The following is a 57,671-nucleotide window of genomic DNA, read 5'->3' on the forward strand; positions in this document are numbered from 1 at the left end:
TTCCCGGTCCCGCGGCCGTAAAAACACGGCCTGACACGTTTTCCAGCGGGTCCGGCTTGGTCTGTCAGGAGTACTTCGGGAACACCCCCCGCCCCGGATGGGTCACTCCCCAACCGACACCAACCCGTTACACAACCCACCCAGGGGAACATCCGACGCCCGGGTTCTCCGGCGAGGGCAACGAGCGCGAATCTGGCCACTCAGGAGACAACGCTGCTGACCTGCGCAAACGTTGAAAGGTATGTGGCCAGAGGCCTGCGTCTGAGTGGCCCCTCCGGTGCCGCGGCAGCCCCGCAGAATGCGACCCGATGGTTCGCCTCCGTTGAGGCGGACCATCGGCATGTCTGGGGATGGTGGCGGTGGTGAACAGAGGGTGACCTCGGTGGCAAAGATGGCGCACGGAGATCTTGGCGGCCTGCATGTAGGCAGCCGGTACGGGCCGAAGGCAAGTTCGTCCTGGGAGGCTCCGTTGCTTTTGACGACGGAGGCATTTTCGTCTCCTTGGAACCGCCAGATATCCCCCTTGTGATGGGCCCCTGCACAGCGTGCCGGTCTCGCCGGCTACATCCCTGGGCCGCTCATGGCGGCGGGCGACACGGCTACACCGAGCGCGATGGCAGCCAGCGCGACGGCAACTGAGCGGTTGGCGAGTCGTTGCCACGGGAGCATCTTCTCACCGGCGATGAACGCCCCGACCAGGGCCATCCAGCCGATGCTCATCACACCGATCGCAAACAGCGCCACCATCAGCGCCCGGCTGCACGTGACTTCATCAGGCTGACGTTCTTGGCGGGAGTCAGCTGATAGGCCGCCGCCACCATGATCACCCCGAAGGCCGTCCAGGTGATCAGGTACCCGGCCACGAACACGGCAGTGGACCCCACCGCGGCGAGTACGAGCAGGACCGTGATCAGGCCGGCCTCCCGCGGATCAACCCGGGAGGCAGCTGCAGGTGCAACGGAAGCGGCGGGCGAGTATCCCGGCGCCGCGGCAGCCGAAAACGCGGCGCGCGCAACTGACCGCGAGCCTCCTCTGCTGGTTAACAACTTCCTGTGGAGCATCAGCGGACCGCGGTCAAGCCCGGCCCTTGGGGGCGTTCCCGGCCATCTCGCTTGCGAAGGAGAAATCCGCGCTCTCACCGTAGACGCCGTCGAAATCAAGGCCAAAGAGGTCCGAGTGTCCCGGACCAAGGTATTGCGGTGACGCACGCAACACTGAGGTGCTCATCCAACGCTCCCAGTTGCCGGGGCCCTGGGGCGGCCGCGGAGTCGGAATCCGTTGGCCGATCCGGGCCGGCCCCGCAGCGAAACTGGACGCAGCGACGGCGTCCAAACGACCATGGCCCTGGGCTTTGACAACGCGGGCACTTTACGACGGCGCTGCAGGTGGGTACCTTGAGAATGTTCCTTGCGAAAGGTGTAAAAGTGTCCTCGATCCCCGGCTACACCTTTGGTAGTGAGGCTGTTGCCACGTCTCCGGTGTCCCTCGAAGACCTCGTCCGGCTCGAGGCGACGGTGCTATGGACTGACGAGGACGTAGCCGCATTACGCCGTGCAGGGGAGATTCTTGGCCCTCAAGCCGATCGTATTCTCGAGATCTGGTACGGATTCGTTGGCAGCCACGACTTCCTGATCGCCAGTTTCGCCGGAGCGGATGGAACCGCGAATCCGGATTACTTGGGAGCGGTCCGGGCCAGATTCGCCCAGTGGATCGTGGATGTTTGTTCACGCGACCGCGACCAGCAGTGGCTGGACTACCAACACGAGATCGCGCTCCGCCACACAGCAGCGAAGAAGAATCTCACCGATGGCGTGAGCTCACCTGCCTCCGTGATCAACCTGCGGTACATTATCGCCTTCATCGTTCCCTTGACAGCAACGATTCGGCCGTTCCTCGCGGAACAGGCCTCGGACGCGGATGAGGTGGAGGCAATGTATCAGGCATGGTTTAAGTCGGTCACGATTACGGCCGCTCTTTGGGCTGAGCCGTACTCACAGTCCTGGTGAACCTCCGGTGACAGCTGGTCCAGGACGGTGAACGGGCACGAGGACTGCAGGGGATGAACTGGGGCGTGAGGACCTCGACCTCGAGTGATGCCATTGGGGTACTTCCTCGGGAGGTTCCAGGAGGCTAAGACAAAAGCACCGACATTCCCGGGCCGCTGTGCCTAGCGGACAGTGGCTGGCTGTCGCAATGTCATTTGTGAATAGCAAGTTGATTTGTCCCCAGGTTCGCCGTTTGTTTTGGCCCCGCCCTGCTGGTGTTTCGGTCAGTTTGGCCGGGACGTGATCGAGATCACCGCGCCGACAAACATCGGCAACACAGCCAGCAACGCCAGAAGGAGCATGCCGCGCCCCACCCACAGGGCGGCCCGTGGATGCCGCGACCAGGTCGCAGGGACGATCTTGGCCCACGCCATCACGAGCAGCCCGCCGAGTCCGAGCACGATCCCTGCCGGCGGGAAAAGCACCGCCGCCAGTAGCGGCAAATAGGACTTCCAGGTCGTTTTGCTCAGTGGGAGGAGACGGTCGCTGACCGCCCCGGCAACTGCCGCGACGAGCGCACCGTGGAACACGGCGAGGGCAGCGAAGAGGGCAACCGTCAGCCACCCGGGTTCGATAATATCGAAGTCAATGTTCTCTGGCCGCAGCGGCTCCACGGAAGCTCCGAAGACCAGCAGAAGCACGACGCCCAGCGCCGGACCCGCCCACCTGCCTTCGGGCAGCCACCGGCGGATCAGCATGTAGATGAAAGCTGCTGCGAAGCCCGCCGGAAGTCCTGCGAAGATCAACAAAGCAAGAGTGCCCTCGACCGTGGGGATACCAACGATTGCCTGAGCCTCGGTAAGCCTTCCTTGCGCCGACGCCGGTGATGTGAGGGCCAGGATGCGCATGACAAGCCGTCCGCCGGGCCACGCAACCAGGAAGGCGGACGCGACGGCGGCTACAGTCGCCACGTTCGCTCCCCAAAGGTAGCTGCGGAGCGCCGAAGCCGGAGTATCCGATCCGGGCGCAGACCGGGCAAGGGCTGCCGGCGGTCGCACTGGTCGGTCTCCGAAGGCAATGACCAGACCCGCGCCGCTGACCAGCAGCAGCGAGCAGGTAGCCACAATCATCAGCGTCACGCCACCATCACCACCCACGAACCGGTGCACTCATTGTGGCCTGAAGGCCAGACGTTTGCCAGTGCGCAGGAGGGTATTCCGCCTGCCGCTACAGCCTCGACAAGCGATGTATATACGTGCTGGGCCGACGGCAGCCGGGTGTATGACGAACAGGCGCCTGCGCGTCGAACGCCTCCTGACGAACCTGTAAGCCGGGGCGCCCTGGCGTGAGCTTGCCCGGCAAGCGGAGGCCGGGGGACTCAGACGCCTGCGCCCGGGGGTGCATGTCCGGGCCGGAATCTACACGGCCGCCGCAGCCCGCAGGATCCTCACCGCCCTCGAGTTCGGCGATCCGGCGTCGGGTTCTCCAGGGGAATCGGTGAGCCGGGCGATGATGCCCCGGCTGGGGGTCAAGGCGCCCGTGCTCCAGCACGAGATTCGGGATGCCCGGGGACTCGTCGGCTTCGCGGACTTTGAATGGCCGGAGGATGGCCTGTCCGGCGAATTCGATGGTCTGGCGAAGTACCGGGAAGCGGCCTACCTGAAGGGGCAGACGCCCTCCGACGTCGTGATCGAAGAGAAGAATCGTGAGGACCGGATCCGGTCCACCGGGAGACGGGTCATCCGGTGGACCTGGTCGGAGCTCGCCAGCCCGGAGAGATTCGCGGCCTTCCTCGATGCGAAGGGCGTGCCGCGAATCCTCTACGGAAACGGACAGCCGCCACGTGGATCCACGTAGCGGCTGTCTGAAATTGGTGCGGATTACCGGAACTACAGCACCCGGCTGAGGAACTCCTGGGTGCGGGGATGCTTCGGGTTGGCCAGGATCTCGCGGGGATCACCGGATTCCACCACCACACCGCCGTCCATGAAGGTCAGGCGGTCGCCCACTTCGCGGGCAAAGCCGATCTCGTGGGTCACCACGATCATGGTCATGCCTGACTTGGCGAGGTCCTTCATGACGTTCAGGACATCGCCCACCAGTTCGGGGTCCAGCGCGGACGTGGGTTCGTCGAAGAGCATCAGCTCCGGATCCATGGCGAGGGCGCGGGCGATTGCCACCCGCTGCTGCTGCCCACCGGAAAGCTGCGACGGGTAATGGCCGGCGTGGTCCGACAGCCCCACCCGGTCCAGCAGCTCCATGGCCCTCCTGCGTGCAGCATCCCGGGACTGGCCCTTGACGTGGACCGGTGCCTCCATGATGTTGTAGAGGGCTGTCTTGTGCGGGAACAGGTTGAAGCGCTGGAACACCATGCCGATCTCGCGGCGCTGGGCGGCGATCTCCTTGGTTTTCAGGTCATGAAGCCGGCCCTTGACGTCGCGGTAGCCGATCAGCTTGCCGCCCACGGAGATGCGGCCCGCGCTGATGGTCTCCAGCAGGTTTACGCACCGCAGCATGGTGGACTTGCCGGAACCGGACGGGCCGATGACCACGGACACCTCACCCCGGTTGACGTCCAGGTCGATGCCGCGCAGCACATGGTGCTGGCCGTAGAACTTGTGGAGGCCCTCGATCCGCACCAGCGGATTCTCAGCGGTGATCGTCATTTTGCCTCCTCCTCGGGAAGATCCATCTTCAGCGCCGGCTCCGCGGCAGCGCTCGGCGCCACGGCGGCGGCGGCTTTTGCTGCCGCCGGGTTGATCGTGGCCGGGGCAAGGTTGTCCACGCCCTTGCCGTAGTAGGCCTCGATGAAGTGCTGGCCCACCATCAGCAGGCTGGTGATCACGAGGTACCAGATAGCCGCCACGATCAGCAGGGGTACCGGCAGATAGGTCCGGTTGGCCAGGGTGTTCGTGGCAAACGTCAGGTCCAAGGTGAACGGCACGGCTAACACCAGAGAGGTGGTTTTCAGCATGCCGATGGTTTCGTTGCCGGTCGGCGGCACGATCACCCGCATGGCCTGCGGCAGGACGATCCGCCACATGATCTTGGTCTTGCCCATGCCCAGGGCCTCGGCGGCTTCCGCCTGGCCGCGGTCCACTGACTTGAGGCCGGCCCGGAAGATTTCCGCCAGATACGCGGACTCGTTCAGGCCCAGGCCCAGGATGGCCGCGGCCGTGGCCGTGATGACGGTGTTTGTGTCCACGCTGAACCACTCGGGACCGAACGGGATGCCGCCAGTGATCTTGGGATACAGGACCGAGATGAGGCCCCAGAAGATCAGCTGGGTGTAGATGGGAGTGCCGCGGAAGAACCAAACCCAGGCCCAGCTGGACCAGCGGAATACCGGGTTCTCCGACTGGCGCATGAACGCCAGAAGGATCGCCAGGATAATGGCCAGGACCATGGCGGACACGGTCAGCACCAGCGTCCAGGCGACGCCCTGCACCACCTTGGTGTCAAGGATATAGGTCCCGACGATGTCCCAGCGGAAGTTGGGGTTGGTGAACAGGCTCTGCAAGAACAGGGCGAGCGCGCCGAGGATAATGATGGCGCTGATCCAGCGGCCCGGGTGCCGGACGGGCACCGGATTGTTCAGTACTACCGGTGCCTCGTGCTTTTCCTGATGACTGTCCATCTGCGCACCTGGTGTGTGGCCGGTTGCGGGAAGACTCAAGATCCGACCGCCGGGTTGACCTCGGACTTGGTGATGGCGCCATCGGCGTTACCCCAGCCTTCCAGGATCTTCTTGTACGCGCCGTTCTCGATGAGCTTGCTGACGGTCTTCTGGATGACCTCGGCCAGGGCCGTGTCCGACTTGGCCACGGCGATCCCCTGCGGTGCGGAATCGTAGACGTCGCCGATTTTTTCGATCTGGCCGTTGGTCTGCGTGATGGCGTAGCCAATGATCGGTGAATCGGCTGCCATCGCGTCGACGCTGCCGTTGACCAGGCGTGTGGTGATGTCCGTCTGGGTCTTGAGCGTCACGATGTTGATGGGCTGCTTTCCCTCCGCTACGCACTTCTTGCTCCGGCCGGACAGGTCCGGATCCTCCTGGACGGTACCGGTCTGCACGCCCACGGATTTGCCGCAGAGGTCATCGAGGGAGATTTTCTTCGGGTTGCCCTTCTGCACGGCCCAGGCGGTGCCGGCGTTGAAGTAGCTGACCATGTTGACCGCGCCGAGTCGCTCCGGGTTGATCGTGAAGGAGGAGATGCCGAGATCGTACTTCGGGCCCAGAGCCGGAAGGATGCCGGTGAATTCGGATGTCTGGACCTGGACCTTCAGGCCCAGGGCGGCGCCGATCGCCTTGGCGATGTCGACGTCGTAGCCCACGGGCGTCTGGCCGTCGTTGCCGAGGAATTCCGCGGGGGCGTAGGAGGTATCCGAGCCCACGGTCAGAGTGCCCTTGGACTTGATTGCCTCGGGGACCATAGCCGCCAGGGCGTCGTCCTTCTGGACGGTGCTGGGGTCGAAGCTGGCCGCAGCGCTGCCGGACGGCGTCGCAGCGCCGGGGGTTCCGGATTCGGAGGCGTTTGTGCACGCGGAGAGCGACAGGGCGCCAATGGCAAGCACAGCGGCTGCCTTGAGCGTGGAGGTGCTCAGGAGCGAACGGGAGATCTGCATTTTCTTACCTTTTTGTCGCAGGAGGGATGCGTAACTGAGTCGGTTTAAAGTGTATCGCCGAACAAGAGATGTGCGTCACAGAAAACTAAGTTTCACTATTGGATAACTATTTCGGGGTGAAACGCAAGACTTCCACACGTTGGAGTGTCTGAAATCCCGGATTCGAGGCCCGCGCGTCCGGTCTCGACAACCTGCCGGCCCGGCGGCTCTAGCTGTTGATGCCCAGCGACTCCAGCATCGGCCGGAACTTCGCCCAGGTTTCAGCGAGCTCGGCCTCGGGCACGGAGCCCTCGACGACCCCGCAGCCCGCGTACAGCCGCACGGTCTCCGGGGACTCGATGACGGCGCCCCGCAGCGCGATGCCCCATTCGCCGTTGCCGGCCGCGTCAAGCCAGCCGACCGGTCCGGCGTACGGCCCGCGGTCCAGGTGCTCCAACTTGCGGATCAGCGCGCCCGCCACTGTGGTCGGGGTGCCGCAGACCGCCGCCGTGGGATGCAGCGCGTTGATCAGCGCGAGGCAGGTGGGGACGTGCCCTTCGACCTCGGCGAGCTCCGCCTTCACATCCGAGGCGAGGTGCCACACGTTGGGCAGCTCCAGGATGAAGGGTTCGCTGTGGGCGTTCATCGCCTCCGAGAACGGTGCCAGCTGCGTGGTCAGGGACTGGATGGCGATGTCGTGCTCGTGCCGCTGCTTCTCGGATCCGGCCAGCACCCGCTCGGCGAACTCCAGCGGCGAACCCGCCATGCCGTCGGCGTCGCGGCGGTCCAGTGTGCCGGCCAGGACGCGGGCCTGCGCGGTGCGGCCCTCAACCTGGATCAGCATCTCCGGCGTCGCGCCCACAAGCCCGTCAACGCCGTAGGTCCAGCATTCGCGGTAGCGGACGGCGAGCTGGCGGAGGATCTCGGCGGCATTCACCCCGGCAGGGACGGTGGCCACGATGTCGCGGGCCAGCACCAGTTTCTCCAGCGCGCCGGTCCGGATCTCCGCCACGCCCGCAGCCACGGCGGCCATCCAGTCCTTTTCGCTGAGCGACCCGGTGTGCAGGGTGGCCCCGGCAGCGAGCGGCACAGGACGCACGACGGCGGCACCGGCCCGGGCGGTGGAAGTCCCGGGGGTGCCGTCCCCGGCTGTGCTGATTGCGGCGGTGCCGGCGGCAGCGGAGCCGGCTCCCGGCGTCGGGCTCGCCACCAGGATGGCGTCAACGAGCGTGCCGTCCGCCAGCGTTGAGCCATCAAGCGTGCCGTCCGCAGGGCTGCCATCAACGAGCGCGCCGTCCGCAAGACTGCCTCCGGCGCCGGCGCCGGCGCTCCCGGCGCTCCCGGTGCTCCCGCCGCTGAGCCAGCGGTCCAGGGTGGCGCGGGCGCCCGCTTCGGTGAGGTCGCCGTCGTCGAACGTCAGCTGGGTGAGCCAGGCCTTGCCGTCACGGAGCCCGACGACGATTTCGGGCACGATCAGCCGCGACTCGTGTGCGGAGGCTTTGGAGAAGGCGAAGGAGCCGAACGCGACGGGGCCGGTGCCGGGCCGGCCGACCGGGTCGTTGATGTCGGCCTCCAGGACCAGGTGACGCCACCAGATGTCCGCCTCGAGGAAACGCTCGGGCCCCGTGGCGGTGAACCGGGCCACCTCGCCGAAGCCGACCAGGCCGGCTTCGCGGCGGGTCCAGCAGAGGAGGTCGTCCCGGACCAGAAACGACGGCAGCCCCCCGGGGCATGAATCTGCATCGAGGGGCAGTGTCAGTGTTCTGATAATTCTGGTTCGGAACGCACTCGTCATAGTGAGACAACACTACTCCCGCGGCGCCGGAGGGCCTGCCGCAGGCCCGGCTGCAGGTACAACACAGCCGCCACGGACGCCCGGTTCAGCCCCAGTTCAGGCGTGGTTAGGGTGTGTGCTGATCATTTGAGACAATGTCAGGGTGAACCGAGCATCCTTGGATAAGCGTCCGGACGAAGTAGCCACGATGTTTGACGACGTCGCCCCCAAATACGATGTCGTCAACGACGTCCTGTCAATGGGGCAGACGCGCCGTTGGCGCAAGGTTGTGGTCGAAGCCATGGACGTGAAGCCCGGCCAGCGGGTGCTCGATCTCGCCGCCGGCACGGGCACCTCCAGCGAACCGTATGCCGACGCCGGCATAGATGTGATCGCCTGCGACTTCTCCCTCGGCATGCTCAAGGTCGGCAAGCGCCGCCGCCCCGACATCGACTTCATCGCCGGGGACGCCACGCGCCTGCCCTTCGCGGACAACACCTTTGATGCCAGCACCATCTCCTTCGGGCTGCGCAACGTCAACGAGCCGAAGAAGGCCCTGGCGGAGATGCTCCGGGTCACTAAGCCCGGCGGCAAGCTGGTCATCGCCGAATTCTCCCAGCCCGTGGTGCCGCTGTGGCGGACCATGTACACCGAGTACCTGATGCGCGCTCTGCCCGCGATCGCCGTCAAGGTCTCCTCCAACCCGGATGCCTACGTGTACCTCGCCGAGTCCATCCGCGCCTGGCCGGACCAGGACCACCTCGCGGTCTGGCTGAAGGAAGCCGGCTGGGACAACGTTTCCTACCGCAACCTCAGCGGCGGCATCGTCGCCGTGCACCGCGCCGCCAAGGCCGGCGCCGAAGCCGGCCCCTCCGCGGCCGCCGCGGCGCTGGCCGCCCACACCGGACCGGTGGCGAAGCTGCGCCGCAACATCGCCCGGCCCGCGCGTTAGTCCACCGACGCCGTGAGAGTACTGATCGTCGGAGCAGGTCCGGCCGGATCCACTGCCGCTTACTACCTGGCGCAGGCGGGCATCGATGTCACGGTGCTGGAGAAAACCAGCTTCCCCCGGGAGAAGGTCTGCGGCGACGGGCTCACCCCCCGCGCCGTCCGCGAGATCCAGAAGCTCGGCCTGCCGCACCCCGAAGCCGACGGGTGGCGCCGCAACAAGGGCCTGCGCCTGCTCGCCGGCGGCCGCAGCATCGAACTGCCCTGGCCCGAGGTCTCCGACTTCCCGCAGTACGGCCTGATCCGCACCCGCCTGGGCTTCGATGAGGAACTGGCCCGGCACGCCCAGTCCGCGGGTGCCGTCGTGCTGGAACGGCACAGCGTCACCGAGGCACTGCACGACGACGACGGCCGGGTCACCGGGGTCCGCGCCGCCCTGCTGGATGAGTCCGGCCGCAAGACGGGGGAGACCCGCGACTTTGCCGCCGACGTCGTCCTCGCCGCGGACGGGAACTCCAGCCGCACCGCGGTGTCGCTGGGCATCCGGAAGCGCGACGACCGCCCGCTCGGCGTCGCCGTCCGCACCTACTTCACCTCGCCGCGGCACGACGACGACTGGATGGAAGGCTGGCTGGAGCTCCCCGGCCGCGACGGCAAGCTGCTCCCCGGCTACGGCTGGGTGTTCGGCGTCGGCGACGGCACCTCCAACGTGGGCCTGGGCATCCTGAACTCCTCCAAGGAATTCGGCAAGCTGGACTACAAGCAGGTCCTGCGCGAATGGACCGCCGGCATGCCCGCCGAGTGGGGCTTCACCCCGAAGAATCAGGTCGGCGAGATCCGCGGCGCCGCGCTGCCGATGGGCTTCAACCGCACCCCGCACTACTCGCCGGGGCTGCTGCTGCTCGGCGACGCCGGCGGCATGGTCTCCCCGTTCAACGGCGAGGGCATCTCCTATGCAATGGAGTCCGCCCGGTTCGCGGCCGAGTTCATCATCGACGGCGCCGCCCGCTCGGCCTCCGCCGGCTGGAGCGAGGCCGACGGCGACGCGCACCTTTCGCGGTACGCGGACTACGTGCGGGACCAGTGGGGTTCGCACTTCACTCTGGGCCGGGCCTTCGCGGCCCTGATCGGCAAGCCGGCCGTGATGAAACTGGCCCTCCGGACGGGCATGCCCATCCCTGTGCTGATGCGGTTCGTGGTGCGGCTGCTGGCCAACCTGACCGATCCCGCGGCCAAGGGCTTCGAGGACCGCGTCATCCGGGTGCTGGAATCGCTGGTCCCGGCGACGTCCAACCAGGGCCAGTCCCGGGCGGACGCAGTCACCGCGGGCCCGGCGCAGACCGGCCCTGCCAACACCGACTCGGCCCGCGCCGGCGCCCCCAACACCAACACCCCTGCGCACACCGACGCCAACTCCGCGGTTTCCGCAACAAAAGTTAGGGTTAACCCGTGACCAACTCTGCTGACCAAAGCTGGACGCACGCCGGACACGGCCTGCCGAGCTCCGAGCCCGACCTCAACACCACCGCGATCGCCACCGGATTGCAGCTGCCGGCCGGCTTTGCCGCGATCGCCGAGGACCCCGAACTCGGACCCGCGATCACCACCAACCTGGCCCGGGTGGAGAAGAAGCTGCGCGAAGCCATCGCCAACTCCGATCCGCTGGCTGACGCGACGTCGCGGCACCTCGTGGAAGCCGGCGGCAAGCGCATCCGTCCCCTCTTGACGCTGCTCTGCGCCCACCTGGGTGACGCCTCCCGGCCCGCCGTGGTGCAGGCCGCCGTCGTCGTCGAACTGACCCACCTGGCGACGCTCTATCACGACGACGTGATGGACTCCGCGCCGTTCCGCCGCGGCGCCCCCACGGCGCACGAGGTCTGGGGCAACTCCGTCGCGGTCCTGACCGGCGACCTGATCTTTGCCCGCGCCTCCATTCTGGTCTCCGAACTCGGTTCGCGCGCGCTCGGCATCCAGGCCCGCACCTTTGAGCGGCTCTGCCTGGGCCAGCTGCACGAGACCGTGGGCCCGCGCCCGGACGAGGACCCGGTGGAGCACTACCTCTCGGTCATCGCGGACAAGACCGGCTCGCTCGTGGCGGCCTCCGGGCAGCTCGGCGCGATCTTCTCCGGCGCCGACGAATCCTACGAACCCATGCTGGTCGAGTACGGCGAGAAGGTGGGCGTGGCCTTCCAGCTCGCCGACGACGTCATCGACGTCACCGGGGTCAAGGTCAAGTCCGGCAAGTCCCCGGGCACCGACCTGCGCGAAGGCGTGCCGACGCTGCCCGTGCTGCTGCTGCGCAAGAAGGCCGACGACGGCGACCAGTCCGCCGTCGAACTGCTGAAGCTCATCGACGGCGACCTCAGCTCCGACGAGGCCCTCACCGCCGCCGTCGCCGGCCTGCGGGAGCACCCCGTGACGGCGGAATCCTGGGTGGTGGCCCGGGCCTGGGCCAACGAGGCGATTGCCGCCCTCGCACCGCTGCCCGAGGGTGTCGTGAAAGACTCGCTGACCAACTTCGCGCTGGCCGTGGTGGACCGCGCCAGCTGAGTTTTTTGGTTTCGACTCCAGGGGTTGCCTGTCGGGCGCTGCGCCGGCCGTGGTGGACCGCGCCAGCTGAGTTTTTGGTTTCGGCTGCAGGGGTTGCCTGTCGGGCGCTGCGCCGGCCGGTTTCGCCTTCGGCTGGGCTGCCCGACGACCGGTTCGCCTTGGGAGGCTTCGCCTTCGGAGGGGCTGCCTGTCGGGCGCCGCGCCGGCCGTGGTGGACCGCGCCAGCTGAGTTTTTGGTTTCGGCTCCAGGGATTGCCTGTCGGGCGCTGCGCCGGCAGGTTTCGCCTTCGGCTGGGCTGCCCGACGACCGGTTCGCCTTGGGAGGCTTCGCCTTCGGAGGGGCTGCCTGAAGACTGGTTCGCCGGATGGTTTCGCCATGGTTTCCCCTGTTGGGTGCTCCAGCTTAAACGGAATGGCCCCGGTTCCTGCAACGTTTCGAGTCATCCGTTGCGTCGAACCGGGGCCATTTCTCCGTTCGCATCAGATCCACCGGAGGCATTTGGTGAACCCATGAACGAGCATATGACAGAATTGTCACACTGTCTATGGTGCTTGTAAATTAATTGTCACAAGATTCTCGGCAGGCTCCTGGGCCTCCCCTTGCGGGCCTCCATTGGTCTGCGAGGGACTCCGCAGATGCGGCCAAGCATTGCAGGGGCACTTTCAGCCGCCGCAAGCCCTTCCTCGGCATATTCCTCAGCATCGCGTGTGAAAATGCCCCTCGACCGCGCCTGGTTGTTGCCCGCACGAAGGCCAATCCCCGGCCCATTCGCTCGCCGTCTGCCGGCTCATCCTGCCGGCTCATCCTGCGGCTTCCGGTGTTGAAAGCCTCGTGGCCGTGGGTTCTCTGACCTGGCCCGGGGGTTGTTTAGCCGCAAGGTTATCGAGGTTGCCTCGCAGGGGTCGGGCGTGGAAGCAGCGGCGCGGGGGCACTGTGCGGCGGTTTGGGTAGTTCGCAAGCTGAATTCCCGGCGTATCCGTGTGAAAGTGCCCCACGGCCGCCCGGGGTTGTCTGTCCGGGGTTATCCACATAGCGCTGCCGGGGCGGCTCGAAGTGCCGAATGCAGGGCACATTGGCGGAATGAACCTAACGACGTATCTTGCTTCACGAAGCGGAACGGCCACCGCCGCTGACATTGCCCGGGCCGGATTCAGCCGACACCGGATATCCGCAGCCGTGGCGGACGGCACCATAGTGCGGATCCACCGCGGTCAATACGGACTGCCGCAGGATTCCAGCGCATACCGGGCCGCGCGCGAATTGAAGGGGCGGCTGACGTGCCTGTCGGCCGCTCCGGCTTACGGGTTGTGGACGTTGGTGCCGGCCGGGTCCATGCACTTGATTCTTGGGCATCGGGCAGCGCTGCCCGGGTCCGTGGCGCATGGCCGCTGCCGGCATCCCAAGCATCCGTGGCTACCCGTGGCCGGACTCGCTGATGTCCTGATTCACGCGCTTCACTGTCTGCCGGAATTGGAAGCCCTTGTGATGGTTCAGTGTGCGGTGGGCCGTGGGGACATCAGCCTGGCCTTCCTCCGCGGCAAGTTGAGGGGCAACCGCAACGGCCGCGCCAGATCGGTACTTGACATGGTTATTCCCCGGGCCGATTCGCTGCTGGAAGTTCTGGCCAACACCGCCTTCCATCGGGCCGGTCTGCGTGTTCGACGGCATGTGGAGATCCCCGGGGTGGGCGAGGTGGACTTCCTCCTTGAAGGCATTCTCGTGGTGGAAACGGACGGCGAATCGCATTTGCAGCCACGGCAGGTGAAGAAGGACCGTGTACGGAACAACGCGACCATGGTCGCAGGTTTCCTGTTCCTCAGGTTCGGCTACGACTTCGTGGTGCATCACCCCGAGCGGATGATGGCGCAGGTTCTCGCGGTGCTGGAGCAGTGGCGTCGGGGCGCATTTCGGCCTTGAAGGTGGGTTTCTGGGAGCCGTCCAAGTGCGCGGGGTCTATTTTGGCAGTGAAGCCCCTGATGCGGCCGCCGTCGGGGGCTACTTTGAGGCAGTAAATCGGGATTTCCGGGCCCGCGGCGGCGTATCCGCTGCAAAGTGCCCCCGGACCGCCGATGCCAACAAGAAAGCGGAGCGCGGGGCCAGGAACAGCGCCCCCGGACCGCCGATGCCAACAAGGAAGCGGAGCGCGGGGCCGGGAACAGCGCCCCCGAACCGCCGATGCCAACAAGAAAGCGGAGCGCGGGGCCAGGAACAGCGCCCCCGGACCGCCGATGCCAACAAGGAAGCGGAGCGCGGGGCCGGGAACAGCGCCCCCGAACCGCCGATGCCAACAAGGAAGCGGAGCGCGGGGCCAGGAACAGCGCCCCCGGGCGCGTTTCAGCCCTGAAGGTGGGTTTCTGGGAGCCGTCCAAGTGCTCGGAGTCTATTTTGGCAGTGACGCCCCCGACGCGGCCGCCGTCGGGGGCTACTTTGAGGCAGTAAATGGGGATTTCCGGGCCCGCGGCGGGTGTATCGGTTGCAAAGTGCCCCCGGAGCGCAGATGCCCGAATGTGCCGATGCCTTGGGGTGAAAGCAGGTGGCCAGGGGGCCGCGGCCGGGGGAGGCCGCTGGCCAGGGGTGGGTGACGGTGGCCGGCCCGGAAGCTGGAGGGGTTTAGTCCTCGTCCTCGTCGTTGAAAGCCCACTCGAACATGTCGAAGACGAACTCGGAGAACGTGCCCTCTTCGCTCTTCCACTGGCCGCGGGCGTTGTTGCGGCGGTACACGATCGGGTCCGGGACGCTGAGGTCGCCGACCCGGAAGCCCCAGGTGAACTGTTCTTCCTCGTCCTCGAGGAACATGAGGAAGCCTTCGTCATCCACTTCGAGCTCTTCGGGGTCCCAGAAGTAGTGGTAAGCCTCCATCATGTCCTCGCAGCCGCCGACCGCGAGGTAGAACTCGCGCAACACCAGCGGCACCTGGAACTGATGTTCGTCGAGGGCCGCATCCAGCTCGTCGGCCGGGAGGCCATCCTCTTCCTGCCATTCGTCCTCGAGATACTTCGGAACAAGCGCGCGGAACTTCTCGAGGAACATGTCAGTCATGGTTCTTATCCTAGCTAATCCTTGGGCCCGCCATCCGCCGCATTCAGGCCAAGCCGGTGCCAGCCACGGACCGCCAGCGGAACGTACCACTTCCGCCGCCAGGCCGTGACGCGGAAGGCGAAAACGACGGCGGCCACGGCACCTGCGGTGAACGCGTTGAAGGTGCCGGTGACGGACAGGGCCATGGTCAGGAATGCCCCCGCAAACGCCGGGAGCGCGTAGATATCCTTGGGGTCGAACAGCTGTGGCACCTCATTGGCGGTGATGTCGCGCAGCAGGCCCCCGCCCACCGCCGTCGTGACCCCCAGCAGCACCGCCGCGATCGGGTTCATCCCGGCGTCCATGGCTTTGAGGGTGCCGGTGATGCAGAAGAGCGCCAGCCCGCCGGCGTCGAACAGGATGAGCAGCGAGGTGTAGCGCTGGACGCTGGAGAACAGGAAGTACACCAGCACCGCGGCGAGCAGCGGCGGCGCCAGGTAGGCCGGGTTGGTGAAGGCCGTTGGCGGGCCGGCGTTGATGATGATGTCGCGGATGACGCCGCCGCCCAGGCTCACCACCGAGGCCAGGAGCAGGGAGCCGACGATGTCGAACTGCTTCCGTGCCGCGAGCAGGGACCCGGAGACCGCGAAGAAGAAGACCCCGGCCAGGTCCAGCCAGAGCAGGACAACGCTGAAGGAAAAAGTCATGGAGGGTCCCGGTGGGATAGCGAGGGGGCGGATGGGGCGGGTCCAAGGTTACGCTAACGGCTATGAATAGCCCCATCCTGATCGCCTGCGCCCACGGCACCTCGAGCACCGAGGGTGCCGCCGAAGTCAACGCCCTCCGGGCCGGGATCGCCGCGCTGCGGCCCGGGCTCGACGTCCGCGAGGCCTACGTCGACGTCCAGGACCCCGAGCTGCCGGCCGTCGTGGCGGGCCTGCCGGCGGGGGAGACCGCCGTCGTCGTCCCGCTGCTGCTCAGCGTCGGGTATCACGTCAAGGTCGACATCGCCCGGGCCGTCAAGAGCCGCCCGGACACCCGCGCCGCCGCCCCGCTGGGACCGGACCCGCGGCTCGCGGCGCTGCTGGACGTCCGGCTCCGGGAGGCCGGGGTGACCGACAACGACGCCGTGATCCTCGCCGCTGCAGGGTCCTCCGATCCCACCGCCGCGCAGAATGTCGAGGTCCTCACCGAGCAGCTGCGGGCGCTGCGGTCCAACCGGATCGTGGCCGCGTACGGCGCGTCCGCGAAGCCGTCGGTGCCCGAGGCCGTCGCCATGCTCCGCGAGGAGGCCGCCGGCGGCGCCGGCGCGGGGGAGTCGGCCGGGGCTGTGGACCTGGGCGGCCGGGTGGTCATCGCCGCCTACCTGCTGGCACCTGGCTTCTTCCACGACCAGCTCGGCAAAGCCGGCGCGGACCTCGTCACGGCGGCGCTGCTGCCCTCGCCGGTGCTCGCCGAAATCGCACTGGAACGCTACGACGCCGCCCTCGCCGAGGCCGGCGCCTGACCCGGCGCCTGACCCGGCGCCTGACCCGGCGCCTGACCCGGCGCCTGACCCGCCAGACGACCCGCCGGCGCCCTCGCGGCCGGCGCCCGACCCGCCGGCGCCCTCGAGGCCGGCGCCTGACCCGTCAGGCGACCCGCCGCCGTCGGGCTCCCGCGGCGTCCCGCCCATGCACACCACCCGCGCCACTTCAAGGCCCGCCGACGCTTCGTGACGATTTGTTGCCCTCGGTGACCCCGCGTTGCCGGACCTTTGTGACGGCATTACGGCCCGCCCTACAGTCGATCCATGACTGATACAGCTCTAGCCGGAGCGTCCCCGGACCAGGCTGCCCCAGGCCGCAAACGCCCCACCTCCCGCCCCGCTGCAAAGCCGCACGGGCAGTGGAAAGTGGACGGCACCGCGCCGCTGAACGCCAACGAAACCTGGAAGCAGGAAGACAACGGCCTCAACGTCCGCGAACGTATCGAGTCCGTCTACTCCAAGCACGGCTTCGATTCGATCGAGGGCACGGACCTGCACGGGCGCTTCCGCTGGTGGGGCCTCTACACCCAGCGCAAGCCCGGGATCGACGGCGGCAAGACCGCCACGCTGGAGCCGCATGAGCTCGAGGACAAGTACTTCATGCTGCGGGTCAGGATCGACGGCGGCGCCCTCACCACCGAGCAGCTGCGCGTCATCGGCCAGATCTCCGTCGACTTCGCCCGCGACTCGGCCGACCTCACCGACCGGCAGAACATCCAGCTGCACTGGATCCGGGTCGAGGACGTCCCGGAAATCTGGCGCCGGCTCGAATCCGTCGGCCTGTCCACCACGGAAGCCTGCGGCGATGTGCCCCGCGTCATCCTCGGCTCCCCGGTCGCCGGCATCGCCAAGGACGAGATCATCGACCCGACGCCGCTGATCCGCGAGCTCGCCGAACGCTTCATCGGCGACCCGGAACTGGCCAACCTGCCGCGCAAGTTCAAAACCGCCATCACCGGCCACCCCAGCCAGGATGTGGTGCACGAGATCAACGACGTCGCCCTGGTGGGCCTGGTCCACCCGGAACTGGGCATCGGATACGACCTCTGGGTCGGCGGCGCGCTCTCCACCAACCCGATGCTGGGCAAGCGGCTCGGCGCGTTCGTCCGGCCGGACCAGGCCGCCGACGTCTGGCTCGGCGTCACCAGCATCTTCCGCGACTACGGCTACCGGCGCATGCGCACCAAGGCCCGGCTGAAGTTCCTGCTGGCCGACTGGGGTCCGGTGAAATTCCGCCAGGTCCTCGAGGACGAATACCTCGGCTACAAGCTCGACGACGGCCCGGCCGCGCCCAAGCCCTCCACCCCGGGCGACCACATCGGCGTGCACGAGCAGAAGGACGGCAAGTTCTTCATCGGCGCCACCCCGCTCGCCGGCCGCCTCTCCGGCGGCCAGCTGGTGAAGCTCGCCGACACCCTGGAAGCCCGCGGCTCACAGCGGCTGCGCACCACCCCGCACCAGAAGCTCGTCGTCCTCGACGTGCCCAAGGACCAGGTGGAGCCGCTCGTGGCCGAACTCGACGCCCTGGGCCTCTCCGCCCGGCCGTCCGTGTTCCGCCGCGGCACCATCGCCTGCACCGGCATCGAATACTGCAAGCTCGCCATCGTCGAAACCAAGCACACGGCCGCCACCGCCGTCGCCGAGCTGGAACGCCGCCTCGCCGACCTCGTCGAAACGCGGCAGCTCCCGCAGGCCCTGTCGCTGCACATCAACGGCTGCCCCAACTCCTGCGCCCGGATCCAGACCGCGGACATCGGCCTCAAGGGCATGATGCTTCCCACGCCCGACGGCGACCCCACCCCGGGTTTCCAGGTCCACCTCGGCGGCGGGCTGGCTTCCGACAGCCGCGAGGAGGCGGGCCTCGGACGCACCGTCCGCGGCCTCAAGGTCACCGCCGAGGACCTCCCCGACTACGTCGAACGCGTGGTCCGGAAGTTCGTGGCCGACCACACCGAGGGCCAGACCTTCGCCGAGTGGGCCTTCGCGGCCGATGAGGGTGATCTGCAGTGAGCCGGACCAAGCCACTGCGCACCCACGACGAGCTCAAGGCCGTTGCCGAGTCCGGCGCCGCCGGGCTCGGCTGGGACGCCCCGGCCCGCGAGGTGATCGCCTGGGTGGCGCGCAACTTCGAGCTGCCCGCCGTCGCCGTCGCCTGCTCCATGGCCGACGCGGTCCTCCCGGCGCTCGTCGCGGACCAGCTGCCCGGCGTCGACGTGCTCTTCCTGGAGACCGGCTACCACTTCCCGGAAACCTACGCGACGCGCAACGAGGTCGCGGCGAGCCTGCGCGTGAACGTTGTCGACGTGCTGCCGGAGAACACCGTGGAGCAGCAGGACCGGCTCCTGGGCAAGGACCTCTTCGCCCGCGACGCGGCCCAGTGCTGCGCGCTGCGCAAGGTCGCCCCGCTGCGCCGCACCCTGGCCGGCTACGAACTCTGGTTCACCGGCGTCCGCCGCGACGAGGCCCCCACCCGTACCAACACCCCGCTGGTGACCTGGGACGACGTCAACGGCCTGGTCAAGGTCAACCCGGTCGCGGCCTGGAGCTTTGACCAGCTGGTCCGGTACTCCGACGACAATCTCCTCCCCGTCAACCCGCTGCTTTCACAGGGCTACCCGTCCATCGGCTGCCAGCCCTGCACCCGCAAGGTGGCGCCGGGCGACGACCCCCGCGCCGGCCGCTGGGCAGGAACCGACAAGACAGAATGCGGGCTACACGTATGAGCATCTTTCCAACTTCCGTGGCCGTCGACCCCGATGCCGCCCCCGCCCCTTCGCGGGACGGCGATGCTGCAAGCAGCATCGCGTCCCGCTCCGACAGGCCCGATGCCACTCCCTGGGCGGCATCGGGGTCGACGGCGGACGCTCGCCTGAGTTCCCCGGCCCGCCTCTCGTCCCTGGACACCCTTGAGTCCGAGGCCATCCACATCATCCGCGAGGTTGTTGCCGAGTTTGAGAAGCCGGCGCTGCTGTTCTCCGGCGGGAAGGATTCCGTGGTGATGCTGCACCTGGCCACGAAGGCGTTCTGGCCTGGCAAGGTGCCGTTCCCCGTTCTGCACGTGGACACCGGGCACAACTTCCCCGAGGTCATCGAGTTCCGCGACCGGACCGTGGAGCGGCTGGGGCTCAAGCTCGTCGTCGGCTCCGTCCAGGAGTTCATCGACTCCGGCGAACTGGCCGAGCGTGCCGACGGCACCCGCAACCCGCTGCAGACCGTGCCGCTGCTGGACGCGATCCAGCGCAACAAGTTCGACGCCGTCTTCGGCGGCGGCCGCCGGGATGAGGACAAGGCCCGCGCCAAGGAGCGCATCCTGAGCCTGCGCGACGAGTTCGGCCAGTGGGACCCGCGCAACCAGCGGCCCGAGCTGTGGAACCTCTACAACGGCCGGCACACCGTGGGCCAGCACGTCCGCGCGTTCCCGATCAGCAACTGGACCGAACTCGACGTCTGGCGCTACATCGAACGCGAGAACATCGACCTGCCCGGCCTCTACTACGCCCACGACCGCGGTGTCTTCGCCCGCGACGGCATGTGGCGCGCGGTCGGCGAGGTCTCCCAGCCCCGCGACACCGAGCAGGTCATCACCAAGACCGTCCGCTACCGGACCGTCGGGGACATGTCCTGCACCGGCGCGGTGGAATCGGCCGCCGCCACCGTGCGCGACGTCGTGATCGAAGTTGCCGCCTCCACCATCACCGAACGTGGCGCCACCCGGGCGGATGACCGCATCTCCGAGGCCGCCATGGAAGACCGCAAGAAGGATGGCTATTTCTAATGAGCACCGACATCGACACCGCCCGCGCGGCCGACCTTCTTGACGAGGCCCCGCTCGCGCACCGCTCTCTGTCTACGACGCTATTCCGTTTCGCGACCGCCGGATCGGTCGACGACGGCAAGTCCACCCTCGTGGGCCGGCTGCTGCACGACTCCAAGGCGATCCTCGCCGACCAGCTCGACGCCGTCGCCCGCACCTCCGCGGACCGCGGCTTCGGCGGCGGCGCGGCCGGAGCCCCCGACGGGAAACAGCGGATTGACCTCGCACTGCTCACCGACGGACTGCGCGCCGAGCGGGAACAGGGCATCACTATCGACGTCGCCTACCGCTACTTCGCCACCGACCGCCGCAGCTTCATCCTCGCGGACTGCCCCGGGCACGTGCAGTACACCAAGAACACGGTGACCGGCGCGTCCACCGCGGATGCCGTCGTCGTGCTCATCGATGCCCGCAAGGGTGTCCTGGAGCAGACCCGCCGGCACCTGTCCGTGCTGCAGCTGCTGCGCGTGGCGCACGTGATTGTCGCCGTGAACAAGATCGACCTGGTGGACTTCAGCGAGGCCGTGTTCCGCGAGATCGAGGCCGACGTGCAGAAGGTGGGCCGCGAGCTCGGCCTGGGTCGTGACGAATTAAATACGGGCGGGATCACGGATCTTTTCGTCATTCCGGTGTCCGCGCTCGACGGCGACAACGTCGTGGACCGCTCGGACCGCACGCCCTGGTACGACGGCCCGGCCCTGCTCGAGGTCCTGGAGACGCTGCCGGCCGCGGACGAACTCGAAAGCCACCTGGAAAGCTTCCGCTTCCCGGTGCAGCTCGTCGTCCGGCCGCAGGGCGCGCTGGCTCCCGACGCCGTTGCCGCCGGGCTCGACGTCGAAGGCTACCGCGACTACCGCGCCTACGCCGGCCAGATCACCGAGGGCTCCGTGAAACTCGGGGACCAGGTCAGCGTCCTCACCCCGGGCCAGGCGCCCCGCACCACCACCGTGACCGGCATCGACTTCGCCGGACGCCGGCTCACCGAGGCCGTGGCCCCGCAGTCCGTGGCCCTGCGCCTGGCGGACGAGTTCGACGTCGCCCGCGGGGACACGATTGCCGCGGCCGGGCCCGCCGGTGGCAAAATACCGCAAGCCTCGGCCGACCTGTACGCCGCGCTGTGCTGGCTCTCGCCGAAACCGCTCCGCGAGGGCTCCAAGGTGCTGGTCAAACACGGCACCCGCACGGTCCAGGCCCTGGTACGGAACGTGACCGGAAAACTGGACCTCGCCAATTTCCAGCTCGAGCCCACCTCAACGCTGGAGCTCAACGACATTGGACATGCCCAATTGCGGCTCGCCGCGCCGCTGCCGCTGGAGAACTACCTGCACCACCGCCGCACCGGGGCGTTCCTGGTGATCGACCCGCAGGACGGCAATACCCTCGCCGCCGGCCTCGTCAAGGACCACCCCGGCGACCACGAGGACGAACGCTATTCGATCTGAGTGGTTGGTCTGATCTCCGTCTCACCATATGTAATATCTAAGCTGCACCCGGCAAAAATGGAAAGCATGCGGGCCGACTACTAAGTTTCTCCCTGACAGCCGCGAAACGCCAGAAGGTGTGCGGCACCGGGGGGCAGGTACCCAGTAGCCGCCATCTGCACCACCGGCGTCGGACAGGCCCGGGTAGGGCCGTCTGGAAACCGAGTGGCGGCCTTTCGAGACGCGTAAATCAGTTCCGGATAAACAGGTAGCGGGTGGGGTTCCCGGCCCATAACACGTCGCGTAGCGTGCACGTCATGAGCAGAGACCGAAGCATTTGGGTCAAACCGTTGGACCCGGCGCGAGTGGCAGCGGCAAAGGCCGCCTTCACGACCCGCCGTGCAACTCCGGACGCGATGCGCTCGCTGGTTTCCGGAGCAGTCCGTCCAGGGTCCGGTGATTTGGTGCTGGCCCGAATCGTCCAGTTGGGGCATCACCGTCACATCGAGCAACCGAACGGGCGGCGTGCGGTCCTTCACGACGACGATGAAATCATCGTCACGTACGGGGACAGATATGCGACCGACCAATTTGAATCGCACGTGCCGGCCACCCTTGGAGTGGCGCAGCTCGTCGCCTCTGGGGGGATCGCCTCCGAGGTCCTCAGCCGCAGCTTGGCAGTCCGCAAAGCGACAGAAATCGAACCCATCGGCCTCGTGGGGGACGCAAAGGGCCGCCCGCTCAACATACGGGACTTTGCACTAACGCCGACCGGGCCGCAGACCCACCGCCCCCGGACCGTTGCCGTCATTGGTACTGCGATGAATTCGGGCAAAACGACCACCGTCCATTGCCTCGTCCACGGACTGAGCAAGGCCGGTATCCGAGTGGGCGCTACCAAAGTAACCGGGACGGGATCCGGCAACGACTACTGGTGCATGCTCGACGCCGGTGCCCACCGGATGCTGGACTTCACGGATGTGGGATTGGCCTCAACCTACCGCCAGCCGATGGACGTGGTGGAGGCCAAGTTTGCCGAACTGATCGACCATCTCACGGCCTCCGGGACGGCTCTTAACCTCGTTGAAGTCGCCGACGGCATCTTCCAGGGCGAAACCTCCCGCCTGCTGGAGTCAGCTGTCTTCAAATCGATGATTGACGCGGTCGTCTTCGCGTCGCCGGACTCGATGGGCGCCCTGGCCGGCGTCACTCACCTGCAAAAATTGGGACATGAGGTCCTGGCTGTAACTGGGTTGCTGACCCGCTCACCCCTGGCGATCCGGGAAACCGCGGCCGTCACCGGACTGCCAGTGCTGACCCGTGAAGAGCTCTCCGATCCCGACCTGGCAGCTTCGCTGCTAGGTATTCTCGAACTCCTTGAGGCGAACGCCGTGCACCGTGCTGTATCCACGAGTGAGGTGGAAACCGTCCCCGAGACCAGCGAGGTTCTGATCGGGCCGTTCACCGCATCGGACGAGCGCCCCCGGGCGCGGCCGGGGCTCTTTGGGTTCCCCAGACCGGCCACTCCCGCCGGCAGCCCGGACGGCTGGTAAACGCCGTGGCGGGCAAGAACGGGCTCTTCCGCATCCCACCTGTTGTCTACGTGAAGATTGTGGCGATCGGCCTGGCCCAGGTGGTCACACTGGTGTCCTTTGTTTTGTTGTTACGGTCCATCGTGGACAGCCTGACCCCGGTCACGGTCGGTGCCGCTGCGGACCTGCAGTGGCGCTGGGCGCTGGCTCAAGCCGTAATCCTTAGCGTCGTCGCGTTGCTGCACGGCTGGCTGCGGGCCATCGGGTTCAACGTCGCCGAAACAGCCGGCTACCAGATTGTCAGGGATCTGCGGATGATGATGTACAAACATCTGCAGGGCATGACGCCTCGGCAGTTCCAGGGCAGGGCCCGAGGCGGCCTGCTCCTGAGGTTCCTTGGTGACCTGTCAATGACCAGGATGTGGATCAGCCGCGGGGTACTCAGCGGATTGATCGCCGCCATGGTCCTGGGCGGGACGCTGACGGTCCTCTTCTTCCTGAACTTCTGGATGGCTCTTGCCATCGTCGCGGCAGTGTCCGCGGGCTCCGCTGCATCCTTCGTCGCCGGGCGCCGCATGCGCCAGGCGACACGCGTTATGCGGCGGCGCCGATCCCTCGTCATGAGCAACCTCGACGAGCAAATGAATGCTCAAACTGTGGTGCAGGTTTTTGGGCGCTCCGCGGGGGAATTCGCCCGCCTTTCCCATCAGAACGATGAGCTGACGCGGGCCCTCATCAGAGTTGCCCGTCTCCGCGGCTACCTCCGCGGAGTAGCGACCGCCTTTTCCCTGCTGGCCCTGGGAGCCGTTCTCGCCGCAGGACTGTTTGAAGTCCGACAGGGCACAGCGAGCGTCGGCCTGGTGGTTGGCTTCGTCGTCGTCACACGACAGCTTTCCGGCCCGGTCCGGACCCTCGGACTGACCCACGATTACTGGCACCGTGCTCAAGTATCGGTAGGAAAGATCAAGGAGTACCTTCGCAGTTCGGGCAGGGAACTGGACGCCGACGGCGTCGGGCCCCTGAAGGTCCGTAAAGGATCAATCGAGTTTGTGTCGGTGACGGTCAACGGGTCCCTGCACGATGTGAATCTGAAGATCAGCCCGGGTGAGGTGGTTGCTGTAACGGGCGACGGCGGCAGCGGCAAGTCATCGCTGCTCGGTCTGGTCTCCAGGACGGTAGAGCCTGACGACGGCTGCCTCGTCCTCGACGGACAAGTGCTTGGGAAGACCACGCTTCGATCTGCAGCCAAATGGATCGGAGCTATGGGCCCGGAACTGCCGCTGATGCGCGGCTCGCTTCTGCGGAACCTTACGTACGCCTGCCCCCAGGCGCCCCCGGAGGAAGTCGAGCGCGTGCTTGCCGCATCCGGGCTGGACGAGATGCTCCCGGACCTTCCCTACGGCCTCCAGACCTGGATTACCGAGGGCGGACTCAATTTGTCCCATAGCCAGCGGCAGCGGATAGCAGTTTGCCGGGCGCTCATGGGTAATCCACCGATCCTGCTGCTGGATGAGCCGACCTCTGGATTGGACACGGCAGCAAGGAAAGCTTTCGCGGCGATGTTGGCAAGATTTGACGGGACCGTGCTGCTGGCCACCCAGGACCCCCAGGACATCGCCCTGGCGGACAAGGTTGTGGTTCTGGCGAAAGGCGCCGTAGTGGAAGTTATCTCGCGTGAAGAGTTCCGGGACAGGGCCTGGCTCGAGGCGAACCTCGTAGCGCCGGTGGCCTCGTCCGCCGTCGGCGGGGGTGCTCCGCATGCTGCGGGCGGGGAACGTCACATGCAGGCAGTCAGTCTTGAAAGGGACATGTGATGAAACCAAGAACACGCGACAAAATCCTCATGGTGGTGGCGTTGGCTGTCTCCCTCACCGGGACGGGGGCTTTGGCGGCCAACTACGGGGATAACACGGCCCCGGCCGTCGAGTCCGTGGACCTCTCCGCGGCCCTGGTCACTGATGCACCGTGGTCTGTTCAGTTCCTGGGGGACACCATGGTGGGTGACGGTGCCACTCCGATGCTGGATCCACGCGGCTTTGACGCGGCGCTCGCGGCGGTGGCGCCAATGCTCGATGGAGACTTTGTCATTGCCAACCTGGAAGGACCGATAACGCTCCAGGATCAGGCCTTGAATCCTGCAAAGCAATACTCGTACCGGGCAGAGCCGCAGTCGGCCGGGGCCCTGTCCAAGGCGGGCATCGATGTGCTTGGCCTGGGCAACAACCATTCCATGGATATGGGACTGTCAGGACTTGAGGAGACAAAGACGCTGGTCGGCCGTGAAGGGATGGCCAGTTTCGGCGCAGGGCGCAACCTGGCTGAGGCCGAGCGGCCTCTGATTCTTCGCACTGACATGGGCACGGTCGGCGTCGTCGCCCTTGGGGAAAATTTCGGGAAGGCTTCAAGGGCTGCGGAGACCAACCCCGGCACCGTGGTGCTGAGCCCTGCGACCGTGCAACGCGGGTACGATCTCGCCCGGGCGGCCGGTGCTGACTGGGTTGTCGCGTATGTGCACTGGGGGGACAACTACGAGGAAACAAATGCGGAGCAGCGCTACTGGGCCCAGGTATTAGTGGACGCGGGGTACAACCTGATTGTGGGCACAGGTCCGCACATTGTCGACAAAATCGAATTTATCGGCGACGTCCCGGTTGCCTACAGCCTCGGCAACTTCGTTTTCGGCACGCCCGGACGTTACAAGTCCTTCGGGAAGCCGGGGGTCGGACTGATGCTCAGTGTGGAGATGAGCAAGGATGCTCCTGCCCAACTGGCGATCAAATGCATCGTGACGGACAACATCGAGACCGGCTTCCTCACCCAGCCGTGCTCTCCACCGCAGTTTCAGACCATCATCCCGTTGATCCATCCGGCCCTTCAGATTCAGGGCAACGTAGCCAGAATGCCCTGCCGCTGCTTCGAGAAGCCGAAGTGACCCCGCCGCTCTTCCTGCCACATCGGCACCAGTGGTGGCCCGGGGCCCTGGCGGCCTTGCTCCTTGGATTGCTGACGGTGCTAGCAGTCATCACCCTCCCGGCAGGAGAAAAACCCGCGGATTCAAAGGAATCCCAGCAAGGAGACACCATGTCCGCCACAAGCGGCCCCGACACACCGACGAATGTGATCAAGCCGTCCACAACGGGGGACTTCACCTTTTCCGGGTCGGGGCCGCTTGCCAGCCAGCCCATCCGGGTCTGGTACCAGGCGCCGGATGATCCGTCCTCGGCACAAATTCTGGTGGTCATGACGGGAGCCCAGCGCCATGGGGAAGCCTATCGGGAGGACTGGCTGCCGTTATTGGAGAATCGCAACACGCTGCTGCTGGTGCTGGAATTCCCCAAAGACGATTACCCGGGAGTTTCCTCCTATAACCAGGGCAATATTCTGGACCAGGACGGCAACATCAATCCACCGGAGGCCTGGACTTTCAACATGGTGGAAGCTCTTTTCAAGGCCGTGGTCCGGGATACAAACAGCGATGCCGTCGACTATGCCCTCTTTGGCCACTCAGCAGGAGGCCAGTTTGTGCACCGTTTCATGGAGTTCACCCCGGACAGCCATGTGCGCGTCGCCGTTGCGGCAAACGCTGGCTGGTACACCATGCCGGACCAGGACATCGACTTCCCGTACGGACTGAAAAATTCACCCCTTTCGTCCAAGGCATTGCGGGAGGCATTTGCGCGTCCGCTTGTCATCATGCTGGGCGCCGACGATGTGGATCCCAGGGACAGTCTCTTGCAGCGTGACCGCAATACTGATGCCCAAGGCGACAACAGGCTTAGCCGCGGATTGAACTTCTACCAGGCAGCCAGGGACGCGGCTGGGGACAGTGGGGAATTCAACTGGTCGCTGGTAGTGGTTCCCGGTGCGGCCCACGACCACACGCGAATGGCAGCCGCAGCGGCTGATTTGCTGCTGGGCGCCAATCGTGACCCTTCGTTCGGAATGCCGGTTTATTCACAGTTCGATTTGGCGGTTGACTGATTCAGAGGACCAGGGTTGAGCGAGCGGCCTGAGCGTAGCGGCTGAACACCGGACGCGAGTGCACCGCCGCGTGATGGGTGGCGAGCGATGGCACTAGCGCAAATCCCAGACCGAATATTTGGGGACCAGATGTTCGGGATCGTCGGACGCGATGATCGCCACGCCCGGGTAGGAATCCAGCACGCGTGCCAGTATCCGGCGGCCTTCGGCTCCAAGATCGAAGTCGATGTGATTCAGGAGCAGCAGCGGCGGGTTGCCCAGGGTGGCACGGGCAAGCTGGAGCTTCGCCCGGTCGGACGCCGATAATGGTTCACCGCCTCGCTGCAGGATGGTCCGCTCGCGCCTTGGCAATCCAGCCACCCGGTCTCCCAGCTCAACCCGCGCCAGGGCGGCCTCGGTTTCACCCACGGGTAGGTCCGGACGGCGGTAGCGCACTGCCCGGCCAATGGTCCCGCGCTCTGTCAGCGCTCCCCTGGCTGCATAACCTGCCAGGCGACGGCGCTCCGACCCGGGAACAGAACGCAGTTCCCGACCGGCGACCCAAGTGTTCAGCCCGGACTCTTCACGCAGAGCCAGCAGCATTTCAAAAAAATCCGTCGTTTCGCCGGGGTCGGAAGTCTTAAGGATGATCCGGTCTCCCGGCTTTGCGAGGAGGTCGGGCACGGGCCGTTTCCCGTCCAGATGCAGGCCGGAGATCCTGACCAGGAAGTCTGTCGGGTCCTCCGGCTCCCCATCCGACGGTGCCGCATAGGGATCGTCCGCCTTGGGCTCTTTGAGTTCCGGTCTAGCCGGATCAACCGAACCAGAGGCTATGGCCGGTCCTATCATCCTCTTCGCCGCGTTGAAGGTCTGGCGGTATTCCGCCACCCGCCCAAAATCGTTGACGGGGGAGGCCAGGAGGCCAACAAGGGCCAGCGCGGCCGCTATAGTTCCTCCATTTATTGACAGCCAGGAGCCGGTGGCCGCTACCAATATCACCGTTACCGCCCCACTGACAGTTGCGGCCGCGCGGATGTAGCTACCGACCCTGGCGCGGTCGATAGCAGCAGCGGCCACTTCCCCACCCAGTCGGTAAATCCGCTGGACTTCACGACTTTCCCCGCCTGCAGCCCGGACAGGAACCGCTGCTGCCAAGGTCTCGGCGACCTGCGCTGCCAACCGGCCGCGTTTTCTGCGTAGCGCTTTGGCTTTGTTGAAGGCTGGTCGCGCCAGCAAAGCCAGAGCCACACCGAGAACACACAGCGGAAGCGCCATGGCCAAGGCCAGCGGCGGCGACAGAAACCAGAGCGCAATCGTCGTACCGACGATTAGGGGTATGCCTGCCGTCAACGGTGCTATGCCCATCGAGACCCAGTTCCGCACACTGGAGAGATCATTAGTGAGCCGGGCGATGGTTATCCCCACGGACGGTCCCTTGGGCGTTGCTAGAGCTGCGGTCATCAGACCCCTGCGAAGTTCCTGGATGTAGCTCTGACCCAAGCGTTCCGCCAGGACGCGCTCAATGATGCGCCCGGTTCCAATGCCCCCCGCCATCACCAGCATCCCTGCTATCGCCGCGAAACGAGCCTGATTGTCGGCCGCATTCAGCAGGAAGGCCACCGAGTGAGCGCTGGCGGCGGATAAGGCGGCCATAGCGAGCCCGGTCCCGGCGAGGAGCGCCATCAGCTTCCGCCGTCGACCAACCATCAGCTTCGGCAACGCCGCAATGCTTTCCTGTCGTCGTGTCATGACCCTGTTGAAGCAGCGGTCGGTTCCTCCCCACCGCGCGGTAGCAAACCCACCGCCGCTGAAGGCGTGCACAGTGAGAAGGTGCCCAGCACGGGGACATCGAGAGCTGCCGAGGCCTCGTGAACGGCCAAAGGCGAGGATGTTAGAACGCCGGAGACAGCGGCGACTCGAAGTTCGGCCGCACGGAGAAGCTGCAAGCCGGCAGCAGCGCCCAGGGCGTCCACTGCGGCGAATATCACCCGGTCGACGACGGTCTGGAAGGCGGGGTCGGCAAGCAACAGGCGGGTTTCGCTCTGGTACACACCATCGGCTACCTCTAAGACGATTACGTCCGTCCTCGAATCGGTGAGGGCACCTACCATACCGGTGAATAGGGCCTGGACCCGACGATGGTCCAACTGGAAGGTGGTGGGGACCCCGAAATCAGTGAAGTCCAAGACTTTGACCGCTCCCGCGTCCCCAAACATTCCCGGGTCGTTTCCGGATCCTGTGCCGGTGACCTTGCCCGCGGAGACAACCAGGCCGGCTGCTGACAAACCTTTGATCAGGCAACTCATCACGGTCGTCTTGCCGGAGTTCATCGACGTACCCAGCACTGCCAGGACATGGGGGCGGCGTCGGGGAAGCATCCGTGATGATGCGTCAAAGAGTTTTGTGTCCAGCTGATGCGGAGCCAAGCGGTTGAGATTGAGGATGCCGGAGTCATCGGCCAGCAGGCCGATCGGGGCGATTTCTGTCGCCGCGCGCATCGAAGCATGCTGAGCGATGACCTGGCCAGCTACTCCGCCGGCAGCTATGAGCTGGCACGGGTCCAGAGCGGGAGGTACCTTTGCAAGGAACTGGTCCGGGGCGTAACGATTGCCGTATGCCACCAAAATTTCGTCGTCGATATACAGGGCCTGACGTCGAGATGCGGGGCTTTCGAGCTTTGGGTGCTGGCCAATCCGTACGACTTTGGCCAGTACAACATCTCCGGAGTCAGGTGCCACATCTGTATCCGATAGAAAGAAGCCCTCGCGCGAATTGGCCAAGCGCTGCGCCAGGAAGCGGGTCGTATACGCTTTCTTTGCGTGCATGAGGCGCTCTGGCATCAGTAAGTCCTGGTGGATCGTGCTCCTTTCCTGCCACCGCAAACTGGCCCCCAAAATTTCCGGGCTGACGGTATGCTCCATTTTGAATCTCCCGTGCTGCCAATATCTCAGGCCCTCAGGATGCCGGCGTATCCAACAGAGAACACCGCACTTTTCTCCGGGCGTCTGAGCGGGAGTTTCCATTTAGCCGCGCCGAGACCCGGCGGCTAGCCTGCGTGTAATCACGTCAGGGTAGGGCTCCCGACTGCATTCATTCCTGAATAGTCCCCAGCGCCTACGATGCCTCCTCTAGGGAACGGTCGCCCACGGGGAGGTGTCACTTTTCAAAGAAACTGTTCTATTCGCTTCGAGTTGGGCGTAATTCTTTGGGATGGCCCCTGGAGTTTGTCAGCGGAACTGACACGGTGTCGGGCCAGTGTCGGCAATCCTGCGTCGCGGTCCGGCGTGTCACTCCAAAGAACCGAATCACGTGAGTGAACTCAGGATGGTGACCAACGTACAGCCGTCCAGTGTCGACTTTATTGTACGCCGCCACCGGCCTGTTAACGCCGGCGCGACGGAACCCAGGAAAAGTGCTCACGAAACGTCGTCTGTTGCGAGTGGCCATGAAAACTGCCCAGGGATGGCCACGAAATGCCGCAGTGGTGAGAGTGCGTGCCGGCACTGGTGTTGCCCCTGCGCACGGGTGCCCGGAAGCGCGGATCTTTTCCGCGCAGGGACGAGCGTGCGCGGAGCGTTCGGCCGGCGGATGCCAACGGACAGTGGGCGTAGTCATCGGTGCCGTGGCTGCCCGATTAGAAGTCGTCGGAGGTGAGTTGCTGACTCTCACGACCGTCCTGTCCTGCCGAGCGGACAGAGCTGTCGGCTCACTGACAGCCACTCCGGACTCTTGGTGTGGTTCGTCGGATTCACCCTCATGAAATCGTCTGAAACCCGTTGGCCCGAAGGCAGCCGAGCGGCTCGAGCATCGGCTGAAAAAAATAGCGGCGTCTGGGGAATGTGGTCATTATGGGTTCGCTGGTTTCCCTGTTCGGACGGCGATCCTTTTCTTCGCATGGAGGGTGCCCGACTGCTGGTGGACGCGCCCCTGAACCAGTGGTCGGGTTGACTCATAGACCCGCGTGGGCGCCATGAGCCAAGTCGGGGTGTTGACACCTCCGCCCTGCGGCCATAGTTTCGCCCTATCCCGCCGGGAGGACAGGCCGTGGAACGTATCAACAGCAAGCTGTTCAGCTGGGCGTCGATCCTGGATGACAAGACCCGCGAGCAGGCCCTGGCAACGGCGCAGCTGTCGATCATCTATCCGCACCTGGCGCTGATGCCGGACGCCCACCTGGGCCTGGGCGCCACCGTGGGGTCGGTCATCCCCACGCTGGGCGCCGTCATCCCGGCGGCTGTGGGCGTTGACATCGGCTGCGGCATGATCGCCGTCCGGACGCAGTACGCCGTGAAGGATCTGCCCAGGGACCGCAAACCGCTGCGGGAGGGCATCGAGCACGCCGTTCCGCTCTCCGCCGGCCACTTCAACCACAGGATCAGCGTCACCGCCGCACCCCGGATTGACCAGCTGCGGCGCCTGGCAGCGAAGGCGCGCTTCGACCCCGGCCAGTACGCCGCGAACTGGACGCTGCAGTTGGGGTCGCTGGGCTCGGGCAACCACTTCATCGAGGTGTGCGCGGATGAGACGGATGCCGTGTGGCTGTTCCTGCATTCCGGCTCCCGCGGCGTCGGCAACAAACTCGCCCAGCGGCACATCGGCGAGGCCCGCAGCCAACTCCGCAGCCGGCACGTCGCCCTGCCGAACCCGGACCTGGCCTACCTCGAGGAAGGCACGCCCGAATTCGACCGGTACATCAGGGAACTGCGCTGGGCCCAGCACTTCGCCCTGCTGAACCGCGAGGAGATGATGGACCGGGTTCTCCAGCAGTTTGAATCCTGGACCGGCGGCTCCGTGCGGGAGGCCGAACGGATCAACTGCCACCACAACTTCACCGCCAAGGAATGGCATTACGGCAAGTCCGTCTGGGTCTCGCGGAAGGGTGCGATCCGGGCCGAGGTGGGGGACCCCGGACTGATTCCCGGTTCCATGGGCACCGCGTCGTACGTTGTGGTCGGGCTGGGAAACCGCGAGTCGCTGAACTCCTCCCCGCACGGCGCCGGGCGGGAATACTCCCGGCACGCGGCGCAGAAGGCCTTCACCCTGACCCAGCTGAAGGCCGCCATGCACGGCATCGAATTCCGTCCCAGCAAGGCCTTCATCGACGAGATCCCGGCGGCGTACAAACCCATTGACACCGTGATGCGCGACTCCGCGGACCTTGTCAAGATACGGCACAAGCTCCGGCAGCTCGTCAACGTTAAAGGCGACTAAACCGCAATAAGTCCGCTGGGCTCCCCGGATGGCGGGCCCGCATGTGACGCTGCATGAACCCGCGTGACCCCGGGTTTCCGGACCGTTGAACCGTGTTCCGCACAGTCCCTAGGGTGAAGCCATGACAACCACGGAACTGCTCTCCCAGAGCCCCGCCGGCCGGGTACCCCGGGGGCGATGTCGCCGGCGCTGACCACCCGCCCCGGCCACTCCCGCACCCCCAGGAACAGGACTTCCCGCATGTCATCGCCCTCGAACACCCCCACCCCCGGCGCCACCCCCCGCCCCGCCCCCGGATCGACCCCCGGCACCACACGGATCGTCGCCGGCGAATCCGCCAAGCCCAAGCGCAGGCGCACGCTGGAGATCAGCCTCGCCGTCGGCCTCGTGCTGCTGATCGGCGCCGGCGCCGCCGTCGCGTCGTCGCTGAACCGCACCAGCGAAGCCGCCGCCGCTGCGCCGGTCGCCGCCGGCACCCCCGCTGCCGAACTCAAACTCGGCTACTTCGGCAACATCAGCCACGCACCGGCCCTCATCGGCACCAGCCAGGGCCTGATCGCCAAGAGCCTCGGCGAGACCAAGCTCAGCACCCAGGTCTTCAACGCCGGCCCCGCCGCGATCGAAGCCCTCAACGCCGGCGCCCTCGACGCCACCTACATCGGCCCCAACCCGGCCATTAACTCCTACGTCAAGAGCCAGGGCGAATCGATCAGCGTCATCGCCGGCGCCGCGGCCGGCGGCGCGCAGCTGGTGGTCAAACCGGAGATCACCTCGGCCGCGGACCTGGCGGGCAAGAAGCTTGCGACCCCGCAGCTTGGCGGCACCCAGGACGTCGCCCTCCGCGCCTGGCTCGGCAAGCAGGGCTACAAGACCAACACCGACGGCAGCGGCGACGTCGCCATCAACCCCACCGAAAACGCCCAGACCCTGAAACTGTTCCAGGATGGAAAGCTCGACGGCGCGTGGCTCCCGGAGCCCTGGGCTTCCCGCCTGGTGCTCCAGGCCGGCGCGAAGGTCCTGGTCGACGAGAAGGACCTGTGGGAGCAGGGCGAGTTCGTCACCACCGTCCTGATCGTGAACAAGAATTTCGCGGCGGCGCACCCCGAGTCGGTCAAGGCGCTGCTGAAGGGCCACGTGGCCTCCGTGGACTGGCTCAACGTGGCCCCCGCGGCGGAGAAGTCCACGGTCCTGAACGCCGCGCTCAAGGACTCCGCCGGTGCCGCCCTGCCCGCCGACGTGATTGACCGTTCGCTCAGGAACATCGTCTTCACCGTCGACCCGCTCGCCGGGACGTACCAGAGGCTGCTCCAGGACGGGGTCGACGCCGGCACCACCAAACAGGCCGACATCACCGGCATCTTCGACCTCACGGCCCTCAACAGCGTCCTCGGCGAGGGCACCGCGGACACGAAGATCTCAGCGCAGGGACTGGGCATGGACTAGCGGGTCCTTCCCACCCGCCACCAGAAGCCGGCCACCAGCAGCCCGCCAACAGCAGCCCCCACCAGAAGCCCGCCAACAGAAGTAAGGACGTGACCATGCCAGTCGTACTGGAAAACCTTGGCAAGCGCTTCGGCGACGGCGCCCCGGTGCTGGACGACGTCAACGCCACCATCGGGCAGGGCGAGTTCGTCGCCCTGCTCGGTGCGTCCGGCTGCGGCAAGTCAACCCTGCTGAACATCATGGCGGGACTGGAGGCACCGACGTCGGGCGCCCTGGAGGTGCCGAGCGACGGCGCCGCGTTCATGTTCCAGGATGCGGCACTGTTTCCCTGGCTGACTGCGCGGGAGAACATCGAGCTGGCCCTGAAGCTGCGCGGGTTAGGCAAGGCCGAGCGCCGGGTCAAGGCCGGGGAGCTGCTGGACCTCGTGCACCTGGGCGGTGCGGGGGACAAGCGGCCGCACGAACTCTCCGGCGGGATGCGCCAGCGCGTGGCCCTGGCCCGTTCGCTCGCCCAGGACCGGCAGCTGCTGCTGATGGACGAGCCGTTCGCCGCCCTGGACGCGATCACCCGCGACCTGCTGCACGATGAGCTGGAGCGGATCTGGAAGGAAACCGGACGCACCATCGTTTTTGTCACCCACAACGTCCGTGAGGCTGTCCGGCTGGGCCAGCGCGTGCTGCTGCTCTCCTCCCGGCCCGGGCGCGTGGTGCGGGAGTGGCACGTCAGCGAAGAGCACCGCACCGACGCCGGACTGGCTGGCCAGCTCACCGGCGAAATCACCGCCCGGCTTCGCGAGGAGATCCGCCGCCATGCCAAATAAACCAACGTCCCTGGCGGAGCCCGCCGAGACCCGCCACATCACCGCGGCCCTGACTAGGTCCTCCACCGGCCCGGCCGACCTGCGCGAGCTCGAGGCGGGGCTGGATTCGCTGCAGTCCGACGCCGTGCGCAAGGTCCGCGTCGACTGGAGCCGGGTCCTGCTGCCGGTGGCCGCGCTGGCGGTGCTCGTTATTGTCTGGCAGCTCTATGTGTCCCTGGGCTTCAAACGGCAGGACCTGGTGCCCGGACCGCTGGATGTGCTGGGCCAGCTGGGAACCCTGTGGGCGGACGGGAAGCTGCAGGAAGCGGTGTGGACCTCGCTGCAGCGCGGGCTCGTCGGTTTCCTGATCAGTGTGGCGGTCGCGACCCCGGTCGGGCTGCTGCTCGCCCAGGTTGCGCCGCTGCGCCGCGCGTTCGGCCCGCTGATCTCCGGGTTGCAGGTGCTGCCGTCCGTGGCGTGGGTGCCGGCGGCGATCATCTGGTTCGGCCTGACCGACGCCACCGTGTACTTCGTGGTGTTCATGGGTGCCATCCCCTCGATCATCAACGGGCTGATCTCCGGCGTGGACCAGATCCCGCCGCAGTACCGCAGTGTCGGGAAAGTCCTGGGCGCCTCCCGGATGCAGCTGGCCCTGCAGATCATCCTGCCCGCCGCGCTGCCGGGTTACCTGGGCGGACTCAAGCAGGGCTGGGCTTTCTCCTGGCGCTCGCTGATGGCCGCGGAAATCATCGCGGTCGGCGGCACCATCGGCTTCGGCCTCGGCTCGCTCCTGGACCAGGGCCGGGTGCTGTCCGACATGACCACCGTGATGGCCGCGATCCTGCTGATCCTCGCCGTCGGCATCCTGATCGAACTGCTGTTCTTCGCCCCGATCGAAAAGCGCCTGCTCCGCCGTCGTGGCCTCCTCGCAGGCAGCACCCGCTAACCACCCACCCCCACCAAGCAACGCGGGGTCACCTTCGGCCCATTAATCCCCGGTTTATGGGCCGTGAGTAACCCCGCGTTGCTGTTGTGTGCGCTGATGGGCGGCCCGCAGCCACGCTTCGGCCGGCGCGGCCGATCCAGCCCAGTTCGGAGGCGACAGCCTGCGTGACGCGGTGTCTGGCAGACTGACGGGATGACCGTGAGCTTCGTCTGCCGCACCGAATCCGTTCTGCCGAGGGAGCAGCTGTTCGACCGGGCGCGCAGCATCGACGCGCACTTGGCGACGATGGCCGCCTCGGGAGAGCGTGCCGTGGCCGGGGTAACCGAAGGACTCATCAGCGCCGGCGAGGAAGTGACGTGGCGGGCCCGGCACTTCGGCGTCCACCTGACCATGACCAGCCGCGTGAGCTGTCTCGACTACCCGGCCTCCTTTGTGGACGAGCAACTGAAGGGCCCCTTTAAGGCATTCCGCCACGTCCACGAGTTCGCGGCAAACGATGCCGGCTCGGTCATGACGGACCGGGTCGAATTCACGGCACCTTTTGGACCTGTGGGCTGGATCGTCGAGCGGGTCGTCCTGCGCCGCTATCTGGAACGGCTCATTGCCGGGCGCGGGGCCCTCCTCGCGGTGCCTTGCCCGGACCCCGGGACCGGCCTACACTCGCGGCTATAGGCCGGGTTCCGGCCGATCCCGCCCAATTCTGAGGAGACAGCCGTGGCGCCAAAATATGGAGTGCTGGCACTGGTCGAAGCCAAACCGGGGAAGGCACAGGACGTCTGGGACTTCCTCAACGGCGGCCGGGAGATCGTTCTGACGGAGCCCGGCACCCGGACCTGGTACGCCTTCCGGGTCAACGAGAACACCTTCGGCATCTTCGACACCTTCGACACCGAGGAGGACCGGCAGGCCCACCTCAACGGCGCCATCCCCGCCGCCCTCGGCCAGCACGGGCCCGAGCTGCTGGCCAAGGACCCCGACATCAAACTGATTGAGCTCATCGCGGTGAAATAGGCGCCGGGCCGCCCGGCCGCCTGCCACCTCGCCTGCCGTCCGGGGGCACATTGACGCGGAGACCCCGTCATTTGGGCCGGAAGTGGCGGTTTCGGCCGTCAAAGTGCCCCCGGACGGCGGCAGAGTGCGCGTCAAACCCAGCCACCTCCCGGGCCGCAGCCTGAGCGCAGGGTGCGCGTCAAACCGGGCCACCTCCCGGGCCGCAGCCTGAAGGCGAACAACTGTGTGACGTGGCGTTACCCCGCGTGAACGGGTGTTTCCGCACCGTTGTTCCGGCCCATGACGCCGCCCTATCGTCGATGCATGGCAATTCAGGACATTTATCCCACGGCGCTGCGCCTCCTCGGCCGCCCCGTGCTGGTCGTCGGCGGCGGCCCGGTCGCCGCACGCCGCGCCAAGGGACTGCTCGACGCCGGCGCCCGGGTCACCGTCGTCGCGCCCCTGGCCTGCCCGGCACTGGCCGGCCTCGCCGACGCCGGGCTGCTCGCCTGGGAGCCCCGCACGTACCGCACGGCCGACGTCGACGGCGTCTGGTTCGTCCAGACCGCGACCGGCGATGCCGCCGTGGACGCGCAGGTATCGGCCGACGCCGAGGCGCAGCGCATCTGGTGCGTCAACGCGTCCGACCACGAAGCCTCCGCCGCCTGGACGCCCGCCGTCGCCGTCGTCGATGACGTCAAGATCGCCGTGAACGCCGGGGGAGACCCGCGCCGCGCCATGGCCCTGCGGGACGCCGTCGCCACCGCCCTGGAAACCGGGGACCTGCCGCTGCGCCGGCACCGCGTTTCCGGCGCCGGTGCAACCGCAACCCCCGGCACCGTCGCGCTCGTTGGCGGCGGCCCCGGGGACTCCGGGCTCATCACCGTCCGCGGCCGGCGGCTGCTGGGCCAGGCCGACGTCGTCGTCGCGGACCGCCTGGGCCCGCGCGAACTCCTCAACGAACTGGCCCCCGATGTGCGCGTGATCGAGGTCGGCAAAACCCCCGGCCACCACCCCGTCCCGCAGGCGGAGATCAACCGGATCCTCGTCGACGAGGCCCTGCAGGGACACCGCGTGGTCCGGCTCAAGGGCGGTGACCCGTACGTCCTGGGCCGCGGCGGCGAGGAAGCCGAGTTCTGCCGGCAGCACGGCGTCGAGGTTGAAGTGGTCTCCGGCGTCACCTCCGCCATCTCGGTCCCGGCCGCGGCCGGCATCCCGGTCACCCACCGCGGCCTGGCCAAGGGCTTCAGCGTCGTCACCGGCCACGAAGAGCTCGCCGAAGTCCCGGCCCGGGCCGACCACACCGTGATCCTGCTCATGGGCGTGGGCCAACTGCGCGATTCCGCGGCCTCGCTGGGACGCGCCGGTTTGCCAGCGGGGACGCCGGTTGGCATCGTAGAGAATGGTTATCTGCCGAACCAGCGGGTGACCATCGGAACGCTCGGGACTATCGCGGACCAGGCGGAGGCGGCAGGCGTCGCGAACCCCGCCGTGATCGTGATCGGTGACGTGGTCCGCGTCAGCCCGTTCGCGCCGTCGCACTTCAGGACCGCGGACTACAGCACCACCTCCCCGAATGCGCCCCGCACGCCCCGCACCACCAAGTCCACCAGCACCACCGAGACCCGCGTACTGACCCCCTAAACCCCGTCGATTGCTCCATAACTGCCGTTATCAAGCCCCAAAAGGGCAGTTGTGGAGCAACGGATGCAGAAGAACAAAGGAACACAGCCGTGTCAACGAACACCCCTGTAGGAACTGCTGCCCGCCCGCTGCGCATCGCCGTCGTCGGGTCCGGACCCGCCGGGGTGTACGCCGCGGACATCCTGACCAAGAGCGAGGCCGTCAAGAGCGGCGAACTCACGGTCAACATTGACCTGTTCGACCGCTACCCGGCGCCCTACGGACTGATCCGCTACGGCGTCGCCCCGGACCACCCGCGCATTAAGGGCATCGTCAACGCCCTGCACAAGGTCCTGGACCGCGGGGACATCCGCTTCTTCGGCAACGTCGACTACGGCACGGACCTCTCGCTCGAGGACCTCCGCACCCACTACGACGCCGTCATCTTCGCCACCGGCGCCATCAAGGACGCGGACCTGAACATCCCCGGCATCGAATTCGAGGGCTCCTTCGGCGGCGCCGACTTCGTCTCCTGGTACGACGGCCACCCGGACGTGTCCCGCGAATGGCCCCTGGGCGCCAGGGAAATCGCCGTGATCGGCAACGGCAACGTGGCCCTCGACGTCGCGCGGATGCTCTCCAAGCACGCCGATGACCTCCTGGTCTCCGAAATCCCGGACAACGTCTACGCCGGCTTGAAGTCCTCGCCCGTCACGGACGTGCACGTCTTCGGCCGCCGCGGCCCCGCCCAGGTGAAGTTCACCCCGCTGGAGCTGCGCGAGCTGTCCCACTCCAAGGACGTGGACATCATCCTCTACGCGGAGGACTTCGAGTTCGACGCCGAATCGGACCGGCAGATCCAGAGCAACAACCAGACCAAGACCATGGTCGGCACGCTCACCAACTGGATCGCCGAGCAGCCCGAGGATCTCGCCGAGCTCACTGCCTCCCGCCGCCTGCACCTGCACTTCCTGCACAGCCCGGTTGAGGTGTACGGGGACAATACCGGCGAAGCCGGTGCCCCCGGCCGCGTCGCCGGCATCAAGTTCGAGCGCACCGAACTGGACGGCACGGGCCGTGCCCGCGGCACCGGCGAGGTCGTCGACTACCCGGTCCAGGCCGTCTACCGCGCCATCGGCTACTTCGGCTCCTCGCTGCCCGAGGTCGAGTTCGACCACAGCAAGGGTGTGGTCCCGAACGACGGCGGCCGCGTCCTGGATTCGTCCGGCGCCCACGTCCCGGGCATCTACGCGACCGGCTGGATCAAGCGCGGCCCGGTCGGACTGATCGGGCACACCAAGGGTGATGCCCTGGAGACCGTGACCTACCTGCTCGAGGACCGCGCGAACCTGCCGCTGGCCGCGGCACCCGCCCCGGGCGCCGTCGTCGAGCTGCTGGAGAGCCGCGGCGTGCAGTACACCAGCTGGGAAGGCTGGCTTGCCCTGGACGCGCATGAGCGCGCCCTGGGCGAGAAGGCCAGCGCCGACGCCGGCACGGACGGCATCGTCCGCGAACGCATCAAGGTCGTTCCGCGCGAGGCGATGGTCCAGATTTCCCGCGACGGAGTCGCCGCGGAGGTCTGATCCGCCGCACCACGAGCACCGAGCACCACCCCCAGCACCACAACACAGCAACGCGGGGTCACCTCGCGCCCGTCCCGGAGGGGAATATGGGCGCGATGTGACCCCGCGTTGTTTGGTGGGGTGGTGGAATGTGCGGGTTTGGTCAGTAGGCTTACTGTCATGGATGAGCAGCACATGCCCGCAGCCCCCGGACCCGGAACCACGCGATCCGCAGCCCCCGGACCCGGAACCACGCCATCAGCAGCCCCCGGACCCGGAACCACCCGATGAGGCTCCGGCGCAGCAACGCATCCGGCCGCGGCTACCGCCGGGTCCCGGCCGGAACCGGCTTCAGCTACAAGGACCTGGACGGCTCCACCCTGCCGCCCGGGCCGGTGCGCGAGCGGCTGGAGAGCATCGGCATCCCGCCGGCGTGGACGGATGTCTGGATTGCGCCGTACGACAACGGGCACATCCAGGCCACCGGGCTCGACGCCGTCGGCCGCCGCCAGTACATCTACCACCCGGGCTGGCGCGAAAAGAAGGACCGGCTCAAGTTCGACCGTGCTCTCCAGCTCGCCGAAACCCTGCCCGCCGCGCGCCGGCTCGTCACCATGGACCTGCGCTCCGAAGGCCTCACCCGGGAGCGCGTGCTGGCCGCCGCGTTCAGGATGCTGGACAGCGGTTCGCTGCGGGTCGGCTCCGAGCGCTACACGAATGAGAACGGCAGCCACGGCCTCGCCACCCTGCTCTGCGCCCACATCGGCGTGCGCAAGGACGAGCTGCGGCTCAGCTTCCCCGCCAAGAGCGGCAAGAACTGGGAGTCGCGGATCCACGACGCCGACCTGGCCGGCGTCGTGCGCCAACTCAAGCGCCGCGGCGGCAACGCCCGGCTGCTGGCCTACAGGGACGGCCGGAGCTGGCGACCGGTGTCCAGCGCGGACATCAACGACTACGTCAAGGAGCGCACCGGCCAGGACTTCACGGCCAAGGACTTCCGCACCCTGCGGGGGACGGTGGCCGCGGCCGCGAGCCTGGCCAAGAGCGGCCCGCAGCCCAGAGTGGCCGCCCGGAAGAGGGCGGTGAGCCGGGCCATGCTGGACGCGTCCGATGTCCTCGGCAACACGCCGTCGATCGCCCGGAAGAGCTATGTGGATCCGCGGCTCCTGGACCACTTCTCGGCGGGGGAGACCATCGACCCGAAGCGGGTGGACTCCGCCGAATCCGAGGTCCGCGCCCTGCTGTACCAGGAGGGCGACGTCGTTCCGCTGCGGAAGGCCGCGGGGTAGCTGCCCGGACTGCCTCCGCCGGCCGGCCGGCGTCGGGCTACATCCGGCCGAAGCGTGCCCGGAGCAGCGCGAACAGCCCGTAGGCGATGAAGCCCGCGCCGATCGCCAGGAGCAGGGCGGGGCCAAACGGGTGGTCCTGCAGAGCCTTGAGGCTGCCGTCCAGTCCGGTGGAAGAACCGGGATCGTTGGTTGCAGCCGCGATGACAAACAGCAGGCCAGTCAGGATCAGCGCCACCCCCTTGGCGATGTGGCCGGTGATGCCCAGGCCGCTGATCAGCCGGCCCCGGCGCATCCCCTCAAAATGGCGCAGCTCCGCCTTGAACTTCTTTCCCGCGCCCTTGACGATGAAGTACACGCCGATCCCGCTGACGGTCAGGCCCAGGCCGATCAGCGCCGGCACCCCGAAGGGGCTGCGGACCAGGGCGGTGCTGAAGTCCCGGGTCGAGTCGCCCGAGTCGCCCCGGTTGCCCAGCGCGAAGCCCGCGAAGCTGAGCCCCACGCTGCCGTAGGCGATGCTGAGGAAGCCGGAGGACACAAGCTTCCCGAGCCGCTGCCGCCGCGGCAGGTGCCTGGCCCGCAGCGTCGCCTCGCTCAGCTGCCACAGGGAGAGTCCGACGCAGGCAGTGAACCCCGCCCACATGACCGCCGGACCCCACGGGTTGGCCGCGAGCTGTTCGATCGCACCGGTCGGCTCGGCCTGGCCCGGGGCGCCTAGGACCAGCGCCACCGCAATCGCGCCGATCACGATGTGCAGCAGTGCCATCACGGCGAAGCCGGACCGGGCGACGACGTCGAGCGCCGCGCTGTCCGAGGCGGACTCCGCGGCGTCGGCAGCGCCGCCGGCGGCCGCCCCGAGTGCCTCGCCGAGGGTCTCGCCGCGCGTGGCGCCGCGCGTCGCGCCGGAAGTCTCACCGGACGTAGCGCCGCGCGTCGCGCCGGAAGTCTCACCGCGCGTGGCGCCGGCGGCCTCCCCAGGGGCTCCGCCGAGGGTTTCGCCGGATGCTGGCTGGCCGTGTGGCCCCGGTGATTGCATGCCGTCGAGTCTACGCAGGGGAGGGCGCGTCCCCGGAACTACCAAGTTTTTCCTAAGTGTGCTTACCATAGCTCGGACGTGGCCTTTCGTGGGCGACGACTGTTCCGGTTTCGAACTCAGACGATAGGAAGCTCAACATGGCAGGAAATCTTGTTGCCCGATCCATCCACGACCTGACGGCGGGTGCCTGGTTCGGCGGTTCGCTGATGGGCGCCATCGGCCTGAACGGCGCGACGGCGGAAGCCAAGGATCCGGCCGAACGCACCCGGCTCTCGAGCCTGGGCTGGAAGAAGTGGGCCCCGGTCCAGACCGCGGCCTTCGGCGCGCACCTCATCTCCGGCCTCGCCATCATGTGGGAGAACAGGGGCCGGATGGCCAAGCAGGACGGCGTCACGCGCCTCAGCGTCATCAAGTCCATCGTCACCCTCGCCGGCGCCGGCGTGAGCCTGTACGCCGGGCTCCAGGGCGCCAAGGTGGACGAGCTGGCCGGCGAAGGCGCCAAGGGCGCCACCGAGCCCAAGCCCGGCGCCTCCGAGGAGCTCCGCTCCGCCCAGCAGCAGCTGAAGGTCCTGCAGTGGGCCATCCCGGTCTTCGCCGGCACCGTGATCGTCCTCGGCGCCAAGCACGGCGAAATGCAGCGTCCCAAGAACGTCTTCGCAGGCCTCGCCCGCTAATCGCGCACGCGGCCGCACCCGCTGACCGCGGGACCCGGCCGCTGACCGCTGGTTAGCTGCAGGTCAGCCGCAACACGAAGGCCCCGCACCGGGATTCCGGTGCGGGGTCTTTTCGTTCGCGGGGCGCCGCGGGGCTGCTACTGCTGGATCCACTCCGCGCAGGAGTTCAGGTTCCGGTGCACGCTCTCGACGGCGGCCGTTTCGTCGTGCGCGGCGATGGCGTCCACGAGTTCGTCGTGACCTTCATGCGGGAGGCCGTTGAAGCCGGCACGGCCCTGCTGCCGGAGGAGGTCGGCGTGGAAGACGACGCCGAAGCTGACGTACAGCTCGTGCAGCAGCGGATTGCCCGAGGCCTGCGCCACAAGGACATGGAACTCCCAGTCCGCCCGGGCCCAGCCGGCGTAGTCCTCGGCGAGCCAGGCAACCCGACGGGCCTCCAGCAGTCCGCGCATCGCCTCGACGTCGTCGGCGGTGGCGTGACGGGCCGCGAGCCGGGCGGCCTGGGTGTCCAGGCCGACCCGGACCTCCAGGATGTGGACCTGCGAGTGGTCCCGGTACATGCGCTGGGCGGCGCCGGAGATCTCGCTCGTGGCGCGGACGTAGGTGCCGTCCCCGCGCCGGACCTCGAGCATGCCGCTGTGGGCGAGGGCCTTGATGGCCTCGCGCAGCGTGCCACGCGAGACGCCGAGGACGGCCATCAGCTCAGGTTCGGCCGGGATCCGCTGCTGCAGCGGCCATTCGCCCGAATGGATCAGCTCCCGCAGCTTGGCGGTGATTTCCTCCACCAGCGGCGGCCGGTGCGATGTTGTGAGGGTCATGACTGTCCCTCCCGGGCGGAGACCAGGGTGGACGCCCCGGCGGGCTGCGGTTCCGCAGGCTGCGTCTCCGCGGGCGCGGGCTTCGCCGGCTGCGGACCCGCAGGCAGCGGCTCCGGTGGCCGGGGCACCTTGGGCGCGGCGGTCAGCAGGTGCCCGACGGCGATCTGGCCCAGGGCGACGGCCAGCAGCAGGAGCAGCGGCAGCGTCCAGGACCCGGTGGCGCTGTGCAGCAGCCCCATGCCGAAGGGGCCCAGTGTCGCCAGCAGGTAGCCCGCGGACTGCGCCACCGTGGACAGTGCGGTGGTTTCGGCGGTGGTGCGGCCGCTGCGGCTGATCATCACCATCACCAGCGGGAAGATCCCCAGCCCGAAGCCGAGCAGCACCGCGGTCAGCGGCGCCCAGGAGAGCGGCAGGACGAGCATGGACAGGACCCCGACGGCCATGGTGACCGTGGCTAGGTAGAAGGCGGTGCGCCGCATCCGGGGGCGTGAGCCGATCGCGACCAGCACCATGCCGGCCGGGACGGAGACCAGCTGCATCAGGCCGAACATCAGCCCGCCCTCCGCGGCGGTCATGCCCAGGGTGACCAGCATGTAGGGGAACCAGCTCAGCACGGCGTAGGCCAGCAGGGCCTGGACCGTGAAGCCGAGTGTGATCAGCAGGCCAGTGCGGGTCCGCAGCAGGGGCCAGGGGGACACCCGGCCGGCCTTGACGGCCGGCGCGTTGCGGTGCGCGTGCAGCGCGATCGGCAGGAAGCCGAGGCAGGCACCGAGCGCCAGGAACCCGATGGCCCCGACGCCGGCGGAGGGCGAGCCGAGCTGCTGCGCCACGGGCACGATCAGCACGGCCACCACGGTTGCGCCCGTCGTCATGGTCACGGTATACAGCGCCGTCATCAGCGACGTCCGGTGCGCGAAATGGACCCGAATGAAGGACGGCATGGCCACGTTGCAGATCGCCAGCCCGGACATCCCGACGACGGTGCCCGCCATCAGCATGCCGGTGGACGGAATCCCGCGCACCAGCAGCCCGGCCGCGAGCAGCACGAGGGAGAGCAGGATCGCCTTCTCGAGCCCCAGGACGCGGGTGAGCCACGACGTCGCGGCGCCGGCCACGGCGAAGCACAGCGTCGGGATCGAGGGGATGATGGCGGCAATCAGCGGCCCGTAGCCCAGGACCGCCTGCAGGTCATGCAGCAACGCGGCGGCGCCGGTGATCCCGGCGCGCAGGTTGAGCCCGATCAGCACAATCGCGACGACGCCCGCGACGACCACCCCGCGCGGTGCGCGCACGACGGCGGGAGGTGCCACGACGCTGGGAGGTGCTGTGACGGCGGGAGGTGCTGTCTGGGGAAGGGCGGACGTCGCCGTGCTGCTAGCCATACCTAAAGGTTAGACGTTTGATGTTTGGGGTCTAGCCTTTAGTGGCGAATATCTCGGCATATGACGCCCCCTTCCGCCCCGACCCCTCTCCACCAAGCAACGCGGGGTCACATCGCGCCCAAGCGGAGGCCCGGGACGGACGCGATGTGACCCCGCGTTGCTGTGGAGAAGGGGTTAGCGGGCGTGCCGGGCCCGCAGGATGAGCTTGAACAGCTCGCCCAGGACCAGCAGCAGCACCGCCGGAATCAGGCAGGCCAGCCACTGCTCGCCGGTCAGCGCCACGGTGCCGAACAGATCCTGCAGCACCCGCATCTGGGTGATCAGCATCGAGCCGACGAAGGCCCACGCGAACGCCCAGAGCAGCTTCGGGTTGGACAGGGTGGAGGGCCCGAAGGCGCTCTCGGTCGGGTAACGCAGGTTAAGGGCGACGGCGATGTTCATCAGCCCCAGGCCCACGATGGCCATGCTCTGGCCGATCTCGAGGGAGCCGTAGGAGGTCTTGCCGATTTCCACGAGGACCAGCGTCGCGGCCGCCATGAACAGCCCGACGACGAACAGCCGCACCATCATCGACCGGACGATGATCGGCTCGTTGAAGGGCCGGGGCTTGCGGTCCATGATGCCCGGCGTCGCGAGGTCCAGGCCCATCACGGCGCCGATCGGCGCGACGATCGCCATGTGGATCCACAGCACCTGGGCCGGACTGAGCAGCGCCGTGCCGGCGATCGCGAAGGCCGAGGACCCGATGAACGCGAGGATGAACATAAACAGGTTGGCGACCTGGATCCGGATGAACTTCTGCAGGTTGTCGTACACCAGCCGGCCCTGTTCGACGGCGGTCACGATGGTGGCGAAGTTGTCGTCCGCCAGGATCATCTTGGCCGCGCCCTTGGCGACGTCGGTGCCCGTGATGCCCATCGCGATCCCGATGTCGGCCGCGGCGATGGCGGGCGCGTCGTTTACGCCGTCGCCGGTCATCGCGACAACGTGGCCCTTGCGTTTGAGCACCTCAACCAGCCGGACCTTGTGCTCGGGGGCCACCCGGGCGATCACGCCGATCCCGTCGACCTGGCTGTCGGCCTCCGTATCGCTCATCGCCGCGAACTCGGCCCCGGTGACCGCCCGGCCCCGGATGCCCAGTTCGTCGGCGATCGCGGCCGCGGTGATGGCGTGGTCGCCGGTGATCATCCGGACCCGGATGCCGGCGTGTTTGGCCTTGGCGATGGCGGCGACGGCCTCGGCCCGCGGCGGGTCCACCTCGCCGATCAGCGCGCAAATCTCCAGGTCCTGCATCAGCGCCATGAGGTCGCCCGAGGGCTGGAACGTCGCCGGGTCGAACTCGCGCTGCGCCAGGGCGAGCACCCGCCGGCCCTGGCTGGCGATCCGCTCGTTAGCGGCGAGCACTTTCGCCCGCATCTCCTCGGTGAGCCGTTCGGCGCGGCCGCCCGGCATCCGCCCGGACGAGGACCGGTTGAGCACGACGTCGGGCGCGCCCTTCACGTAGCCGCGGATCACGGGCCTGCCGTCGGCGCCCGGCATCAGGTGGAAGGTGGCCATGAACTTGTAGTCGGAGTCGAAGGGCACCGACGCGACGCGCGGGTTGTTCCGGCGGAACTCCCGGACGTCCACACCGCCCTTCTGCGCGAGCACGTACAGCGCCGCCTCGGTGGGGTCGCCGATCACTTCGCCGTCCTGGATATCGGAGTCGTTGCACAGCGCGCACGGGAACATCACATAGTCGAGGTTCTGCTCGGCGTCGCCGGTGGTCCGCTGGACCTGCCCGTCAAAGCTGTAGCCCTCACCGCTCACCGTGTAGTGGTGCTGGACGGTCACGAACTCGCGCACCGTCATCTGGTTCAGGGTGAGGGTGCCGGTCTTGTCCGAGTTGATCGCCGACGTCGAGCCCAGGGTCTCGACGGCGGGAAGGACCTTCATGATGGCGTTCTTTTTGGCCATGTTGACGGAGCCCACTGACAGGATCGTGGTGACGACGGCGGGCAGCGCATCCGGGATGGAGCCGACGGCCAGCGCCACGCCGATCCCGAAAAGCACCGCGAAGGAGTCGCCCTGGGCCAGGCCCATCACCACGATGGCGACGAAGGCGAAGAGGGCGGCGATGATGATGAAGATGGTGAGCCGGTCCACCTGCTTGGTGAGCGGGGTCTTCTCCACCTTCTGCCCGGAGAGCATGTGGGCGATGCGGCCGACCTCCGAGCCCATGCCCGTGGTGGTCACGAGGATCTCGCCGTGGCCCCGGGTCACGTTGGTGTTCATGAACGCCATGTTCAGGCGGTCCCCGATGCCGACGTCGTGCCGGCCAATGACGGCGGTGTCCTTCTCGACCGCGACGCTCTCGCCGGTCAGGGCGCCCTCCTCGATCTGGAGGGTCGCCGCCAGGACAACCCGGCCGTCGGCGGGGACCCGGTCGCCGGCGTCGACCACCACAATGTCGCCGGGGACGATTTGCTCGGCGGGGATTTCGGCCATGTCTCCGTCGCGGCGCACCTTGGCCATCGCCTTCATCATCTGCCCCAGGGAAGCGGCGGCTTCTTCAGCCTTGCCTTCCTGGTGGTATCCCAGCCACGCATTGAACAGCGTCAGGATGGCGAGCCCGATCGCCGTCCCGTATTCCGCGATCAGCAGGCTGACCAGGGCGGCGACCACGAGCACGATCTGCATATAGTCCCGGTAGTGCTTGAAGAACCGTTTCCAGACCGGCTCCTGCTTCGCGGCGGCCAGGGCATTGGGACCGTACTCCTGCAGCCGCTCCTGCGCCTCGGCTGCGCTCAATCCGCGGGCCGGGTCCACCCTCAGCTCGGCAGCCACCTCGGCCGGCGCAAGCGTGTACCAGGCGGCGGCGTCCGCCTCGGCAGTGGCCACGTCTGCTGCTGCTCCGGGATTGTCCTTCATGGCTTCCTCCTCATCACGGCGCTGCTCAGAACGCGGTCGGGACGCGCCGCACCGCGAGGGTCGGCTCGCGGTAGTCGCCGGGCTTCTGGCGCTTCGGCAGATCGACGTCGAGCCCCGGGTACGGCTCGTAGGGCACCTGGCTCAGCAGGTGGCTGATGATGTTGAGCCGGCCGCGCTTCTTGACGTTATTGTCCGCGACGAACCACGGTGCCCAGGCGGTGTCGGTCGCCTCGAACATGGCGTCCCTGGCCCGGGAGTAGTCGTGCCATTTGCTGTAGGACAACAGGTCCATCGGCGACAGTTTCCAGGTCTTGCGCGGATCGTCCATGCGGCTTTGCAGCCGCCGGGTCTGCTCGTCCTCACTGACCTCGAGCCAGTACTTGAGCAGGATCATGCCGGAATCGACCATCGCCTTCTCCACCTGCGGAGCCATGTTGAGGAACTTCTGGGTCTGCTCCGGGGTGCAGAAGCCCATCACGGGCTCGACGCCGGCACGGTTGTACCAGCTGCGGTCAAAAATGACGACCTCTCCGGCCGCCGGGAAATGCGCCATGTACCGCTGAAGGTACATCTGGGATTTTTCCCGGTCCGTCGGCGTGGGGAGCGCCACGACCCTGAACACCCGGGGGCTCACCCGCTCGACGATGCGCTTGATCGTGCCGCCCTTGCCGGCCGTGTCACGGCCCTCGAACACGATGCAGATCTTGGCTCCGGTGGACTTCACCCACTCCTGCAGGGCCACCAGTTCGCCCTGCAGCTTGGCCATCTCCGCCTCGTACTTCTTGCGGGGCATCTTGGTGCGGGTCTCGTCCTCGGAGCCCTTCTTGTTTTTCTTCTTCTTGCCCACGATCGGCCTCCTAGTCGGGTACTTCCTAGGGCGAATCAGGCAACCGCACCGCGGCACCGACGGACCGGCACTTTCGTCCGCGGGAGGGGCGCAAGGGCGCAGGCACTGTGCGGGCACTCATGTGCAGCGTGCTGCCAATCCCAGTGTTGACCGTGGCTGAAGACCGGGTCTACGGCACTAAGACCCCAATAGGCAACGCGGGGTCACGTCGGGCCCATGTCGGGGCCCGGGATGGGCGCGGTCTGACCCCGCGTTGCTTTGGTGGCGGGTCGGGAGGGGTGGTTGGGGTCCGGGGACCGACGGCGGGTCACCGCGGGTGCCGGGCGCCGAGGCGCTGCACGGCGAGGGCGAGCCAGAGCTGCACCCGGTCCGCGGTCTGGGCCGGGTCGTAGCCGGTGAGCTCGGTGATCTGGGCCAGCCGGTAGCGGACCGTGTTCCGGTGCAGGGTGAGCTCCTCGGCCACGGCCGCGACCGAGCCGTTGTTGTTCAGGTAGCTCTCCAGCGTCGTGAGCAGCTCGGCGCCATGGGCGCTATCGAAACTCCGCAGCGGATTAAGGGACTCGTTCGCCATGTCCGCCAGCGGCACATCCTCGCTGGCCAGCAGCAGCGAGGTCAGGCTCAGCCGTTCGGGTTCGTTCACGGGCAGGCCGTGGCTGGCCGCGTCGCGGGCCTCGAAGTAGCTCCAGCGCAGCCCGTTGGGCTTGGTGTACGCCCCGCCGATCCCGATCGTGGCGTGGATCCCGGCCTCGGCCAGGTGGTCGCTGAGGCTCCGGGCCAGCGCACTGGCGCCGTGACCGTCGTCGGGGATCACCACCACCAGATCCTTGCCGACGACGGCGCTCACCGCCTGTTCCAGCGGCAGCGGCAGGGAGGAGGTGCCCAGCTGCTTGGCGTGCGCAGCGGACTCGGCCAGCAGGACGACGTTCCGGCGGGTGCTGTTGACGCCGATGCCGGCCAGCCGCCGGGTGGCCTCGCTCGGCTCCAGGGTCCCGTGGATCACATCCTCCAGGACCTGCCCGGCCAGGGCACGCTGGGACTGGCGCTGCTTGACCATGTTGTTGAGCTCGACGCTGATCAGGTTCTGGGCGTAGCCCACGATCCCGGAATCCTCGAAGGGCTGCTTCACCCACAGCGTGCACGCGTCGCGGCGGCCGGTGGGAATCGGGAAGGACGCCCAGCCGTCCGCGCTCGGCGCGGGATGGCCGGGCACGCTGTTGTAGAGCTGGGCGGTGAACTGGGTCAACACAACCTCGGTGCGCAGCATCGACCCGAGGTGCCTGAGGAGCTCGGCGAGGCCGCCGCCGGTGAGCAGGGCGCGGGCGAGGATCTGGTGCCCGGCGATGAGCCGTTCCAGCTTGGTGAAGTGGTCCGCGGACTGGGCGTCGGCGACGAGCTTGCCGATCGCGATGAACGGGGTCTCGTACGGCACCTCCACCACCGGCAGCCCCCAGCGGTTGGCCTCGGCGAGCAGGGCCGGCGGCACGGCGTCGTGGGTCAGGCCGATCCCGAAGCCGATGCCCACCGCGCCGGCGCGCTGGACCTGGCGGACGAAGCGGCGCTGGTCCGGGGCGCTCCTGAGCCGCATGCCGGTGGTGAGGACCAGTTCGCCGCCGTTGAGGAACCGCTGCGGGTCCTCCTGTTCGGTGACGGCCACCCAGACGATGTCCTGGTGCCAGGTGGTCTCCGCGAGGCCGGCCTTGGCGAGTTTGAGGGACGGCACCCCCAGCAGGGCGGCAAGTGAAATAGCCATGGATTCAGGATAACCGCGGGCTGGGCAAGCGCACTAAAATATGGCGGCAACGGTGTGCAGGTGACTATTCCCCGGGGTTGACCGGCTGGCATAGGCTCGGATCAGTCTCATTGGGTCCTTTTCAGCGCGAAAGAGGTTGTACACCGTGGTTCAAACCTTGCAAAACTTCATCAACGGCGAGTTTGTCACTCCGGCCGGAGCCGGGGTCCTGGACATCGTCAACCCCACCAACGGCGAGGTTGTGGCGAAGTCGCCCGTCTCCGGCCAGGCCGACGTCGACGCCGCCATGACCGCCGCGAAGGACGCCTTCAAGAGCTGGAAGCACACGACGCCGGGCCAGCGCCAGCTGATGCTGCTCAAGCTCGCCGACGCCGTCGAGGCCAACAGCGACGAACTCGTCGAGGCCCAGCACCGGAACACCGGCCAGGTCCGGTCCCTGATCGCCTCCGAGGAAGTTGCCGCCGGCGCGGACCAGCTGCGCTTCTTCGCCGGCGCCGCCCGCATCATGGAGGGCAAGTCCGCCGGGGAGTACTTCGAGGGCCACACCTCCTACGTCCGGCGTGAACCGATCGGCGTCGTCGCCCAGGTCGCGCCCTGGAACTACCCGTTCCTGATGGCCATCTGGAAGATCGGCCCGGCCCTGGCCGCGGGCAACACCGTGGTGCTCAAGCCCTCGGACACCACCCCGGAATCCACCCTCGTCCTGGCCCGCCTCGCCGGGCGGATCTTCCCGGCCGGCGTGTTCAACGTCGTCCTGGGCACCGGCGAGACCGGCGCCCTGATGGTGGAGCACAAGGTCCCCGGCCTGGTCTCCATCACCGGCTCCGTCCGGGCCGGCATCGCCGTCGCCTCCGGTGCCGCCAAGGGCCTCAAACGCGCGCACCTGGAGCTCGGCGGCAAGGCGCCGGCCATTGTGTTCGCCGACGCCGACATCAAGAAGAGCGCCGCGGCCATCGCCGAGTTCTCCTTCTTTAACGCCGGCCAGGACTGCACCGCGATCACCCGCGTCCTGGTCCAGGATTCGGTGCACGACGACGTCGTCGCCGCCATGGTCGAGCACACGAAGACCCTGCACACGGGCTCGCAGAACGATGAGGACAACTATTTCGGCCCGCTGAACAACGTCAACCACTTCAGGGCGGTCACGTCCGTCGTCGAGCACCTGCCGGCGAACTGCAGGATCGAGACCGGCGGGCACCGGGCGGGGGAGAAGGGCTACTTCTTCGAGCCGACCATTGTCACGGGCGCCAAGCAGAGCGATGACATCGTCCAGAAGGAAACGTTCGGCCCGGTCATCACGGTGCAGAAGTTCAGCACCGAGGAGGAAGCGGTGGACATGGCGAACGACGTCGACTACGCCCTCGCCTCCAGCGTCTGGACCACCAACCACGGCACGGCCATGCGCCTGAGCCGCGACCTGGACTTCGGCGCCGTCTGGATCAACACGCACATCCTCCTCACCGCCGAAATGCCGCACGGAGGGTTCAAGCAGTCCGGCTACGGCAAGGACCTCTCCATGTACGGCGTGGAGGACTACACCCGCATCAAGCACGTCATGTCTGCATTAGATGCATAACGCCGTCGCTTAATCCCCACCGGCACCCTAACCTCGCTCCGCTCGGCCAGGGAACCCTGCCGGCGTGGCCCCAATCAGTTGAGAAGGAAACTCCATGACCACCACCGCGAACGACATTACCTACCGTCTTGAGCAGAAGCGCCGCGTCCAGGCCGATTTCCCGGGCCCGAAGTCCATTGCCTTGACCGAGCGCCGTAAGGCCGTCGTCGCCGCCGGCGTCGCGTCCACCGTTCCCGTGTTCGTCGCCGACGCCGACGGCGGCATCATCCATGACGTCGACGGCAACTCCTTCATCGACCTCGGCTCGGGCATTGCCGTGACCAGCGTCGGCGCCTCCGACCCTGCCGTCGTCGGCGCGGTCAAGGAAGCCGTGGAGCACTTCACCCACACCTGCTTCATGGTCACGCCCTACGAGGGCTACGTCGCCGTCGCGGAGCAGCTGAACCGGCTCACCCCGGGCGAGCACGAGAAGCGCACCGTGCTGTTCAACTCCGGCGCCGAAGCGGTCGAGAACGCTGTCAAGGTGGCCCGCCTGGCCACCGGCCGGGACGCCGTCGTCGCCTTCGACCACGCCTACCACGGCCGGACCAACCTGACCATGGCGCTGACCGCCAAGGCCATGCCGTACAAGACCAACTTCGGCCCGTTCGCGCCCGAGGTCTACCGCATGCCGATGAGCTACCCGTACCGCGAGGAAAACCCGGCAATCACCGGTGCCGAGGCCGCCAAGCGCGCCATCACCATGATCGAGAAGCAGATCGGCGGCGAGCAGGTTGCCGCGATCATCATCGAACCGATCCAGGGCGAGGGCGGCTTCATCGTCCCCGCCGAGGGCTTCCTGCCCGCGCTGGCGGCCTGGGCCAGGGACAAGGGCGTCGTCTTCATCGCCGACGAGGTCCAGTCCGGCTTCTGCCGCACCGGCGAATGGTTCGCCGTGAACCACGAGGGCGTCGTCCCGGACATCATCACGATGGCCAAGGGCATCGCCGGCGGCATGCCGCTCTCGGCCATCACCGGCCGCGCCGACCTGCTCGACGCCGTCCACCCGGGCGGCCTCGGCGGCACCTACGGCGGCAACCCGGTGGCCTGTGCCGCGGCGCTGGCGTCGATCGGTTCGATGGAGCAGTACGGCCTCAACGCCCGCGCCAAGCACATCGAGGAGCTCGCCCTCGGCAAGCTGCGTGAACTGGCGTCCGAACAGCCCGTGGTCGGCGACGTCCGCGGCCGCGGCGCGATGCTCGCGATCGAACTGGTCCAGGCCGGCTCGAAGGAGCCGAACCCGGAGCTGACCAAGGCTGTTGCCGCGGCCTGCCTCAAAGAGGGTGTCATCATCCTCACCTGTGGCACCTACGGCAACGTTATCCGGCTGCTGCCGCCGCTGGTCATCAGCGACGAACTGCTGCTCGACGGCCTCCAGGTCCTGGCCGCGGCCATCAAGGCCAACGCCTGAGAGACCCGGCGGGCCGGTCACAGGTAAGCCGGCCACCGGAATCCCGGCAAACCGGCCACCTCGTCACCTCGTCACCTCGTCACCTAAAACCAGCTGAGCCGCGGACGAACTGTCCGCGGCTTTGCTGCGTTAACCCGCGTCTAGCCGGGCCTGCTGCGTCTGACCGGCCCTGCCGCTTCTGACCGGCCCTGCCGCTTCTGACCGGCCCTGCTGCGTCTGACCTGCCCTGCCGCTTCTGACCGGCCCTATTTCCAGTGACTCGTGTCGAGCTGGACCGCGACGACGTACAGGTGCTGGCCCCGCTCGATCTTTTCGACCTCGTACACGCGCACCTTGGTCTCCGGCGCGGTGTTCATCGGCCGGCCGACGCCAATGCCGTAGCTGAGGACGCCCTCGAAGTCCCCGGCCGGGGCGTAGCTGGTGAGTGCGGGGTAGCCGATGGCGGGGGCGGGCGCGCTCGTGATCGTGGTGGCCGTACCATCCGCAGTGTGCGCCTGGGCGCCGTGGAACACGACCTTGAGGATGGCGCCGGTGCCGGGCATGGGGATCGGCAGGCCGCTGCCATCGGCAGTCAGTTCCGGCACAAACTCGATGTCGTAGCCCGGGAACCCGCCCTGGAAGCGGAAGCTCAGCTGGTCGTAGGGCGGAGTCTCCGCTGGGTGCATCCCTGCTCCGATGGCATACAGCGCGGGCAGGGGAGCGGCCGGCGGCGGCGAAATCGGTACCGGGTTCTCGTGGGCGGCCGTGAACGGGCGGCCGGGGCCCGGCCAGGTCCAGTTGAGGGTGACCGTGGAGGAGATCACCTTGTCGCCCGATTGCGGAGGCGCTGTTTCGTCAGAGTCGGCCGGCACCGTGGCGGACGCCGAGGGAGCCGCCATCGTCGTCGAAGGGGCGGTCGTGGGAGGGGCGGTCGTGGGAGCAGCGGACGAGGCTGCGGGCTGGCTGCTTCCGCCGGGTTGTGGCGTGGACGGCGTGCAGGCGGTCAGGGCCAACAGCAGGGCCAACGCCCCCGCCCCGGCGCTGCGTGCTGTGACGTGCGGCCATTCCTTCCCGGCAGTAATAGCACTCATCATGAATTCCCTTCGACCCTGCCAGCCTAGGGACGGATGATTGCCCTGCTCAGGGCCGAAAGTCACGGACTGACACGGCCAATTCCGCGCCCCGCTGGGCTAGAGTCGTACCTACCACTCCAGGAACGCAGACCGGCCGACGTCGCCCGGAACCCCCGGAGCAAAGCTGGCTTCTGCCACAGACCCATAAGGGGTTTATACATGCGATACGTAGTTGGCTATACCCCCACCGACCGCGGCGCCGACGCCGTCGCGCTGGCCTCCGCCATGGCCCGCGCCCAGGGCGCGCACCTTGATTTGGTCTACGTAGTGGACCGGAAAACACCGTACGTCGCGATGAATCCGGAGGGAAGCCGGATCAGCGCCGCGGAGCAGGAAGTTCTCAGCGCGGAACGGGAGGGCCTGTCCCTCATTCCCAAGGACATCGAGGCCAGGTTCCACGTCCGCCAGGCCGACTCGCACGCGGCCGGCCTCATCGAGGCTGCCGTGGAATACAAAGCCGGCCTGATCATTGTGGGTGCCGCCAGCGCGGGGCTGTTCAAGCGGTACACGATTGGCAGCGCGGCCAACGCCCTGCTCCACGCTTCGCCCGTTCCGGTGGCGCTGGCGCCCCGGGGCTACCACCGTACGGAGCCGATCACGCGGCTGACCCTCGCGGTGGGCCAGCGCGTCGGTGCGGAGGCGGCGATCGACGTCGCGATCGAATCTGCTGAACGCCGAGGGGTGCCGCTGCGGCTGGTTTCCCTCGTCGAACTCGACGCCGAAGGGGACAGCGGTGAAAACATCAATGCGGCACACATCCACGCCAGTACCGTGCTCACCGCGGCCGCCCACCGGCTCCCGGCCGGCCACCACGTCACCGTCGAGGTGGCCCATGGGCGCACCATCGAGGAAGCGATCGATGATCTGGACTGGGACGAGGGCGAGATCCTGATCGTGGGCTCGTCGCGTCTGGCGGAAAAGAACAAGCTCTTCATCGGCAGCACAGCCCACAGGGTACTCCTGGCACTGCCGGTGCCGATGGTGGTGGTCCCGCGCGACTACGTACGGGTCGATACGAGCCCCGAGGACTGACCGCCGGGCAGCGCGCCGCCGCCGGGGCCAGACTCAGGCGGCGGCGCGGGCCTGCTTCCGGTTCACGGAGTTCTTCCGCGTGGTGGCCAGCATGTCCACGGTCAGCACCAGCAGCGCCAGCCACACCACGCCGAAGCCGATCCAGCGGTCCGTCGTCATGGGCTCGTGGAACACGGCCAGGGCGACGATGAACTGCAGCACGGGGGCGAAGTACTGCAGCAGGCCGATCATGGTCATCGGCAGCCGCCGCGCCGAGGCGCCAAAGAACAGCAGCGGCACGGCGGTGATGATGCCCGACGCCGCGAGGAGCCAGAAGTGCGAGGCGCCGTGGGCGGCCAGCGTTGCGGCGCCGGTGAGCGCCAGGACCGTCATCGCGGCGGCGGCCACCGGCGCCAGCACGATTGTCTCGACCGTGAGGCTGGTGATCGAATCAACGCGCGGTCCGACGCGCTTCTTCACGAAGCCGTAGAGGCCGAAGCTCAGCGCCAGGGTCAGGGCGATCCACGGCGGTTTGCCGTAGGACACCGTCAGGACGCCCACGGCGATAAAGCCGATTCCGACGGCGGCCCACTGCAGCGGCCGCAGTTTCTCCTTCAGCACCAGCACGCCCAGCAGGACCGAGACGAGCGGGTTGATGAAGTAGCCCAGTGAGGCTTCGACAGCCTGGCCGGTGGTCACGCCGTATACATAGGTCAGCCAGTTCACCGCGATCAGGACCGCGGCGAGGATCAGCGGCAAGATCAGGGTGCGGTTCCCGAAGGCGGCTCCCAGGACCCGCCAGGAGCGGGTGATGGTGATCAGCAGGGCGCAGAACAGCAGCGACCAGAGCACCCGGTTGGCCACGATTTCGACCGCGCCGGCCGGTTGCAGCAGGAAGAAGTAGAGGGGCATCAGCCCCCACAGGCCGTAAGCGCCGATCCCGAAGATGATTCCCGCCGTCGTGTCCGTGTCCACGGCCTTCAGGACCGCCGGCGGTGGCTTCGAGGGGCCTCCGCCGGGGCCTCCGCCGGGGGCGGCGGTGTCCGGGGTGCTCAGCGTGGCGGGTGAGGGGGAGCGGTCGGGGGTAGGCACAAGATCAATAACACCACCTGCGGGACCCCTATTCCTGCCTTTCGGCTCCGGGGCGTCCGGCGCCGGGCGCGGATCCCTGCGATGTCGGTCACCGGGGCGCCCATCCTGTCCTGCGGACATTTAGAATGGGGGATTGTGCGCTGCATGTGCTGGCGCCGTCGCTAAGACTCAGAAGGGCTCCCGGTGTCCAACTCGGCCGAAACATCGCCTAACAGAACGTCCAAACGTCCGCTCCGCGTTGCGATTATCGGCGCCGGACCGGCCGGCGTCTACGCCGCGGACATTCTGACCAAGTCCAACGAGGTCAAGGGCGGCGACTTCGAGGTCAGCATCGACCTCTTCGAGGCGTACCCGGCACCGTACGGCCTGATCCGCTACGGCGTCGCCCCGGACCACCCCAGGATCAAGGGGATTGTCAACGCGCTGCACAAGGTCCTGGACCGCGGCGACATCCGCTTCCTCGGCAACGTCACCTACGGCCGCGACCTGACCCTGCACGACTTCCGTGCCTTCTACGACGCCGTGATCTTCTCCACCGGCGCCATCAAGGACGCGGACCTGGACATCCCCGGCGTCGGGCTCGAGGGGTCCTTCGGCGGGGCCGACTTCGTCTCCTGGTACGACGGGCACCCCGACGTTCCGCGCGACTGGCCGCTGAATGCCAAGGAGATCGCGGTGATCGGCAACGGGAACGTGGCCCTCGACGTGGCCCGCATGCTGGTCAAGCATGCCGACGATCTGCTGGTGACGGAGATCCCGGACAACGTCTACCGGGCGCTCAAGAACTCCCCGGTCACGGATGTCCACGTGTTCGGCCGTCGCGGACCGGCCCAGGTCAAGTTCACGCCGCTGGAGCTGCGCGAACTCTCCCACGCCCGGGATGTCGACATCGTCCTGTACCCGGAGGACTTCGAGTTCGACGAGGCCTCCGACGAGGCGATCCGCAGCAACAACCAGATCCGCACCATGGTCAACACCCTGACGAACTGGCTCGTCGAGGAGCACGCCGAGGCCGC

General features: G+C 67.4%; 49 protein-coding genes (1 of these 49 running past the window's edge). 29 read left to right on the top strand and 20 right to left on the bottom strand.

Going from position 1 to position 57,671, the window contains the following annotated elements:
• Positions 1-561: 561 nt before the first annotated feature.
• The 3 genes from QK291_RS04365 to QK291_RS04375 are packed head-to-tail and all read right to left on the bottom strand — an operon-like array spanning position 562 to position 1,227.
• On the bottom strand, positions 562-747 hold the full coding sequence (locus QK291_RS04365; RefSeq protein ID WP_282379502.1) for a DUF2182 domain-containing protein: 186 nt from the start codon (positions 745-747) through the stop codon (positions 562-564).
• The gene (locus QK291_RS04370) at positions 747-1,046 is read right to left on the bottom strand and encodes a hypothetical protein (protein ID WP_282379504.1); all 300 of its coding nucleotides are present in this window, start codon (positions 1,044-1,046) and stop codon (positions 747-749) included. The genes QK291_RS04365 and QK291_RS04370 overlap by 1 nt, the downstream gene beginning before the upstream one ends.
• A 28-nt stretch (positions 1,047-1,074) precedes the next feature.
• Entirely contained in the window at positions 1,075-1,227 is a 153-nt protein-coding gene (locus tag QK291_RS04375; protein WP_282379506.1) for a hypothetical protein, read from the bottom strand.
• A gap of 197 nt (positions 1,228-1,424) precedes the next feature.
• Here QK291_RS04375 and QK291_RS04380 point away from each other — a divergent pair, with 197 nt between their 5' ends.
• Complete coding sequence (locus QK291_RS04380; RefSeq protein ID WP_282379508.1) at positions 1,425-2,006, top strand: protoglobin domain-containing protein; 582 nt, start codon at positions 1,425-1,427, stop codon at positions 2,004-2,006.
• A gap of 263 nt (positions 2,007-2,269) precedes the next feature.
• On the opposite strand, the gene QK291_RS04385 is transcribed toward QK291_RS04380, so the two are convergent.
• Positions 2,270-2,956 (bottom strand): hypothetical protein, encoded by a 687-nt coding sequence (locus tag QK291_RS04385; protein ID WP_282379510.1) that lies wholly within the window; start codon positions 2,954-2,956, stop codon positions 2,270-2,272.
• Positions 2,957-3,383: 427 nt separating this feature from the next.
• Here QK291_RS04385 and QK291_RS04390 point away from each other — a divergent pair, with 427 nt between their 5' ends.
• Positions 3,384-3,842 carry a hypothetical protein gene (locus QK291_RS04390; RefSeq protein ID WP_282379512.1) on the top strand — a complete coding sequence of 153 codons (459 nt, stop codon included), beginning with the start codon at positions 3,384-3,386 and terminating at the stop codon, positions 3,840-3,842.
• Between the two features lie 32 nt (positions 3,843-3,874).
• Here QK291_RS04390 and QK291_RS04395 read toward each other — a convergent pair whose 3' ends face one another.
• The 4 genes from QK291_RS04395 to QK291_RS04410 form a co-directional block, all read right to left on the bottom strand.
• Complete coding sequence (locus QK291_RS04395) at positions 3,875-4,651, bottom strand: amino acid ABC transporter ATP-binding protein (protein ID WP_282379513.1); 777 nt, start codon at positions 4,649-4,651, stop codon at positions 3,875-3,877.
• Positions 4,648-5,622 (bottom strand): amino acid ABC transporter permease, encoded by a 975-nt coding sequence (locus QK291_RS04400; protein ID WP_282379515.1) that lies wholly within the window; start codon positions 5,620-5,622, stop codon positions 4,648-4,650. Before QK291_RS04400 ends, QK291_RS04395 begins: the two co-directional genes overlap by 4 nt.
• Before the next feature lie 35 nt (positions 5,623-5,657).
• Positions 5,658-6,611, bottom strand: a complete 954-nt coding sequence (locus tag QK291_RS04405; protein ID WP_282379516.1) for an ABC transporter substrate-binding protein — start codon at positions 6,609-6,611, stop codon at positions 5,658-5,660.
• 208 nt (positions 6,612-6,819) lie between these two features.
• The gene (locus QK291_RS04410) at positions 6,820-8,385 is read right to left on the bottom strand and encodes an isochorismate synthase (RefSeq protein WP_282379518.1); all 1,566 of its coding nucleotides are present in this window, start codon (positions 8,383-8,385) and stop codon (positions 6,820-6,822) included.
• Between the two features lie 142 nt (positions 8,386-8,527).
• On the opposite strand from QK291_RS04410, the gene QK291_RS04415 reads away from it, so the two are divergent.
• The 4 genes from QK291_RS04415 (at position 8,528) to QK291_RS04430 (ending at position 13,780) form a co-directional block, all read left to right on the top strand.
• The gene (locus QK291_RS04415) at positions 8,528-9,316 is read left to right on the top strand and encodes a demethylmenaquinone methyltransferase (protein ID WP_282379520.1); all 789 of its coding nucleotides are present in this window, start codon (positions 8,528-8,530) and stop codon (positions 9,314-9,316) included.
• Positions 9,317-9,328: 12 nt separating this feature from the next.
• Positions 9,329-10,765, top strand: coding sequence for a geranylgeranyl reductase family protein (locus QK291_RS04420; RefSeq protein ID WP_282379522.1), 1,437 nt, complete (start codon positions 9,329-9,331; stop codon positions 10,763-10,765).
• Positions 10,762-11,862, top strand: a complete 1,101-nt coding sequence (locus QK291_RS04425; protein WP_282379524.1) for a polyprenyl synthetase family protein — start codon at positions 10,762-10,764, stop codon at positions 11,860-11,862. Before QK291_RS04420 ends, QK291_RS04425 begins: the two co-directional genes overlap by 4 nt.
• Positions 11,863-12,943: 1,081 nt before the next feature.
• Complete coding sequence (locus tag QK291_RS04430; protein ID WP_282379526.1) at positions 12,944-13,780, top strand: type IV toxin-antitoxin system AbiEi family antitoxin domain-containing protein; 837 nt, start codon at positions 12,944-12,946, stop codon at positions 13,778-13,780.
• A 693-nt stretch (positions 13,781-14,473) separates the two neighbouring features.
• On the opposite strand, the gene QK291_RS04435 is transcribed toward QK291_RS04430, so the two are convergent.
• Positions 14,474-14,902 carry a hypothetical protein gene (locus QK291_RS04435; protein WP_282379528.1) on the bottom strand — a complete coding sequence of 143 codons (429 nt, stop codon included), beginning with the start codon at positions 14,900-14,902 and terminating at the stop codon, positions 14,474-14,476.
• A gap of 14 nt (positions 14,903-14,916) precedes the next feature.
• Positions 14,917-15,588: a trimeric intracellular cation channel family protein gene (locus QK291_RS04440; protein ID WP_282379530.1), complete on the bottom strand. Its 672-nt coding sequence runs from the start codon at positions 15,586-15,588 to the stop codon at positions 14,917-14,919.
• A 62-nt stretch (positions 15,589-15,650) separates the two neighbouring features.
• Here QK291_RS04440 and QK291_RS04445 point away from each other — a divergent pair, with 62 nt between their 5' ends.
• From QK291_RS04445 to QK291_RS04485, 9 genes are all read left to right on the top strand, one after another.
• Positions 15,651-16,388 (top strand): CbiX/SirB N-terminal domain-containing protein, encoded by a 738-nt coding sequence (locus QK291_RS04445; protein WP_282379532.1) that lies wholly within the window; start codon positions 15,651-15,653, stop codon positions 16,386-16,388.
• A gap of 285 nt (positions 16,389-16,673) precedes the next feature.
• Positions 16,674-18,419 (top strand): nitrite/sulfite reductase, encoded by a 1,746-nt coding sequence (locus QK291_RS04450; protein WP_282379534.1) that lies wholly within the window; start codon positions 16,674-16,676, stop codon positions 18,417-18,419.
• On the top strand, positions 18,416-19,132 hold the full coding sequence (locus QK291_RS04455; RefSeq protein WP_282379537.1) for a phosphoadenylyl-sulfate reductase: 717 nt from the start codon (positions 18,416-18,418) through the stop codon (positions 19,130-19,132). The genes QK291_RS04450 and QK291_RS04455 overlap by 4 nt, the downstream gene beginning before the upstream one ends.
• Positions 19,129-20,184 (top strand): sulfate adenylyltransferase subunit CysD, encoded by a 1,056-nt coding sequence (cysD, locus tag QK291_RS04460; RefSeq protein ID WP_282379539.1) that lies wholly within the window; start codon positions 19,129-19,131, stop codon positions 20,182-20,184. The genes QK291_RS04455 and cysD overlap by 4 nt, the downstream gene beginning before the upstream one ends.
• A complete protein-coding gene (locus QK291_RS04465; protein WP_282379541.1) occupies positions 20,184-21,665 on the top strand; it encodes a GTP-binding protein in 1,482 nt (493 codons plus the stop codon). Before cysD ends, QK291_RS04465 begins: the two co-directional genes overlap by 1 nt.
• Positions 21,666-21,961: 296 nt before the next feature.
• Complete coding sequence (locus QK291_RS04470) at positions 21,962-23,197, top strand: DUF1611 domain-containing protein (protein WP_282379543.1); 1,236 nt, start codon at positions 21,962-21,964, stop codon at positions 23,195-23,197.
• A 5-nt stretch (positions 23,198-23,202) separates the two neighbouring features.
• Positions 23,203-24,990 (top strand): ABC transporter ATP-binding protein, encoded by a 1,788-nt coding sequence (locus tag QK291_RS04475; protein ID WP_282379544.1) that lies wholly within the window; start codon positions 23,203-23,205, stop codon positions 24,988-24,990.
• Positions 24,991-25,019: 29 nt separating this feature from the next.
• Positions 25,020-26,108, top strand: coding sequence for a CapA family protein (locus QK291_RS04480; protein ID WP_282379545.1), 1,089 nt, complete (start codon positions 25,020-25,022; stop codon positions 26,106-26,108).
• A gap of 149 nt (positions 26,109-26,257) precedes the next feature.
• A complete protein-coding gene (locus tag QK291_RS04485; RefSeq protein ID WP_282379546.1) occupies positions 26,258-27,157 on the top strand; it encodes a hypothetical protein in 900 nt (299 codons plus the stop codon).
• A gap of 93 nt (positions 27,158-27,250) precedes the next feature.
• Here QK291_RS04485 and QK291_RS04490 read toward each other — a convergent pair whose 3' ends face one another.
• Positions 27,251-28,885, bottom strand: coding sequence for an ABC transporter ATP-binding protein (locus QK291_RS04490; protein ID WP_282379547.1), 1,635 nt, complete (start codon positions 28,883-28,885; stop codon positions 27,251-27,253).
• Positions 28,882-30,057, bottom strand: a complete 1,176-nt coding sequence (locus tag QK291_RS04495) for a DUF1611 domain-containing protein (protein ID WP_282379548.1) — start codon at positions 30,055-30,057, stop codon at positions 28,882-28,884. The genes QK291_RS04490 and QK291_RS04495 overlap by 4 nt, the downstream gene beginning before the upstream one ends.
• Positions 30,058-31,180: 1,123 nt before the next feature.
• Between QK291_RS04495 and QK291_RS04500 the strand changes: the two genes are divergently transcribed.
• The 9 genes from QK291_RS04500 to QK291_RS04540 all read left to right on the top strand — a co-directional run bounded on the left by QK291_RS04500 (position 31,181) and on the right by QK291_RS04540 (position 41,000).
• Positions 31,181-32,347, top strand: coding sequence for an RtcB family protein (locus QK291_RS04500; protein WP_282379549.1), 1,167 nt, complete (start codon positions 31,181-31,183; stop codon positions 32,345-32,347).
• A 240-nt stretch (positions 32,348-32,587) separates the two neighbouring features.
• Entirely contained in the window at positions 32,588-33,790 is a 1,203-nt protein-coding gene (locus QK291_RS04505; RefSeq protein WP_282379550.1) for an ABC transporter substrate-binding protein, read from the top strand.
• 95 nt (positions 33,791-33,885) lie between these two features.
• Complete coding sequence (locus tag QK291_RS04510) at positions 33,886-34,611, top strand: ABC transporter ATP-binding protein (RefSeq protein WP_282379551.1); 726 nt, start codon at positions 33,886-33,888, stop codon at positions 34,609-34,611.
• Positions 34,601-35,536 carry an ABC transporter permease gene (locus QK291_RS04515; RefSeq protein ID WP_282379552.1) on the top strand — a complete coding sequence of 312 codons (936 nt, stop codon included), beginning with the start codon at positions 34,601-34,603 and terminating at the stop codon, positions 35,534-35,536. Before QK291_RS04510 ends, QK291_RS04515 begins: the two co-directional genes overlap by 11 nt.
• Positions 35,537-35,728: 192 nt before the next feature.
• A complete protein-coding gene (locus QK291_RS04520; RefSeq protein WP_282379553.1) occupies positions 35,729-36,208 on the top strand; it encodes an SRPBCC family protein in 480 nt (159 codons plus the stop codon).
• Between the two features lie 42 nt (positions 36,209-36,250).
• The gene (locus tag QK291_RS04525; RefSeq protein WP_282379554.1) at positions 36,251-36,547 is read left to right on the top strand and encodes an antibiotic biosynthesis monooxygenase; all 297 of its coding nucleotides are present in this window, start codon (positions 36,251-36,253) and stop codon (positions 36,545-36,547) included.
• A gap of 303 nt (positions 36,548-36,850) precedes the next feature.
• Positions 36,851-38,170, top strand: coding sequence for a uroporphyrinogen-III C-methyltransferase (cobA, locus tag QK291_RS04530; protein ID WP_282379555.1), 1,320 nt, complete (start codon positions 36,851-36,853; stop codon positions 38,168-38,170).
• Positions 38,171-38,259: 89 nt separating this feature from the next.
• Positions 38,260-39,732, top strand: coding sequence for an FAD-dependent oxidoreductase (locus QK291_RS04535; RefSeq protein WP_282379556.1), 1,473 nt, complete (start codon positions 38,260-38,262; stop codon positions 39,730-39,732).
• A gap of 266 nt (positions 39,733-39,998) precedes the next feature.
• Positions 39,999-41,000 carry a DNA topoisomerase IB gene (locus QK291_RS04540; RefSeq protein WP_282379557.1) on the top strand — a complete coding sequence of 334 codons (1,002 nt, stop codon included), beginning with the start codon at positions 39,999-40,001 and terminating at the stop codon, positions 40,998-41,000.
• A gap of 37 nt (positions 41,001-41,037) precedes the next feature.
• On the opposite strand, the gene QK291_RS04545 is transcribed toward QK291_RS04540, so the two are convergent.
• A complete protein-coding gene (locus QK291_RS04545) occupies positions 41,038-42,033 on the bottom strand; it encodes a DUF1206 domain-containing protein (RefSeq protein WP_348994556.1) in 996 nt (331 codons plus the stop codon).
• 137 nt (positions 42,034-42,170) lie between these two features.
• On the opposite strand from QK291_RS04545, the gene QK291_RS04550 reads away from it, so the two are divergent.
• Positions 42,171-42,707 (top strand): hypothetical protein, encoded by a 537-nt coding sequence (locus tag QK291_RS04550; protein WP_282379558.1) that lies wholly within the window; start codon positions 42,171-42,173, stop codon positions 42,705-42,707.
• A 137-nt stretch (positions 42,708-42,844) separates the two neighbouring features.
• Here the strand turns inward: QK291_RS04550 and QK291_RS04555 are convergent, their stop codons facing one another.
• The 5 genes from QK291_RS04555 to QK291_RS04575 form a co-directional block, all read right to left on the bottom strand.
• Positions 42,845-43,525 (bottom strand): FadR/GntR family transcriptional regulator, encoded by a 681-nt coding sequence (locus tag QK291_RS04555; RefSeq protein ID WP_282379559.1) that lies wholly within the window; start codon positions 43,523-43,525, stop codon positions 42,845-42,847.
• The gene (locus tag QK291_RS04560) at positions 43,522-44,907 is read right to left on the bottom strand and encodes an MFS transporter (RefSeq protein ID WP_282379560.1); all 1,386 of its coding nucleotides are present in this window, start codon (positions 44,905-44,907) and stop codon (positions 43,522-43,524) included. The genes QK291_RS04555 and QK291_RS04560 overlap by 4 nt, the downstream gene beginning before the upstream one ends.
• 174 nt (positions 44,908-45,081) lie before the next feature.
• Positions 45,082-47,817: an HAD-IC family P-type ATPase gene (locus QK291_RS04565; protein WP_282379562.1), complete on the bottom strand. Its 2,736-nt coding sequence runs from the start codon at positions 47,815-47,817 to the stop codon at positions 45,082-45,084.
• 25 nt (positions 47,818-47,842) lie between these two features.
• The gene (gene ppk2, locus QK291_RS04570) at positions 47,843-48,664 is read right to left on the bottom strand and encodes a polyphosphate kinase 2 (protein WP_282379564.1); all 822 of its coding nucleotides are present in this window, start codon (positions 48,662-48,664) and stop codon (positions 47,843-47,845) included.
• A gap of 307 nt (positions 48,665-48,971) precedes the next feature.
• A complete protein-coding gene (locus QK291_RS04575) occupies positions 48,972-50,414 on the bottom strand; it encodes a PucR family transcriptional regulator (protein ID WP_282379566.1) in 1,443 nt (480 codons plus the stop codon).
• A gap of 145 nt (positions 50,415-50,559) precedes the next feature.
• Between QK291_RS04575 and QK291_RS04580 the strand changes: the two genes are divergently transcribed.
• Both QK291_RS04580 and gabT read left to right on the top strand, forming a co-directional pair.
• Positions 50,560-51,990 carry a gamma-aminobutyraldehyde dehydrogenase gene (locus QK291_RS04580; protein WP_282379568.1) on the top strand — a complete coding sequence of 477 codons (1,431 nt, stop codon included), beginning with the start codon at positions 50,560-50,562 and terminating at the stop codon, positions 51,988-51,990.
• Positions 51,991-52,084: 94 nt separating this feature from the next.
• Complete coding sequence (gene gabT, locus QK291_RS04585) at positions 52,085-53,440, top strand: 4-aminobutyrate--2-oxoglutarate transaminase (protein WP_282379570.1); 1,356 nt, start codon at positions 52,085-52,087, stop codon at positions 53,438-53,440.
• A 245-nt stretch (positions 53,441-53,685) separates the two neighbouring features.
• Here gabT and QK291_RS04590 read toward each other — a convergent pair whose 3' ends face one another.
• On the bottom strand, positions 53,686-54,510 hold the full coding sequence (locus QK291_RS04590; RefSeq protein WP_282379572.1) for a hypothetical protein: 825 nt from the start codon (positions 54,508-54,510) through the stop codon (positions 53,686-53,688).
• A gap of 201 nt (positions 54,511-54,711) precedes the next feature.
• Between QK291_RS04590 and QK291_RS04595 the strand changes: the two genes are divergently transcribed.
• The gene (locus QK291_RS04595) at positions 54,712-55,584 is read left to right on the top strand and encodes a universal stress protein (RefSeq protein ID WP_282379574.1); all 873 of its coding nucleotides are present in this window, start codon (positions 54,712-54,714) and stop codon (positions 55,582-55,584) included.
• 33 nt (positions 55,585-55,617) lie between these two features.
• On the opposite strand, the gene rarD is transcribed toward QK291_RS04595, so the two are convergent.
• Positions 55,618-56,664, bottom strand: coding sequence for an EamA family transporter RarD (rarD, locus tag QK291_RS04600; RefSeq protein WP_282379995.1), 1,047 nt, complete (start codon positions 56,662-56,664; stop codon positions 55,618-55,620).
• Between the two features lie 174 nt (positions 56,665-56,838).
• Here rarD and QK291_RS04605 point away from each other — a divergent pair, with 174 nt between their 5' ends.
• A protein-coding gene (locus QK291_RS04605) for an FAD-dependent oxidoreductase (RefSeq protein ID WP_282379575.1) crosses the window boundary here: on the top strand, positions 56,839-57,671 show its 5' portion. The gene runs 616 nt beyond the window's last position; 833 of the gene's 1,449 nt are visible here — the first part of the coding sequence; it begins with the start codon at positions 56,839-56,841; the stop codon falls past the right edge of the window.

This window comes from Arthrobacter sp. AL12 (assembly GCF_029960645.1).
Classification (GTDB): domain Bacteria; phylum Actinomycetota; class Actinomycetes; order Actinomycetales; family Micrococcaceae; genus Arthrobacter.

Excerpts from the sequence above, each read along its gene's own strand:
- QK291_RS04405 (WP_282379516.1), bottom strand. The coding sequence starts at position 6,611 with ATGCAGATCTCCCGTTCGCTCCTGAGCACCTCCACGCTCAAGGCAGCC.
- QK291_RS04510 (WP_282379551.1), top strand. The coding sequence starts at position 33,886 with ATGCCAGTCGTACTGGAAAACCTTGGCAAGCGCTTCGGCGACGGCGCC.
- QK291_RS04440 (WP_282379530.1), bottom strand. The coding sequence starts at position 15,588 with ATGACTTTTTCCTTCAGCGTTGTCCTGCTCTGGCTGGACCTGGCCGGG.
- gabT (WP_282379570.1), top strand. The coding sequence starts at position 52,085 with ATGACCACCACCGCGAACGACATTACCTACCGTCTTGAGCAGAAGCGC.
- QK291_RS04495 (WP_282379548.1), bottom strand. The coding sequence starts at position 30,057 with ATGGAGCATACCGTCAGCCCGGAAATTTTGGGGGCCAGTTTGCGGTGG.
- QK291_RS04375 (WP_282379506.1), bottom strand. The coding sequence starts at position 1,227 with ATGAGCACCTCAGTGTTGCGTGCGTCACCGCAATACCTTGGTCCGGGA.
- QK291_RS04445 (WP_282379532.1), top strand. The coding sequence starts at position 15,651 with ATGAATAGCCCCATCCTGATCGCCTGCGCCCACGGCACCTCGAGCACC.
- QK291_RS04395 (WP_282379513.1), bottom strand. The coding sequence starts at position 4,651 with ATGACGATCACCGCTGAGAATCCGCTGGTGCGGATCGAGGGCCTCCAC.
- QK291_RS04485 (WP_282379546.1), top strand. The coding sequence starts at position 26,258 with ATGTCCGCCACAAGCGGCCCCGACACACCGACGAATGTGATCAAGCCG.
- QK291_RS04365 (WP_282379502.1), bottom strand. The coding sequence starts at position 747 with ATGGTGGCGCTGTTTGCGATCGGTGTGATGAGCATCGGCTGGATGGCC.
- QK291_RS04505 (WP_282379550.1), top strand. The coding sequence starts at position 32,588 with ATGTCATCGCCCTCGAACACCCCCACCCCCGGCGCCACCCCCCGCCCC.
- QK291_RS04590 (WP_282379572.1), bottom strand. The coding sequence starts at position 54,510 with ATGAGTGCTATTACTGCCGGGAAGGAATGGCCGCACGTCACAGCACGC.
- cobA (WP_282379555.1), top strand. The coding sequence starts at position 36,851 with ATGGCAATTCAGGACATTTATCCCACGGCGCTGCGCCTCCTCGGCCGC.
- QK291_RS04555 (WP_282379559.1), bottom strand. The coding sequence starts at position 43,525 with ATGACCCTCACAACATCGCACCGGCCGCCGCTGGTGGAGGAAATCACC.
- QK291_RS04465 (WP_282379541.1), top strand. The coding sequence starts at position 20,184 with ATGAGCACCGACATCGACACCGCCCGCGCGGCCGACCTTCTTGACGAG.
- QK291_RS04400 (WP_282379515.1), bottom strand. The coding sequence starts at position 5,622 with ATGGACAGTCATCAGGAAAAGCACGAGGCACCGGTAGTACTGAACAAT.
- QK291_RS04430 (WP_282379526.1), top strand. The coding sequence starts at position 12,944 with ATGAACCTAACGACGTATCTTGCTTCACGAAGCGGAACGGCCACCGCC.
- QK291_RS04595 (WP_282379574.1), top strand. The coding sequence starts at position 54,712 with ATGCGATACGTAGTTGGCTATACCCCCACCGACCGCGGCGCCGACGCC.
- QK291_RS04540 (WP_282379557.1), top strand. The coding sequence starts at position 39,999 with ATGAGGCTCCGGCGCAGCAACGCATCCGGCCGCGGCTACCGCCGGGTC.
- QK291_RS04575 (WP_282379566.1), bottom strand. The coding sequence starts at position 50,414 with ATGGCTATTTCACTTGCCGCCCTGCTGGGGGTGCCGTCCCTCAAACTC.
- QK291_RS04520 (WP_282379553.1), top strand. The coding sequence starts at position 35,729 with ATGACCGTGAGCTTCGTCTGCCGCACCGAATCCGTTCTGCCGAGGGAG.
- cysD (WP_282379539.1), top strand. The coding sequence starts at position 19,129 with ATGAGCATCTTTCCAACTTCCGTGGCCGTCGACCCCGATGCCGCCCCC.
- QK291_RS04550 (WP_282379558.1), top strand. The coding sequence starts at position 42,171 with ATGGCAGGAAATCTTGTTGCCCGATCCATCCACGACCTGACGGCGGGT.
- QK291_RS04515 (WP_282379552.1), top strand. The coding sequence starts at position 34,601 with ATGCCAAATAAACCAACGTCCCTGGCGGAGCCCGCCGAGACCCGCCAC.
- QK291_RS04435 (WP_282379528.1), bottom strand. The coding sequence starts at position 14,902 with ATGACTGACATGTTCCTCGAGAAGTTCCGCGCGCTTGTTCCGAAGTAT.
- QK291_RS04470 (WP_282379543.1), top strand. The coding sequence starts at position 21,962 with ATGAGCAGAGACCGAAGCATTTGGGTCAAACCGTTGGACCCGGCGCGA.
- QK291_RS04560 (WP_282379560.1), bottom strand. The coding sequence starts at position 44,907 with ATGGCTAGCAGCACGGCGACGTCCGCCCTTCCCCAGACAGCACCTCCC.
- QK291_RS04565 (WP_282379562.1), bottom strand. The coding sequence starts at position 47,817 with ATGAAGGACAATCCCGGAGCAGCAGCAGACGTGGCCACTGCCGAGGCG.
- QK291_RS04410 (WP_282379518.1), bottom strand. The coding sequence starts at position 8,385 with ATGACGAGTGCGTTCCGAACCAGAATTATCAGAACACTGACACTGCCC.
- QK291_RS04545 (WP_348994556.1), bottom strand. The coding sequence starts at position 42,033 with ATGCAATCACCGGGGCCACACGGCCAGCCAGCATCCGGCGAAACCCTC.
- QK291_RS04490 (WP_282379547.1), bottom strand. The coding sequence starts at position 28,885 with ATGACACGACGACAGGAAAGCATTGCGGCGTTGCCGAAGCTGATGGTT.
- QK291_RS04450 (WP_282379534.1), top strand. The coding sequence starts at position 16,674 with ATGACTGATACAGCTCTAGCCGGAGCGTCCCCGGACCAGGCTGCCCCA.
- QK291_RS04480 (WP_282379545.1), top strand. The coding sequence starts at position 25,020 with ATGGTGGTGGCGTTGGCTGTCTCCCTCACCGGGACGGGGGCTTTGGCG.